The sequence below is a fragment of the Kitasatospora sp. NPDC056273 genome, from assembly GCF_042268845.1.
Classification (GTDB): Bacteria; Actinomycetota; Actinomycetes; order Streptomycetales; family Streptomycetaceae; genus Kitasatospora.
Genome location: NZ_JBHJSJ010000066.1, coordinates 1 through 46009, shown reverse-complemented (window position 1 = coordinate 46009; position 46009 = coordinate 1). Strand labels below are relative to the sequence as shown.

Genomic DNA, 46009 nt, shown 5'->3' with positions numbered 1-46009 from the left:
GCGGCGAGCAGCGCGGCCCGGGCGGCGGCGGCACAGCCGACGGGGTCGGAGGGGCTGGTCTCGGTGGTCATGCGTGTGGGTCCCGTCCCTCGTGCTGGTTGAACCGTCCTGCCCGCGGGTCGACCGTTCGGCCGGTCGGCCGGTACGGAAGCGCCGGTACGCCGCCGGGCGGACCCGCACCCTCCCGGGTGAACGGGCCCGCCGTCCGGCGCGGGGCGACCGGCCGCCGGGCTACAGGGCGTCCGGGCCGCGCTCGCCGGTGCGGACCCGTACGGCGGTGTCGACCGGCACGCTCCACACCTTGCCGTCGCCGATCTTCCCGGTCCGGGCGGCCTTCACCAGGACGTCGATCAGGTCCTCGGCGTCCTCGTCCTCGACCAGGACCTCGATCCTGACCTTCGGCACCAGGTCCACGGTGTACTCGGCCCCCCGGTACACCTCGGTGTGGCCGCGCTGGCGGCCGTAGCCGCTGGCCTCGGTGACGGTGAGGCCGTGCACCCCGAAGGCCTGGAGGGCGGACTTCACCTCGTCCAGTCGGTACGGCTTGATCACGGCGGTGATGAGCTTCATCGGGCGTCGACCTCGGTCCTCTTCTCGGCGGGCTGCACGGCGGGCTGGGCGGCACCGGGTTCCGCGACGCCGGTCCGTTCGCCGGTCCGTTCGGTGGACCGTCCGGCGGACCGCTCGGCGGCGGACGTCGCGGCAGCGGCGGCCAGGCCCGGCAGGGCCCGGGCCAGCCCCGCCCCCACGGCGGTGAAATCGTAGGCGGACTCGGCGTGTTCGGCCTGGTCGATGCCGGCCGTCTCGACCTCGCCGGAGACCCGGAAGCCGACCAGCCGGTCGACCGCCTTGGCCAGCAGCCAGGACAGCACGAAGGAGTACGCCGCGACCACCGCCACGCCCATCGCCTGCTTGCCCAGCTGGCCGATCCCGCCCCCGTAGAACAGGCCCTTGACGCCCTGGCCGACCCCGCCGGTGGCGAACAGGCCGACCAGCAGCGAGCCCACCGCCCCGCCGACCGCGTGCACGCCCACCACGTCGAGCGAGTCGTCGAAGCCCCAGCGGTACTTGAGCGAGACGGCGGCGCAGCAGACCGCGCCCGCGACCAGTCCGATCGCCACCGCGCCGAGCGGGCTGACCGAGCCGCAGGCCGGGGTGATCGCGACCAGGCCGGCCACCGCGCCGGAGGCGGCGCCCAGCGTGGTGAAGGCGCCGTGCCTGAACCGCTCGTAGACCAGCCAGCCGACCAGCGCCGCGCCGGTGGCGACCTGGGTGTTCACCATGGCCATCGCGGCGACGCCGTTGGCGGCCAGCGCCGAGCCCGCGTTGAAGCCGAACCAGCCGAACCAGAGCAGCCCGGAGCCGAGCATCACCAGCGGCAGGCTGTGCGGGCGCATCGGGTCCTTCTTGAAGCCGATCCGCTTGCCCAGCACCAGGCAGAGCGCGAGGCCGGCGACGCCCGCGTTGATGTGCACGGCCGTCCCGCCGGCGAAGTCGATCACGCCGTTGCGGTCGCCCAGCCAGCCGCCGTGGCCGCCGTCGAAGAAGAACACCCAGTGCGCGACCGGGAAGTAGACGACCGTCACCCAGAGCGCGATGAACAGGCCCCAGGCGGCGAATCTGGCCCGGTCCGCGACGGCGCCGCTGATCAGCGCCGGGGTGATGACCGCGAACATCAGCTGGAACAGCGCGAAGGCGGTGACCGGGATGGAGCCGGTCAGCTCGTCGAGGCCGAGGCCGCGCATCCCGAGGTGGTCCAGGTTGCCGATCAGGCCGGCGAAGGAGTCGGACCCGAAGCTGAGCGAGTAGCCGTAGAGGACCCACAGCACGCTGACGATGCCGAGCGAGAGGAAGCTCATCGCCAGCATGTTCAGCGTGCTCTTGGCCCTGACCATGCCCCCGTAGAAGAAGGCGAGCCCTGGGGTCATCAGCATGACCAGGGCCGCACTGATGAGTACGAAGGCGGTGTCGCCCGCGCTGAAGCCGTCCGGCATCGGCGTCTCCTCTGCGTCCAGGCCGATCCGCACCCGGGGACCCGTCCCGTGGTGCCACCCGGGGTGTCGGCGTTGAGGAGGAGCGTGCCGAAGGCTGGTTTCGGCCGGTGCGGCCGGTTGTTTCACCGCGGTGACGCGTGCGACGCGCGGGTTACGGCTGCGTGAACCGCGGCCGCCGCGGCCCGGCCGGGCCATCGGCTGCCGGACATGCCACCGACCGTGACGGCGGCGGCCGCCACGGTCGGTGGAGCTTTTCCTTCGGACGGCCCTGGCGGGCCTCCGGTCAGACCACCGAGACGAACTCCGGGATGTCCTGGACCACCCGCTCCTTGAGCCGGCTCACCGCGTCCACGCCCTTGAACCGGGCCGACGCGGCCTCCGTGGTCTTGCGGACCCGGGAGTTCAGCCGCTCCGAGCGCACCTTGGTGGCGATGTCCACCGCCTGCTCGGCCATCACCACCGCCTGCTCGGCCTCCTTCTGCAGCAGGTGGACGCTGGCCATGCCGATCAGGTTGAAGGCGTACGAGCGCACGTGGTCGGCGTCCTGGCGGAACAGGTCGACCGCGGTCTCCATCACCGGCGCGGACAGCGAGGCGTACAGCTCGGCGTTGTCCGAGTGGTACGCGAGGTCGCGGAAGGAGTGGGCGTTCTCGGCGTTCAGCTCGGCGGGCGAGAAGAACTTCAGCCAGTCCGGGTCCTGGTCCCCGTCCCGGATGTCGGTGAAGGTGTCCTCGGCCAGCCGGATCGCCCGGGCGCAGCGGTTGACCTCGCCGATGGTGGCGTAGGCGCGCGCCTCCATCGCGTACAGCAGGGACTGCTGGCGCGGGGTGGCGGCGTCGCGGCTGCCGTACTGGGCCAGGTGGATGAGTTCCAGGGCGTCCTCGCCCCGGTTGAGGTGGATCATCTGGCGGCTCATGTCGGTGAGGATCAGCGCGCCGAACGGGCGGTCGCCGGCCTCCTTGGCCGCGTGCAGGGCGAGCACGTAGTACTTCTGCGCGCTCGGGTGCATCCCGACGTCGTACGACATCCACCCGGCCAGGTGGGCGAGTTCGGCGGTGAGCCGGAACAGCCGCTTGGTGGTGTCCTCGCTGTACGTCTCCTGGAGCAGGTCGGTGACCTCGTGCAGCTGGCCGACGACGGCCTTGCGGCGCAGCCCGCCGCCGTTCTGGGCGTCCCACTGCCGGAACATGACCGTGGTCTGCTCCAGCAGTTCGAGCTCGGGTTCGGAGAGCCGGCCGGTGAAGGCCTCGCCGCCGTTGGCCGCGGTGAGGATCGGGGTGGGGACGCCGCTCGGGCCGGGGGCGAGCCAGCGCTGCATCGGCTCGATCAGCGCGGCGCCCGCGGTCAGCGCCAGTGAGGTGCCGAGGAAGCCCCGGCGGTTGAGCATGAGGTCGCTGCGGGAGTAGTCGCTGATCAGCTGGACGGTCTGCTGGCCGCTCCACGGCAGGTCGACGCCGCCACCCACGGTGGAGACCGGGATCGCGGCGCGCAGGCCGAGGTCCTCGATGGAGACCACCGAGCCGAACCGCTCGGAGAAGAGTTCCGACATGATCTTGGGGATCGGCTCGCGGGGCTGCTCGCCGTCGAGCCAGCGGCGCACCCGGGAGGTGTCGGTGGACACGTGGTGGGCACCGATCTGCCGGGCCTTGCGGTTGACCTGGCGGGCCAACTCGCCCTTGGACCAGCCACTGCGGGCGAACCACGTGGTCAGCTTCTCATTCGGTTGCTTCTCTGCCATGGGTAACGTCCCCATCCCGCCCGGCCCCTACCGGGGCCCCCGATCGTGACCGCCCGACGGTTGCGGGCTCTTGCCAGACGTGCCGTGCCTGAGGTGCCGCGGCGCCGCCGTACCGCAGCGCCCTCGCACTGGTGTGCCATCGTTGCGGACGATCCGTCAGATTCCCAACTCCCGTTGCCCGACGGCCCGGGACAGACTCCTCGACGACATCCGCACGCTGAACGTAATGCCCCGTGAGGGGCCCGTGGGAGCGCCCCTGGCGAAACGCCACCTTTCGCCACCCCCAGGAGTGAACCGAAGCCCGGGGGCACACGCTTCACTTAGGGAGTCCCGACGGCCCGGCATATGCGGGCCGCCAAGTCCCCCGGCCCATCCCGGAGGACCCGGCGGAACCCGCAACCCACCGCAGCCACAGGCGAGTTCACCGTCCACTCGGGACGGCGACAGCCCCACGAACACGACGATCCGGCATCGGCGCCGCCCCCACAAGGCGGCGCCCGAGGCGCACCGCCGGAACAGGCGCACACCACGCGCTGCGCGCCGCCACCGCACTACGCACCACACGGCTGACAATCGACACACAGTCACCGTCCCGTAACCATCGGCAACAAGAACCTGTTGGGGGAGGCATGGACAACCTGTTCGGCGAACTTCGACTGGGGCACCTGCGGCTGGCACCGCTGGGCGCGCGCCGCCGCACCAAGGTCACCGCGTCCCAGGCCGCCGCGGAGTACACCGGCCGCTGGGGCTGGGCGGTCGTCACCGGCGATCCGGAGACCGGCACCCCGGTCGCCGGCGCCACCGCCCCGCCCCGCTGTCCCTGCGGCTCCCCCCGCTGCGCCGCGCCCGGCCTGCACCCCGTGCGGGGCGGCGGCCGGGCCCGCGCCGCCCGCACCGAGGGCGCGGTGCTGTTCCCCACCGGCCGCGCCTTCGACGTCCTGGACGTCCCCGAGCAGGCCGGCCTCCAGGCCCTGGTCCGGCTGGAGCGGATGGGCACCCAGGTGGGCCCGGTGCTCGCGCCCCCCACCGGCCGGCTCCAGTTCCTGGTCGCCGCCGGCACCGCCCGGCGCCTGCCCGACCTGCTGTACCGGATGGGCTGGGACGACGCCGCGCTCGACCTGGTCTGCCACGGCGAGGGCGGCCACGTCGCCGCCCCGCCCACCGTCCTCGGCGGCCTCGGCCCGGTCCGCTGGCTGCGCCGCCCCACCCGCGACAACGCGGGCTGCCCGCCGGAGGCCCGGCTACTGCTCGGCACCCTCGCCTACGCCTGCCACCGCGGCCGCGAGCGCACCGCCGAGCCGGCCTGGATGGCCTCCTGACCGCCCCGCCCCGGCACGCGGAAGGGCCCGCCCCCTGGAGGGGGCGGGCCCTTCGTGCGCTTCCCTGATCGAACGCTTCGCGGAGGCTGTCAGTCGCCGATCAGCGCGTCCACGAACGCCCCCGGCTCGAACGGGGCCAGGTCGTCCGCGCCCTCGCCCAGGCCGATCAGCTTGACCGGCACGCCCAGCTCGCGCTGGACCGCGACCACGATGCCGCCCTTGGCGGTGCCGTCCAGCTTGGTCAGCACGATGCCGGTGATGTCGACCACCTCGGCGAACACCCGGGCCTGGATCAGGCCGTTCTGGCCGGTGGTGGCGTCCAGCACCAGCAGCACCTCGTCCACCGGGCCGTGCTTCTCGACGACCCGCTTGACCTTGCCCAGCTCGTCCATCAGGCCGGTCTTGGTGTGCAGGCGGCCGGCGGTGTCGATCAGCACGGTGTCCGCGCCCTCGGCGATGCCCTCCTTGACCGCGTCGAAGGCGATCGAGGCCGGGTCCCCGCCCTCCGGGCCGCGCACGGTGCGCGCGCCCACCCGCTCGCCCCAGGTCTGGAGCTGGTCGGCGGCGGCGGCGCGGAAGGTGTCGGCGGCGCCGAGCACCACCGTACGGCCGTCGGCGACCAGGACGCGGGCCAGCTTGCCGGTCGTGGTGGTCTTGCCGACGCCGTTGACGCCGACCACCAGGACCACCGCCGGGCCCTCCTCGTGCTTGGTGGAGCGCACGGCACGGTCGGAGTCCTTGCCGACCAGCTCGACCAGCTCCTCGCGCAGCAGCGCGCGCAGCTCGTCGGGGGTGCGGGTGCCGAGCACCTTCACCCGGGTGCGCAGCCGCTCGACCAGCTCCTGGGTGGGGGCGACGCCGACGTCCGCGGTGAGCAGCGTCTCCTCGATCTCCTCCCAGGTGTCCTCGTCCAGGTGCTCGCGGGAGAGCAGCGAGAGCAGGCCCTTGCCGAGCGAGTTCTGCGAGCGGGAGAGCCGCGAGCGCAGCCGGACCAGCCGGCCGGCGGTGGGCTCGGGCACCTCGATGGCCGGGGCCGCCTCAGCGGCCTCGACGGCCTCGACCTCGGTGGCCTCGGCCTCGGCGGGCGCCTCGGCCTCCGGGAGTTGCACCTCCTCGACGGTGCGGCGGGGCGCCTCGGTCGGCGGCGCGGCCTCCTCGCCGACCTGGGGCTCCTGCGGGGTGGGCTTCGGCGCCGTGATGACCGGCGCCTGCGACTTCGGGGGCAGCTGCTGGCGTCGTCTGCCGGAAACGACGAGGCCGGCGATCGCGCCGATGGCGACCACGGCGATGACTACGGCAAGGATCACGTATTCCATATCCGCTCCAGTATCCGCGACCGGAGCCCGGATGGACCGCAGCCGCCCTACACCGATGCGGTGCGTACGGCCCGCGGCCGGCGCTCCCGGTGCTCCTCGCGCAGCCGCTGGCTGATCACCTGCGAGATGCCGTCGCCCTTCATGGTCACGCCGTAGAGGGCGTCGGCCGACTCCATGGTGAGCTTCTGGTGGGTGATCACGATCAGCTGGGAGCTCTCCCGCAGCTCCTCCATGATCCCGATCAGCCGGCGCAGGTTGGTCTCGTCCAGCGCCGCCTCCACCTCGTCCATCACGTAGAACGGGCTGGGCCGGGCCTTGAAGATCGCGACCAGCAGCGCCACCGCGGTCAGCGAGCGCTCGCCGCCGGACAGCAGCGACAGCCGCTTGACCTTCTTGCCCGGCGGCCGGGCCTCGACCTCGACCCCGGTGGCGAGCATGTTCTCCGGGTCGGTCAGCACCAGCCGGCCCTCCCCGCCCGGGAAGAGCCGGGCGAAGACGCCCTCGAACTGGGCGGCGGTGTCGTGGTACGCCGAGGTGAACAGCTGCTCGACCCGCTGGTCCACCTCCCGGACGATGTCCAGCAGGTCGCGCCGGCTGCGCTTGAGGTCGTCCAGCTGCTCGCCGAGGAACCGGTGGCGCTCCTCCAGCGCGGCGAACTCCTCCAGCGCCAGCGGGTTGACCTTGCCGAGCTGCTGGTACGCCTTCTCGGCCGCCCGCAGCCGCTTCTCCTGCTCGGCCCGGACGTACGGGTACGGCTCGCCCGGTTCCGTCCCCTCCTCGGGCGTGGACGGCGGGACGGGCTGGTCCGGCCCGTACGAGGCGAGCAGCTCGCCGCCGTCGATGCCGAACTCCTCCAGCGCGCGGGCCTCCAGCTGCTCGATCCGCAGCCGCTTCTCGGCCCGCAGCACCTCGTCCCGGTGCCCGGCGTCGACCAGCTTGTCCAGCTCCTCCTTGAGCCCGCGGCCGTGCTCCCGGTGCTCGCGCAGCTCGTGCTCGCGCTCGGCCCGCGCCTGTTCGACGGCCGCCCGCCCGGCGTCCGCGCGGGCCAGCGACACCTCCAGGCAGGCCAGCAGCTGCCGGGCGCCCGCCGCGACGGCGTTCGCCACCGAGGCGTCGTGCTCGGCGCGCCGGCGGCGCTCGGCGGCCCGGGCGCGCGCCTCGCGCTCGGCGCGGGCGGCCCGGTCCAGCTGGTCGGCCCGGCCGGCCAGGGCGCGGACCCGCTCCTCGTGGGTGCGCACCGCGAGCCGGGCCTCCAGCTCGGCCTGCCGGGCGTCGCTCGCGGCCCCGGCCAGCCGCTGCTGTTCGGCGGCGTCCGGCTCGTCCTCCCCGGCCCGGGCCGACTCCTCGGCGGCGGCCAGGCGCCGCGCCAGCTCCTCGGCGCCGTCGAGCAGTTCGGCCACCCCCTGCTCGGCGCGGGCGGCGGCGTCCGACAGCCGACCGGCCTCGCCGGCGGCGGCGCGGGCCTGCCCGCCGAGCCGGCCGAGCGCCCCGGCGACCTGGGCCCGCTCCTTCTCCTCCTGCCGTCTCCGCTCGGCGAGTTGCTCCACCTCGGCGGCCGACTCCCGTCGCTGCTCGGCGAGTCGGGCCAGCCGCCCGGCCGATTCGGCGCAGCGGACGGCGAGTTCGCCGATCGCCCGGGCCGCCTCGTCCACCGCGGCCCGGGTCTCCAGCAGGCTCGGCGCGCCGCCGGAGCCGCCCTGGGCGAAGCCGGCGCCGAGCCGGTCACCGTCGGCGGTGACGGCGCACAGCGCGGGGTGCCCGGCGACCAGCCGCAGCGCCCGGTCCAGGTCCGCGACCACCGCCACCCCGGCCAGCAGCCGCCGGACCGCGCCGAGCAACTCGGCTGGGCCGTCGACCAGTTCGGCCGCCCAGCGGGCCCCGTCCGGCAGCTCCCCCGCCGGCTCGGCCGCCTCGGCGGAGCCGGCGGTACCGGCGATCAGCAGCGCGGCCCGGCCGGCGTCCTCGGCCCGCAGCAGCCGCAGGGCCCCGGCGGCGGTGGACGGCGAGTCGACGGCCACCGCGTCGGCCGCCGCACCGAGCGCGGCGGCGAGCGGCACCTCGTACCCCGGCTCGATCCGCAGCAGCGCGGCCGCCGGGCCGAGCAGCCCGCCCAGCCGCTCCCCCGCGTCCAGCAGCGCGCCGGTGCCGTCCTTGCGGCGCAGCCCGAGGGAGAGCGCCTCGTGCCGCGCGGTCAGCCCGGCCCGCTCGCGCTCGGCGGCGGCGGACGCCTCCCGGGCCGCGGCCAGCTCCCCTTCCACCGCGGCGAGGTGCTCGCGCGCCCGCCGGTACCGGGCCTCGGCCTGCTCGTCCTCCCCGGCCAGGCCGTCCACCTGCCGCTGGAGTTCGTCCAGCTCGCCCCGGGCGGCCTCGGCGCGCAGCAGCGCCTCGTCCCTGGCCTCGGCGAGCCGGCCGATCTCGGCCTGCGCGGCGGCGGCCCTGGACCGGGCGGCGGCGGCCTGGCCCTGCAGCCTGGCCAGGCCCTCCCGGCGGTCGGCGATGGCCCGGGCGGCGTCCCGCAGCCGGCGCTCCTCGGCGGCCAGCTCCCGCTCCAGTCCGTCCCTGCGCTCGACCGCCTCGGCCAGCGCGTACCGCGCCTCCTCCAGCGCCTCGGTCAGCGCGGCCTCCTCCTCGCGGACCCGCGCGGCCTCCCGTTCCGTGTCCTCCGGGTCGCGCCCGCGCCGCTCCTCGCCCCGGCCCCCGGCGACGGCGTGCCGGGCGCGGGCCTCGGCCAGCCCGACGGTGCCGCGGGTGCGCTCGGCGAGCGCGGAGAGCCGGTACCAGGTCTGCCGGGCGGTCTCCAGTCCGGGGCCGAGCTGCTCGACCTGCGCCTCCAGGACGCGTTCGCGCTGCACCGCCCGGGCCAGCTCCTGCTCGACGGTGGTGCGGCGCAGCCGCAGCGCCAGTTCGTCCGCGACCTCGGCCTCGACGGCCCGGCGGAGCGCGCACAGGTCGTCGGCGAGCAGCCGCAGCCGGGCGTCGCGCAGGTCGGCCTGGATGCCGGCGGCCCGGCGGGCGATCCGGGCCTGCCGGCCGAGCGGTCCGAGCTGGCGGCGCAGTTCGGCCACCAGGTCCTGGACCCGGTTGAGGTTGGCCTGCATCGCGTCCAGCTTCCGCAGCGCCTTCTCCTTGCGCTTGCGGTGCTTGAGGACGCCGGCCGCCTCCTCGATGAAGGCGCGCCGGCCCATCGGGTCGGCGTGCAGCACGGAGTCCAGCTGGCCCTGCCCGACGATGACGTGCATCTCGCGGCCGATGCCGGAGTCGGAGAGCAGCTCCTGGATGTCCAGCAGGCGGCAGGTCTCACCGTTGAGGGCGTACTCGCTGCCGCCGTTGCGGAACATGGTCCGGGTGATGGTCACCTCGGAGTAGTCGATCGGCAGGGCGCCGTCGGTGTTGTCGACGGTGAGGCTGACCTCGGCCCGGCCGAGCGGTGCGCGCCCGCTGGTCCCGGCGAAGATGACGTCCTCCATCTTGCCGCCGCGCAGCGACTTGGCGCCCTGCTCGCCCATCACCCAGGACAGCGCGTCGACCACGTTCGACTTGCCGGAGCCGTTCGGGCCGACGACGCAGGTGATGCCGGGCTCGAAGCGCAGGGTGGTGCTGGAGGCGAAGGACTTGAACCCGCGCAGCGTCAGACTCTTCAGGTGCACGCGGCCGGTCCCCTCTATCGCTCAGACGGGAACCGACTGTATCCGGAGCCCGGACACGACGAAGGGACGCCACATCAGGGCGTCCCTTGCAAGCTGCGTCCCTTTCGGGGCGGCTCGGTGCGCAACGGCGTCGATCTGCGAGGACCGGGCGGGACTCAGGTGAGAGCCGGCTCCCGCTGATCCAGATCGATGCTGTTGAGCAGCGAGTGCTCGTCAGCGACAGCGGTGAGAGCGTCGTTCTCAGCCTGCATCCGAAGGAGCTCCGCTTCAAGGTCCTGGACGCGCTGCTGAAGCCGTCGCATCTCGGAGAGCATTCGCGGGTCGGGGCCGCCGACGTACCCGAGAAGCGCCTTTGCCATGATGAATGGTCCTCCACGCTGAGTGACCGAACCGGAACGGTACAGGTCTAGGGGGAAGGGGGACGCACGCGCGGCGCGTCACCGGAAGTGCTGGCTGGGCACTGCGGCACAACCACCGTGAGCTGGGCTCACGGGGGCATGCGCCTACCGGGAGAACGCGGTCGTGTGCGCGGGCTTCCAGCGTCTCACCAAAGACGGAAAGGGTCAACACGATCACCGCACGCTACCGCGCCCCTGTCACCTGCCCGGCGGTGTCATCACGCCTGGGGGGCTTCGGGACGGGTCCACCGCGTGCTCGTGGATCATCGTTCGATGCGGAGTCAACCACGAGTCTGCCCGGATGGCAACCTCGTGACACCGCCGGTTCCGGATCTTTTCCCGGGAGCCCGCGCGGAGCACCGCCGGCGGCCCGGCCCGGCGCGGCTCAGCGGATCTCGAAACCCTCGTAGCCAGGGCCGACGGCCGTCCAGATCTCGGTGACCCCGCTGACGTTCCCCGGGGTCCCCGGGCCGCGCAGCCGGGCCAGCAGCTGCTCGCAGTCGGCCGCGAGTCCCTCGGCCACCACCTGCACCCGGCCGTCGCCGAGGTTGCTGGCGTAGCCGCTCAGTCCGATCTCCAGCGCCCGTGCCCTGGTCCACCAGCGGAACCCGACCTGCTGGACCTTCCCCCGGACCCAGGCGGTCACCCGGACCGGTTCCTCACTGTGGGCGTCGCGACCGTGCATGCCCCGACCCTAGCCGTCCGCGCTCCCGGTCACAGCTCGGCCCCGGTCCGCCTCCGCGGACGACGCCCCCGCGCGAACGGGAGCGGCCCCGCCGGAGAACCGGCGGGGCCGCGGAAGCGTGCGGTCGGTCGAGCGGGTTACCAGTCCCCGCCGCCGAAGTCGCCGCCGCCACCACCGAAGTCGCCACCGCCGCCGAACCCGCCGAAGTCGCCGCCGTTGAAGTCGCCGCCGGTGAAGTCACCGCCCTCGTGCTGGTCCTGGTAGCCGTGGCCACCGTCCATCATCGGCGCGGCCGCGTAGGCCGGGGAGCTCATCATCGAGCCGAGCATGGTGCCGACCAGCAGGCCCGGCAGCAGGCCGCCGCCACCGAAGCCGCCGAAGTAGCCGCCCGCCCAGGGCGCGTACGCCGGGCCGGCGTTCCAGTACGGCTGCGGGCCGTGCTCGGTGTCGACGGTGCGGATCGCCGGGTCGAGGCCGGCCGCGAGCCGGTCCGCGTCGGCCTGGCAGACCGGGACGGTGCGCGCGGCGCCGCCGGCCGGAGTCCAGTCGACGTCCTTGACGGACGGGCCGTGCCGCGGGTCCATGAAGCACGGGGGACGGCGCTCGGGCAGCGGCTTCTTCTCCCGCCGGGCGGCCAGGGTGGCCAGCGAGAAGCGGCCGTCCTCGATCGCCTCGGTGACCTGCTTGACGTCCTCGGGCTTCTTCGCCTCGTCCATCAGCCGCTTGGACTTCTCGTACGAGTCCAGGGCGTGGCTGTAGTCGGTGCGCTGGGCGTCGTCCGCGTCGGCCGCGGCCGGGCTGAAGTCGAGCCGCTCCAGCTCCACGCCGAAGGCGGTGATGTCCTCGTCCACCACCCGGCGCAGCTGCTCCAGCTCGGCCCGGGCCTGCGCCTCCTTGCGCTGCTTGGCGCGGCGGAACAGGAGGAAGACGCCGGCGCCGGCCAGCGCGACCAGCACCACCGGGATGACCACCCAGGCGATCGAGGTGCTGTGGTTGACCCCGGTGCCCTTGGTCTGCGGGGCGGCCTGGTCGACGAAGTCGTTCAGGGTGGCGTCGATGTCGCCGTTGTGGGAGCGGAAGGCCGCGCCGGAGATCCGCTCCGGGACGCCGGCGGCGAGCGCGCCGCGGTCGGCGCGGGCGGTGAACTGGTCACCGCGCCAGACCGCGTAGACGCCGTCGACGCCGACCGTGGTGCGGAGGTCCTTGAAGACCGTCGCCTTGGCGAAGGCCGGCGAGTCGGGGACGACCGCGACGAAGATCGGCTTGTCGGCCTTGTCGATCTTCTTGGTCAGGGCGTCGGCCTGGGCCTGGCTGAAGCGGCTGGTCATGGCCGGGTCGACGTAGACCTGGCCCTTCTTCAGGGCGGCGGTGGCGTCGCTCAGGCCGCCGGCCGCCGAGGCCGCGGGTGCCAGCAGGAGCAGCAGCCCGAGCAGCGCCGCCACCAGGGCTAGCGGCCCGGCGCCCCGGGAACGTCGTGCAAGGGTTCTCATGCCCCCGACGCTACCGTGACCGGCCCCTGAGCACGCCATACCCTTCGCATACTGGTACTGACAAGACTCCCCGCCGACCGCCGGGGCCGCCCCCTCCTCGGGGATGATGTTTCCCCCGGTCACCCCTGAGTCGGGGCCCGCGCGGGAACCGCGGGAGGCCGCCGAACGTACGTCCCGGCAGGCCCGGCCCCGCTCCGGGGCACTCCGGGGGGCGTGCCGACCGTACCGTGCGGGCGGGCATAGTGGTCCCGGACCACCGGTCCCATTGCCCTTTCTTTACCCAGACCGTTCTCGACCCACCTCCCGATCGGAGTTCTCGGTGATCATCGGCCTCGTCACCGCCGTGGCGGCATCCGCCTGCTACGGCACCGGCTCGGTCCTCCAGGCTGTCGGATCCCGCCGCTCCGCCCGGGAGGAGGCGGCCAAGGGCGCCACCAGCTCGACCACCGAGCACGGCGGCCCGAGCCTGTCCTCGACCGCGAAGGCCGCCGTCACCTGGGAGTTCATCCTCGGCACGGTGCTCGACCTGATCGGCTTCGGGCTCGGCGCGCTGGCCGCCCGGCTGCTGCCGCTGTTCCTCTCCCAGACCATCATCAGCGCCAACCTGGTGATCACCGCGGTGCTCAGCATCAAGCTGCTGGGCATCCGGCTCAAGCAGCTGGAGTGGGCCTCGATCGCCGTGCTCTGCTCGGCGCTGGTGCTGCTGGCCGTCTCGGCCGGGCCGGAGGGCGGCCACCACACCGCGATGGCCTTCCACTGGTGGCTGCTGATCGTCACCACCGTGCTGCTGGTCGGCGGCAGCCTGCTGGTGCGGCGGATGGGCGCCAACGGCGCGATCGTCGCCGGCCTGCTCTCCGGCCTCGGCTTCGGCGCCCTGGGCGTCGGGGTGCGCATCCTCAACGGCATCGAGCCGTTCGCGCTCGGCGAGCTGCTCTCCGACCCGGCGCTGTACGCGGTCCTGGTCGGCGGCATCGGCGGCATGTACATCCACACCGTGGCGCTCCAGATCGGCTCGGTGAACGGCGCGACCGCCGCGCTGGTGGTCGGCGAGACGGTGCTGCCCGGCGCGGTCGGCGTGCTCTGGCTCGGCGACTCCTCCAAGGCCGGCCTGGGCTGGCTCGGCGTGATCGGCTTCCTGCTGGCGGTGGTCGCCGCGGTCGGGGTCGCCTACTTCGGCCAGGACACCCACGGCACGCCCGGGGAACCGGCCGCCGACGAACCCGAACTCGCCCGGAAGTAGCCCGCCTCAGCCCTCGCTGCGGGCGCGCGGCACGCGCTGGCAGCGGGGGCAGAAGTAGCTGGAGCGGTTCATCCAGGCCGCCCGCCGGATCGGGGTGCCGCAGCGGCGGCAGGGCTCCTGCTCGCGGCCGTAGGCGTCGAGGTCCCGGGAGAAGTAGCCGCTCTCGCCGTTCACGTTGACGTAGAGGCTGTCGAAGCTGGTGCCGCCGACGGCGAGCGCCGCGCTCATCACGTCCCGGGCGTTGGCCAGCAGCAGCAGGGCCTGCGGGCGGGTGAGCGTCGCGGTCGGGCGGTCGTAGTGCAGCCTGGAGCGCCACAGCGCCTCGTCGGCGTAGATGTTGCCGACGCCGCTGATCAGGGTCTGGTCGAGCAGGGCGCGCTTGACGGTGGTCCGCTTGGCGCGCAGCGCGGCCACGAAGGCGGCGTCGTCGAAGCGCGCGTCGAGCGGGTCGCGGGCGATGTGCGCGATCGAGACCGGGGTGCCCTCCGGGTCCCCGTCCTCGGCCTCCTCGACCGCCAGGCCGCCGAAGGTCCGCTGGTCGACGAAGCGCAGTTCGCGCCCGCCGTCGGCGAAGCGCAGCCGGACCCGCAGGTGGGTCTCGTCGGGTACGGACGGGTCCTGGACGAGGAGTTGGCCGCTCATCCCGAGGTGGCCGATCAGCGAGAACCCCGCCCCGGTGCCGGCCAGCGGCACCCACAGGTACTTGCCGCGCCGCTGCGCGGTGCCGAGGGTGGTGCCGGTCAGCCGGGCGGTGAAGTCCGCCGCGCCGGCCGGCTGGCGGCGCACCGCGCGCGGGTGCAGCACCTGGACGTCGGCGACCGTCCGTCCGGCCACCCAGGTGGCCAGACCACGGCGGACGACCTCGACCTCGGGAAGTTCGGGCACGGCAACACGCCTCCTGCTCGGTACGGATCAGCAGGAGTGAAGGCTACTGCGGGATCACGCGCCGGCGGGCAGCCGGTCGGCGTACTTCTCCTTGATCGCGCGCCAGGCGCTCTCGGCGGCCTTCTGCTCGGCTTCCTTCTTCGAGCGGCCGACGCCGCTGCCGAAGTCCTCGCCGGCCACCCGGGCCGCCGCGGTGAAGGTCTTCTCGTGGTCCGGACCGGACTCCATGACCACGTACTCCGGCACTCCGATGCCCACCGAGGCGGTGAGCTCCTGGAGGCTGGTCTTCCAGTCCAGGCCGGCGCCGAGCTGAGAGGACTCCTCGATCAGCGGGTCGAACAGCCGGTGGACGAACTCGGTGGCCGCGTCCAGTCCCTGGTCCAGGTAGATGGCGCCGATCACGGCCTCGACGGTGTCGGCGAGGATCGACGACTTGTCGCGGCCGCCGGTACCCTCCTCGCCCTTGCCGAGGCGGATGAACGTGCCGAGCTCCAGGCCGCGGCCGACGTCCGCGAGCGCGCGGGAGTTGACCACCGCGGCGCGCAGCTTGGCGAGCGTGCCCTCCGGGACGTCCGGGTGGACGCGGTAGAGGGTGTCGGTCACCACGAGGCCCAGCACCGAGTCGCCGAGGAACTCCAGGCGCTCGTTGGTGGGCAGCCCACCGTTCTCGTACGCGTACGAGCGGTGGGTCAGGGCACGTACCAGAAGGGCGCGCTCGAGCGTGTACCCGAGGCGCCCTTCCAGAACGTCGTATTCGGTCGAAGCCGGCCCGCCGGCCTTGCCGCCGCCCGAAGAGGAACCCTTCGGGGCGATGGTCGCCTTGCGGGTGGAGTTACCGTCCGACATCGATCCGTACACCCCGCCGATCAGACCGAGAGGACCTGGCGACGGTTGTACGTGCCGCAGCTCGGGCACGCGATGTGGCCCAGCTTCGGCTCGTGGCAGCGGTCGCACGCCACGAGGGCCGGAACAACGGCCTTCCAGTTGGACCGACGGTGGCGCGTGTTGCTGCGCGACATCTTCCGCTTCGGAACAGCCACGGCTACTTCTCCTGGTTCTCGGCGAGACCCTCACGGGTGTCGCTGTTCTTAGATCCGTCACCCTCGTCGCCGGGGGCGGCGGAGAGTCCCTGCAGAGCCGCCCACCGGGGGTCGGCGGCATCGTGGTGGTGCGCCGGGTCGTCGCTCAGGCGCGCTCCGCATTCGGAGCACAGGCCCAGGCAGTCTTCCTGGCACACCGGCTGCAGCGGCAGTGCGAGCACCACCGCGTCACGCAGCACCGGCCGGAGGTCGAAGAAGTCGCCCTCCAGACGGTAAGTCTCTTCTTCCGAGTCCTCGTCGAGGTCCTCGGTCCCGGTGGTCCGGGCGCGGTGGCGCTCGTCGGACTCCGGGTAGTAGTACAGCTCCTGGAAGTCCACGTCGATGTCGAACTCGACGGGCTCCAGGCAGCGGACGCACTCGCCCTCGACGCCCGCCTCGGCCGTGCCGGTGACCAGCACGCCCTCGACCACGGACTCCAGGCGGAGGTCCAGCTCGATCGGGCTCTTCTCCGGCACGCCGATCACGTCGATGATCCCGAAGCCCTCGGGGGCCTCCAGGGTCCGGCTCACCTTGCGCATCGAGCCCGGGCGACGACCGAGCTCGTGCGTGTCGAACACGAGGGGGTCGCGGTGGTCGAGGCGGTTCACGGTGTCCTGACTTCCATGGGGGGTTCTTCGATTGCGTCTCCGTCCGGTCGGCGTTGCGCGGGCAAGCCGACAGCCGGACATGGAGAGGCCGGAGTGGTCAGACTACCGGAGTCTCCCGTCAGGCCCAACTTCGGTCCCGTCAGGAGACTCCCGCACCGTCGCGGCGGGGCCGGTTCAGCGGCCGCCGAGCTCCCGCAGCCTGGTCATGTCGATCATGCTGGTGTCGAAGAAGCTGGTCTCGTCCAGACCCTGGCCCTGGGCCTGCCCCTGCCCGTGGCCCTGCGCCTGCCCGTGACCCTGGGCCTGCCCGTGCCCCTGCTGCTGGTGCGGCACGGCCGGCGGGAGGGCGGGCTGCTGGGGGTAGGCGTAGTCGTCGTACGGCTGCGCGGCGTAGCCCGGCTGCTGCTGGGGATAGCCGTAGCCCTCCTGCCGCTGGTCCGGGTAGCCCTGCTGCTGGTAGCCGCCCTGCTGCTGGCCCCACTGGGTGTTGTACGGGTCCCCCTGGCCGGCCGGGTCGTAGCCGCCGCCGTACACCTCGGCGTACTGCCCGCCGGGCTGCTGGGCGGCCGCGTACTGGTCGGTGCCGGGGGCCTGCCAGCCGGCCGCGGCCGGGGTCTGCTCCGGCCAGGTCTGCTGCTGCGGGACGTCCTCGCGGTACCAGGCGATGTCCCCGCCGTCGGGGTCGTGGGCGAAGCCCGCGGCCACGGCCTCGGCGCGCTCCTTGGCCTCCTGGGCCTGGTCGGCGGCGGCCAGGTAGGCGCCCAGCTCGTCGATGGGCCGCTTGCCGAGCAGCTTGTCCCGGCCCTTGCCGACCGCCTCCAGGGTGGCGCCGAGCACGTTCTCCAGGGTGGCGAGCTTCACATCGACGTACTCGTCGACCTCGGGGCTCGGGCTGATCCGCTGCGGGCGGAACTCCTCGCCGTCGCTCTCGCCCTCGGGCTCGGCCTCGAAGACGCTGGAGTCGCCGCGCAGCTTGGTGCGGCCGCGGCCGACGGCGCCGAGCGTCTTGGTGAGCACGACCTCGAAGTTGGCGAGCTTGCTGTCCACGTAGTCGTCGGCCTCGGCCAGCTTGGCGTCGACCTCGGCACGCGCCTCGGCGAGGATCCGGTCGGCCTGCGCCTGGGCCTGGCGGACCACCTCGGTGTCCGAGATCAGCGAGCCGCGCTCGGCGTGCGCGCCCTGGATGATCAGGTCCGCCTCGGCCTGGGCGCCGGCCACCACCTGCTCGTGGTCGGCCATCACCGACTGGGCCTGGGCGAGTTCGGCGGGCAGGGCCGACCTGAGGTCGTTGAGCAGGCCGATCAGCTCGGCCCGGTTCACCACGCAGGAGGCCGACATCGGCATCGAGCGGGCGTTCTCGACCGCCGCCACGATCTCGTCGACCTTGTTCTGCACGTCCACGGGGCTTCGTCTTTCCGTGTGCCGCCGACGGTCCGGCGGAGGCAGGCCCGACGCGGTGAACCTCACCGCGGGGCAGGGATACAGACTGTACGGCCACTGCCCAGCGGGGTCACAACGCCTGAGCCGAACCGGTCTCCGGGCAAACGGACATGACGTGACGAACCGGCAGGAACCGACAGGCAGTGGACTACTGCGCCGCCTTGCGCTCCGCGATCCGCTCGACCAGCCGGCCGTGCACCGTCTCCGGCAGCAGGTGCGAGACGTCGCCCCCGTACGAGGCGACCTCCTTGACCAGCGTCGAGGAGAGGAAGCTGTACGTCGGCGAGGTCGGCACGAACAGCGTCTCCACCCCGGTCAGCCCGTGGTTCATCTGGGCCATCTGGAGCTCGTAGTCGAAGTCGCTGACCGCGCGCAGGCCCTTGATGATCGCGGGGATGCCGCGCTCCCGGCAGTAGTCCACCAGCAGGCCGTGGTGCGACTCGACCACCACGTTCCCGAAGCCGGCGGTGACCTCCTCGATCAGGCCGATCCGCTCCTCGACGGTGAACATGCCCTGCTTGTTCCGGTTGATCAGGACCGCGACATGCACCACGTCGTACAGCTTCGAGGCCCGCTCGATGATGTCGAGGTGGCCGTTGGTGATCGGGTCGAACGAACCGGGACAGACGGCTCGGCGCATGGCGTGTGTGCTCCCTCGTGGGGTGACGGCTGCTGCGGGCCGCGGCCCGCTACTCCTGCTCGCCGGCCGCGGCGGCGGCGCGACCGTACCAGAGCGTGCCCTCGCCGTAACGGCGGGAGCGCAGCTCCTCGAAACCCTCGGGCCAGGCGAACCCGCCGCCGCGGGTGCTGCGCTCCACGGTGACGAGCGTGTCCTCCGCGAGCCAGCCCCCGGCCAGGAGTGTGATCAGCATCTCGCGGACCTCCTCGTCGGTGACCGCGTACGGCGGGTCGAGGAAGACCAGGTCGTACGGGCTCTGCGGGGGCGGGCCGACGATCACCTTCTCCGCCTTGGCGGCCCGCACCTCGGCCCCCGGCAGGCCGATCGTCCGGACGTTCTCCCGGATCACCCGGGCCGCCTGGGCGTCCGCCTCGACCAGCAGGACGTGCTCGGCGCCGCGGGACAGCGCCTCCAGCCCGACCGCGCCCGATCCGCCGAACAGGTCCAGCATCCGGACCCCGTGCAGGGTGCCGCGCAGCGCCTCCAGGGTGGAGAACATCGCCTCACGGGCCTTGTCGGAGGTCGGGCGGGTGCCCCGGCCGGGCGGTACGGCCAGCCGGCGGCCGCCGGCCGCCCCGGCGATCACGCGGGTCATGGTGGTGGGAGGTCCTTTCGTCGCTGCCCGACCACGCTATCCCGATCACCGCACCGCGCTCACGCCGGACGGGCCCTGTGCCCGCGCCGGACGGGCGCGCGCCCACCCCGGACGGCCGCGGCCCGGCGGGGAATCCCCCACCGGGCCGCGGCCGCGCACTCGGGTGGTCAGCTCGCCTCGGAGCCCGCCGACTGGGCCGGGACGCTCGCGCCGAGCAGGGCCGGCGAGGCGTAGCGGGACCAGGACAGGCAGCCGTCGGGCGGGCAGAACTCGGGGCGGCGCGGGTCGTGCCCGAGCTCGCGCAGCTTGGTCCGGACGGAGTCGGGGGTGCGGCCGAAGCGGGCGGCGATCCGGGCGACGGTCTCGCCGTCGTGGAAGCGCCGGACCAGCTCCTCCTCGTGCTGCGGCACCCAGGGGGCGCCGTGGCCGGGGTACAGCTCGCGCAGCACGTCGCGGTCGGGGATGGGCTCGGAGACGTCGGCGACGATCGCCAGCGCCCGCAGCGCGCGGTTGAGCGCGATCCGCAGCGAGGCGACGTCCTCGACCGGCAGGCGGAGCTTGCCCGAGGCGAGCGGTGCGGCGGCCGCCCCCTCGCGCCAGCCGGTCAGGGTGAGGGTGACCTCGCGGTCGTCGTCGCTGGCGAGTTCGATCCGGAAGACCTTGTCGCCCAGCGGGAGCTCGTTGAGATGACGGAATGCCATGGCTTGACCCCCAAGTGTCGTGCCAGGAACGCACCTTGGGGGTGCGCCCTGAACACCTTCATTCTCTCCCGGGGGTCTGACAATTCCGGGGCCGCGCGGCCCGTCCGGAGGCGGCTCAGCCCTTCTCCATGTAGGCCGCGCGGTCCTCGTCGAGCAGGCTCTCCAGCGCGGTGCGCAGCTCCGGGTGGGCGGCCAGGTCCGGGTCCTCGGCGACCAGCCGGGTGGCCTCGGTGCGGGCGGTGAGGATGACCTCCTCGTCCTCCAGCACCGAGAGCACCTTGAGCGAGGACTTCACCCCGGACTGGGCCTGGCCCAGCACGTCGCCCTCGCGGCGCTGTTCGAGGTCGATCCGGGACAGCTCGAAGCCGTCCAGGGTGCCCGCCACCGCGTCCAGCCGGGCCCGCGCGGCGCTGCCCGCGGGCATCTCGCTGACCAGCAGGCACAGGCCCGGCGCGCTGCCGCGGCCGACCCGGCCGCGCAGCTGGTGCAGCTGGGAGACGCCGAAGCGGTCGGCGTCCATGATGACCATCGCGGTGGAGTTGGGGACGTTGACGCCGACCTCGATCACCGTGGTGGCGACCAGCACGTCCACCTCGCCGGCCGTGAAGCGGCGCATCACCTCGTCCTTGGCCTCCGGCGCGAGCCGGCCGTGCAGGATCTCCACCCGCAGACCGCTCAGCGGGCCCTTCGCCAGCTTCTCGGCCGTCTCCACCACCGAGAGCGGCGGCCGCCGTTCGTCGCTCTCCGCGCCCGCGTCGGCGACCTCCTCGAAGCCGTCCTCGGCGGCCTTGCGCTTCTTCCTCTTCGGGTCGGCCGCCGGCTCCTCGTCCCCGATCCGGGGGCAGACCACGTACGCCTGGTGGCCCTTGGCGACCTCCTCGCGGACCCGCTCCCAGGCCCGGGTGAGGAAGTTGGGCTTCTCCAGCGCCGGGACGACGTGGGTGGAGATCGGCGAGCGGCCGGCCGGCAGCTGGTCCAGGACGGAGGTCTCCAGGTCCCCGAAGACCGTCATCGCGACGGTGCGAGGGATCGGGGTGGCGGTCATCACCAGCAGGTGCGGCGGCTGCTCGCCCTTGGCCCGCAGCGCGTCCCGCTGCTCGACGCCGAAGCGGTGCTGCTCGTCCACCACGACCAGGCCGAGGTCCTGGAACTGCACCTTGTCCTCGATCAGCGCGTGGGTGCCGATGGCGATCCCGGCGTCCCCGCAGGCCATGTCGAGCAGCGCCTGGCGGCGGGCCGGGACGCCCATCGAGCCGGTCAGCAGCACCACCCGGGTGCCGAGGTCGGAGCCGCCGAGCATGCCGCCCTCGGCGAGGTCCCCCATCATCTCGACGACCGAGCGGTGGTGCTGCTGGGCGAGCACCTCGGTGGGCGCCAGCAGCACCGCCTGGCCGCCCGCGTCCACCACGGCGAGCATGGCGCGCAGCGCGACCAGGGTCTTGCCGGAGCCGACCTCGCCCTGGAGGAGGCGGTGCATCGGGTGGTCGGTGGCGAGGTCGGCGGCGATCTCGGCGGAGACCTTCCGCTGCCCCTCGGTGAGGGTGAACGGCAGCCGGGCGTCGAAGGCGTCCAGCAGGCCGCCCTCGCGGGCCGCGCGCGGCTTGGCGGGCAGGGCGGAGTCGGCGGCCCGGCGCTGCGCGAGGGCGACCTGGAGCACGAAGGCCTCGTCCCAGCGCAGCCGGCTCTGGGCGCGCTCGCGGTCGGCGTGGCCGCGCGGACGGTGGATCAGCTCCAGCGCCTCGGGCAGCGGGATCAGGTCGTGCCGCTCGCGCAGTTCGGCGGGCAGCGGCTCGCCGACGTCGCCGAGGTGCTTGGTGAGTGCCGTCTCGACGCAGATCGACAGCTTCCAGCTGGGCATCTGCGCGCTGGCGCCGTACACCGGGATGAGCCGGCCGGCGAACTGCCGCGCGGCGTCGGAGCCGGCGTCCTCGTCGAGCAGCTGATAGTCCGGCGAGACCAGCTGGCGGGTCCGGTTGAAGACCCCGACCTTGCCCGCGAACAGGCCCTGGGCGCCGGCCCTGAGCTCCTTCTGCCGCCAGCCCTGGTTGAAGAAGACCAGCGAGAGCCGGCTGCGGCCGTCGGTGACGACCACCTCCAGCCGGTCGCCCTTGCGGCCGCGGAACGGGATCAGGGTGACCTTCTCGATCCGGGCCAGCACCGTGACGTGCTCGTCGACCTCCAGCTCGTCCAGGCTGGTGAGCTGGCCGCGCTCGACGTAGCGGCGCGGGTAGTGGTGCAGCAGGTCCCCGACCGTGCGCAGCTTGAGGCTGTCGGCGAGCACCTTCGCGGTGCGGTCGCCGACGAGCTTGGTCAGTGGTTCATCGAGAGCGCCCATCAGCGCCTTGTTTACACCACCGGGCCGACAAACCGGGCCAAGGGCGGCCCCCGCCCCTACTCCACCCCGATGAGCAGCGGTGCCGGTTCCTGCCCGCCGTGGAAGACCACCGCGTCCACCTCGGGCCGGCGGTGCCGGACGTGGGCGACCAGCCGGTGGGCGAGCGCCTCGTCGGTGCCGCCGCCGAGGACCAGGGTGACGAGTTCGCCGCCGGCCCCGAGCATCCGGTCCAGCACGCTCTCGCCGACCTCGGCCAGCCCGGCGCCGATCACCGCGACGTCGCCGTCGATCAGCCCGAGCACGTCCCCGGCCTGGCAGACCCCCGCCATCGTCCAGGACTCCCCCTCGGCGACGGCCAGCTCCGCGTAGCGGGTGGCGCCGGCGGCGGAGGTCATGGCGACCACGTCCTCGTCGAAGCGGCGGCCGCCCTCGTGCACCGCGAGCGCGGCCAGCCCCTGCACCGGCGAGCGGGTGGGCAGGACGGCGATCCGCACCCCCTCCTCGCGCAGCTGGTCGGCGGCGGCCCCGGCGGCGGCGCGCAGCTCGGGGTCGTTGAGCAGCAGGACGACCTCGCGGGCGGCCGAGCGGCGCACCGCGTCGGCGAGCTCGGCGCTGGCCGGCGGGCGGTCCGGGTCGGCGTGCAGGACGACGGCTCCGGCCTGCTCGCAGAGCTCGGCCAGGCCCCCGCCGGAGACCACCGAGAGCACCGCGCGGGCCCGTTCCTCGCGTTCGCCGCGCTCGGCGGCGGTGCCGGAGCGGGCGGCGGCCTCGGCGAAGTGGGTGATCCGGATCTGGTGCGGGCGCCCGGCGCCGACCCCGGCCTCCACGGCGGCGCCCGCGTCGTCCACGTGGACGTGCACGTTCCACAGGCCGTCGCCGCCGCCGATCACCAGCGAGTCGCCGAGCCCGCCGAGCCGCTCGCGCAGCGCGGGCAGCGCCTCGTCGGGGGCGTCCAGCAGGTAGATGACCTCGAAGGCGGGGTGGCCGGGGCCGGGCGGCCGCAGGTGCGTCTCGCAGCTCTCCACGGCCCGGACGTCCCCGCGCAGCGCGACCGGCCCCATCGGCTGCTGCCCGGCGACGGCGTCGGCGAGCGCGCCGAGGACGGCCACCAGGCCGCGCCCGCCGGCGTCCACCACCCCGTTCTCGGCCAGGACGGCGAGCTGCTCGGGGGTGTGCCGCAGCGCGTCCCGGGCGGCCCGGTAGGCGGTGTCGGCGACCTGGGCGAGCCCGCCCCCGGCCCGGTGGGCCTCCCGGGCGGCGACCCGGGCGACGGTCAGCAGGGTGCCCTCGACGGGCTCCGCGACGGCCTGGTAGGCGGAGTCGGCGGCCCGCTGCAGGGCGGCCCGCAGCTGTTCGGCGCCGCCGCCCTCGGCGAGCGTCTCGGCGGTGCCGCGCAACCACTGGGCGAGGATCACCCCGGAGTTGCCCCGGGCGCCGACCAGCGCGCCGCGGGCCATCGCCCGGACCGTCTCGGCCAGCCCGGGCGCCGGGTCGGCGGCGGGGTCGGCGAAGCGGCTCTCCACCTCGGCGGCGGCGGACTCGACGGTCAGGTAGAGGTTGGTGCCGGTGTCGCCGTCCGGGACGGGGTAGACGTTGAGCGCGTCGATCTCCTCGCGGGCCTGGCCGAGCGCGCGCAGGGCGAGCTGGCACCAGGTGCGCACGGCCGGGGCGTCGAGCGTGTGCAGCACCAGGTCTCCTCCGGACGGGACGCCGCGGCGGCCCGGGGCGGTGACGCGGGCCGGGCGGCGGCAAGGGGTGATACCGGCAGGTTATCGGGGGGCGGGGAGGGCCGTCCGGTCCGGCGGGCAGGAGCGATCACTCGGCCGGTCATGGTAGTTTCGTGGGACGGAAGCAAGCGTTGTATGCTCTTCCGGTTGCCTGGAACCGTCCAGGCTCACCCCCTTGTCCGGTCTGGTTCACGCGAGTGTTCTGGTGGCTGAGTGGGGTTTTCGAAAGTATCTGATCTGAAGTCTTGGAGTGACTCCTGTGGCTGCCAACTGCGACGTCTGCGGCAAGGGGCCGGGCTTCGGCAACAGCATCTCCCACTCTCACCGCCGTACCCCCCGTCGTTGGAACCCCAACATTCAGACGGTGCGCGCTGTGATTGGGCGGACGCCGAAGCGGCTCAACGTCTGCACCTCGTGCATCAAGGCCGGTAAGGTCTCGCGCTGACGCGCAGACCGGCATGCCGGTCCTCCAGTGAGCCGGTTCATCCTCGGATGGGCCGGCTTCACTGTTTCCGTGGCCGGTTGCGCCGATTTCCGGACGTGACCGTGGTGGGCGGGCTCCTCTGAGGAGTCCGCCCACCGCTTTTTTCCGGACGTTCCGGACGTTCCGGGCCTTCGCTAGCGCCAGCGCCAGGCGTGGTCGACCGGGCCGATGCCGGCGCCCAGGGCGAAGCCCCCGGCGATCGCGCCGGTGATGTACTCCTTGGCCGAGGCCACCGCCAGCGGCAGCGGCTCGCCCTTGGCCAGGCCGGCCGCGATCGCGCTGGCCAGCGTGCAGCCGGTGCCGTGGGTGTGGCGGTTGTCGTAGCGCGGTGCCCGGAACCAGTGCACCTCGTCCGGTCCGCCGTACAGCAGGTCGGCGGCCTCGCCCGGCAGGTGGCCGCCCTTGACCAGCGCCCAGCGCGGCCCGAGGTCGACCAGCGCCTTGGCGGCGTCCAGCATCTGCGACTCGTCCTCGACGGCCAGCCCGGTGAGCTGGGTCACCTCGTGCAGGTTGGGGGTGGCCAGGGTGGCGACCGGCAGCAGCTTCTCGCGGACGGTGGCGACGGCCTCGGCGACCAGCAGCGCGTCCCCGTGCTTGGAGACCCCGACCGGGTCGACCACCACCGGGGCGTCCACCCCGGCCAGCAGCTCGGCGACGGTCTCGACGAGTTCGACCGAGGCGAGCATCCCGGTCTTCACGGCCTGCACCCCGATGTCGTCCACCACGCTGCGGAACTGCGCCCGGACGGCTTCGGCGGGCAGTTCCCAGTAGCCCTGGACGCCGAGCGAGTTCTGCGCGGTGACGGCGGTGATCACGCTCATGCCGTGGACGCCGAGGGCGAGCATCGCCTTGAGGTCGGCCTGGATGCCGGCGCCGCCGCCGGAGTCGGAGCCGGCGACGGTGAGCACGCGGGGGGGAGCAGTCGAAGCCATGGCCCCAACCTACCCGCGCCGTTTCACAGCACCGCTTCGGACTCCGCCCAGCGGTCCTCCGGCACCGTCTTCAGCCGGGTCACCGCGTCGCCGATCGGCAGCAGTTCGATGCCGGTCCGGCGCAGCGCGGTGAAGTGCCCGAACGCCCCCTGGTGGACGGCCTCCACCGCGTGCCAGCCGAACCGGGTGGCGAGCACCCGGTCCCGGGCGGTCGGGGTGCCGCCGCGCTGGACGTGGCCGAGGATGACGGGGCGGGCCTCCTTGCCGAGCAGGTCCTCCAGCTCGTGGGCGAGCCGGTTGCCGATCCCGCCGAAGGTCCGGTGGCCGTACTGGTCGACCTCGCCGTGGTCGAAGCGCATGGTGCCGGGCACCGGGGAGGCGCCCTCGGCGACGGCGATGATGGCGAACTTCTTGCCGCGCGCGAAGCGGTCCTCGATTATCCGGGCCACCGCCTCGATGTCGAAGGGCTTCTCCGGGATCAGGATGCCGTGCGCGCCGCCCGCCATGCCCGCGGTGAGGGTGATCCAGCCGGTGTGCCGTCCCATCAACTCGACCACCATGACGCGCTGGTGGGACTCGGCGGTGGTCTTCAGCCGGTCGATCGCCTCGGTCGCGACGTGCACGGCGGTGTCGAAGCCGAAGGTCACGTCGGTGGCGTCGATGTCGTTGTCGATGGTCTTCGGCACCCCGACCACGGGCAGTCCGGCGTCGCTGAACAGCTTGGCGGCGGTCAGCGTCCCCTCGCCGCCGATCGCGATCAGCGCGTCGATGCCGATCTCCCGGGCGAGCGTCCTGGCGTTCTCCACCGCCCAGGCGATCCGGTCCCGCCGCACCCGGGCCGAGCCCAGGATGGTGCCGCCGAGGGTGAGCAGGCCGGTGACGTCGTCGTGCGTGACGGTCCTGGTGCGGCCCTCGATCAGTCCGAGGAAGCCGTCCAGGATGCCGACGATCTCGTCCCCGTGGACGTCGGTGCCCCGGTGCACCACCGAGCGGATCACCGCGTTGAGGCCGGGGCAGTCGCCGCCGCTGGTCAGTACACCGATGCGCATCTGTGGTGTGCTCCCGCTCGCAGTGGTTCGGGCCGCCCGCGCCGGACGGGCGGGCCGGGGTGTCGCAAGCCTACGCACAACGCACCCGCGAAGCCCGTCCCCCGCGCACCGGAGCGTCACGCGCCGCCCGCCGTACGGGGATCGGCGCGCGGCCGCGCGCTACTCGGCGAAGTGGTCCCAGCCGCCGACCCGGTCCCAGGGCGCGCCGTCGACCGTCACCCGGCCGCTGCGGCTGCCCGTCGGGCGGCCGGTCACCTCGCCCACCACCCGCCAGCGGGCCGGGAGTTGGATCCCGCGCGGGAAGGTGGCCACGATCGCGTGGTCCTCGCCGCCGGAGAGCACCCAGACCAGCGGGTCCACCCCGACCGCCTGGCCGATGTCGGCCATCTGCGCCGGGACGTCGAAGTCGGCGGCCTTGAGGTCGATGTCCACCTCGCTGGCCCGGGCGACGTGGCCGAGGTCGGCGACCAGCCCGTCGCTCACGTCGACCATCGAGGTCGCGCCCAGGTCGGCCGCCGCCGGGCCCGCGTGGTACGGCGGTTCGGGCCGGCGGTGCGCCTCGACGAAGGCGCGCGGGGAGCGGAAGCCGCGCTGGAGCACGGTCAGGCCGGCGGCCGACCAGCCGAGCCAGCCGGTCACCGCGACCACGTCGCCGACCTGCGCGCCGGAGCGCGTCACCGGCGCCCGCCCCTGGAGGTCCCCGAGCGCCGTGATGGCCAGCGTTACGGTGTCGCCGCGCACCACGTCGCCGCCGACCACCGTCGCCCCGGCCACCTGGCACTCGTCGCGCAGCCCGTCCATCAACTCGGTGGCCCAGGTGGTCGGCAGGTCCGCGGGGGCGACCAGGCCGAGCAGGATGGCGGTCGGCACCGCCCCCATCGCGGCCACGTCGGCGAGGTTCTGGGCGGCGGCCTTGCGGCCCACGTCGTAGGCAGTGGACCAGTCCCGGCGGAAGTGCCGGTTCTCGATCAGGACGTCCGTGGTCGCCACCACCCGGCCGTCCGGAGCCCGTACCACCGCGGCGTCGTCACCCGGGCCGAGGTCGACGGCATCGGTGAGCGGTACCCGGGCGGTCAGCTCCCTGATGAGGCCGAACTCGCCGAGCTCGCCCACGGTCCCCTGCATCTGCCGTCCTCTCGCGTTTCCATCCGATTCGGTCCCCGTCGCGCTCCCCCGCGCGCAGCGTACGCCCTTCGGGAGCATCGAGGTCTCCCCTCCCCGGCCCGCAGCGCGGTAGCGTGGTGATCAGACTGCCGGTGAGCCCACCCACCCACACACCTGACCGGGCGATCACGGCGGCTATCCCCCCTAACCGGCCGCCGGGAGGTCCCCGTGGTACAGGCATACATCCTGATCCAGACCGAGGTTGGCAAGGCCACCGCCGTGGCCCGGACCATCGCCGGGGTCCCCGGCGTCCTGAGCGCCGAGGACGTCACCGGCCCCTACGACGTGATCGTCAAGGCCGAGGCCGAGACGGTGGACGAGCTGGGCCGCATGGTGGTGGCCCAGGTCCAGAAGGTCGACGGCATCACCCGCACGCTCACCTGTCCCGTGGTGCACCTGTAGGCCGGTGCACCCGTGAGCCGGTGTGCCCGTGAGCCGGCGCACCGGCCCGTACCGGCCGTCCGGGCCCCGGCTACCATCGGCGGGTGGCCAGAGAACTACGCGTCCCCGAGGCGCTGACCGCCCTGCCGGCCCCGGTCCGCTGGCTGGCCCTGCCCGTCGCCCTGACCTGCGCCGTCGTCGCGCTGGTCGGCAGCTGGGGCCCGGCCGATCCGGCGGTCGAGGTCCCGCAGCCGACCGGCCGGGCGGCCGGGTACTGCCGGGCGCTCGCCGCCGCGCTGCCCGCCGACCTGCTCGGCCACGCCCGCCGGGACCCGTCGCCCGCCTCGCCGTACGTGGCCGGCTGGGGCGACTCGCCCCGGACGGTGCTGCGCTGCGGCATCGACCGGCCGGAGGAGCTGGACGGCGACCACGCCTCGGACTGGTCCCCGAGCGTCGACGACGTCACCTGGTGGTCGCAGAAGCTCGCCGACGGCGGCTACCGCTTCGTGACGACCATGCGCGCCGCCTACGTCGAGGTGACCGTCCCGGCCGGGGCCGCGAAGAACCCCTTCGACCCGGCGGCCGCCCTGAGCGGCGCGGTCAAGGCCAACGTCCCGGGCTGAGCCGAACGGGTCCCCGACGCACCGAGGGCGGGCCGGGAAGCTCCCGGCCCGCCCTCCGCACGTTCGCTAGCGAAGCCCGGTCGAGCGCCGCAGCGCCGTCGCGAGCAGCCGGTCGATCAGCTCCGGGTACGAGACCCCGCTGGCCTCCCACATCTTCGGGAAGGCCGAGATCGGGGTGAAGCCGGGCATGGTGTTGATCTCGTTGATCATCCAGGTGCCGTCCTCCAGCAGGAAGAAGTCCACCCGGGCCAGGCCCTCGCAGCCGAGCGCCTCGAAGGCCTCGACCGCCTGGCGCTGGATCTCGGCGAGCTCCGCGGCGGTGAGGTCCGCCGGGATCTTCACGTCCGAGGAGTCGATGTACTTGGCCTCGAAGTCGTAGAAGTCGAAGCCCTCGCCGACCAGGATCTCGCCGGCCACGCTGGCCCGCGGGCCGTCCTCGAACTCCAGCACGCCGCACTCGATCTCGCGGCCGGTCACGCCCGCCTCGATGATCAGCTTGGGGTCGTGCCGGCGGGCCTCCTCGATCGCCGCGTCGAGGTCGGCCAGGTCCTTCACCTTGGTGATGCCGATGCTGGAGCCGGCCCGGCAGGGCTTCACGAACAGCGGCAGGCCCAGCTCGGCGGCCCGCTCGCGCACCGCCGCGCGGCCCGCCTCGGTCTCCCAGTCGCGCGGCCGCACGATGGTGTAGCGGCCGACGTCCAGACCGTGCGAGGCGAGGATCCGCTTGGCGAACTCCTTGTCCATGCCGGCCGCGCTGGCCAGCACGCCGTTGCCGACGTACGGGACGCCGGAGAGCTCCAGCAGGCCCTGGAGCGTGCCGTCCTCGCCCCACGGGCCGTGCAGCAGCGGGAAGACCACGTCGACCTCGCCGAGGGCCTTGGGGGCGCTGCCCGGCTCGGTCAGGACCACCTCGCGGTCGCCCGGGGCGACCGGCAGCGCGACCTGGCCGTCGACGCCCTCGGCGACGTGCGCCACGTCCGGCAGCTTCCCGTCGGTGATGGCCATCCGGGCCGGCTCGTCGCTGGTCAGCGCCCAGCGGCCCTCGTGCGTGATGCCGATCGGCAGCACGTCGTACTTGTCGCGGTCGATCGCCCTGAGCACACTGCCCGCGGTGGAGACCGAGATCGCGTGCTCGGAGCTGCGCCCGCCGAAGACCAGCGCGACGCGCGGCTTCCGGTCGGACCGGTTCGGGGAGGACTGTTCGATGCTCATATCGGGTTTGAGACTACCGTGCGAGGCCCTTCCGGGAAGTCAGCGGCGCCGCACCCTCGGCGCCGCCGCTCCGGTCAGCGCCGCTCGGGTCAGCGCCGCTCCGGCTTGGCCGAACGCGACATCAGCGCCCGCAGCGCCTCCTGGGTCGGCCGCCCGTTGTGCACCACGTCCACCACGGCCTCGACGATCGGCATGTCGACCCCGTTGCGCCGGGCCAGGTCCAGCACCGACTCGCAGGACTTGACGCCCTCGGCGGTCTGCCGGGTGGCCGCGCGGGCCTCCTCCAGCGTCATGCCCCGGCCCAGGTTCATGCCGAAGGTGTTGTTGCGGGACAGCGGCGAGGAACAGGTGGCCACCAGGTCGCCCATCCCGGCGAGCCCCGCGAAGGTGTGCGGGTCCGCGCCCAGCACCTCGCCGAGCCGGGTGGTCTCGGCCAGCCCGCGGGTGATCAGCGTCGCCTTGGTGTTGTCGCCCAGCCCCATGCCGGCCGCCATGCCGACCGCCAGGCCGATCACGTTCTTGACCGCGCCGCCGAGTTCGCAGCCCACCACGTCGGTGTTGGTGTACGGCCGGAAGTACGGCGTGTGGCAGGCCGCCTGGAGCCGCTTGGCGACCGCCTCGTCGGAGCAGGCGACCACGCTGGCCGCGGGCTGCCGGTTGGCGATCTCCTTGGCCAGGTTGGGCCCGCTGACCACCGCGACGCGCTCCTGACCGACCCCGGTGACCTCGTCGATCACCTCGCTCATCCGCTTGGCGGTGCCGAGTTCGATGCCCTTCATCAGGCTCACCAGCACGGTCTGCGGCTCGATCAGCGGCGTCCAGGCGGCCAGGTTGTCGCGCAGCGTCTGCGAGGGCACCACGAGCACCGCGAAGTCGGCGCCGGCCAGCGCCTCGGCGGCGTCGGTGGTGGCCCGGACGGTGTCGGGCAGCCGGACGCCCGGCAGGTAGTCCGGGTTCTCGTGGGTGGAGTTGACGGCGTCCACCAGCTCCTGGCGGCGGGCCCAGAGCACGACCTCACAGCCCGCGTCGGCGAGCACCATCGCGAACGCGGTGCCCCAGGAGCCGGTTCCCATCACGGCGCAACGGGTCACTTGCCGGCCTCCTCGGTGCCCTTGCCCGGCTCGCCCTTGGCGCGCCGGCGCTCGGCCAGCGCTGCCGCGGCGCGCTCCCGGGCGGCCTTGCGCATGTCGTAGCGCTCGGCCGGCGGCTCCTCGCCCCGGACTTCGGCCAGCACGGCGGTGATCGCCGTCATGATGTCCTCGGTCGCGTCGGCGAGCACCTGGGCGGTGAGCTCCTGCCCCTGGTACCGGCTCAGGTCCACCGGCGGCCCGGCCGCGACGGTGACCCGGTGCCGCGGGAACAGGTTGAACCGGCCCTTCCCGAAACCGGGCCGGCCGTACGGCGGGATGATCTCGTGGGCGCCCCAGTGCGCGACCGGGATGACCGGCGCACCGGTCATCAGCGCGACCCGGGCGACCCCGCTCTTGCCGGTCATCGGCCACAGGTCGGGGTCCCGGGTGAGCGTTCCCTCCGGGTAGAACTGCACGCACTGGCCGCCGTTGACCGCGTCGATCGCGGCCCGGAACGCCTGCGCGGCGTCGGTGGACTCGCGGAACACCGGGATCTGGCCGGTCTTGCGCAGCATGAACCCGATGAAGGGGACGGAGAACAGCGAGGACTTGCCAAGAATGCGCGGCGGACGCCCGCTGTTGTACTGCCAGTGCGCGTAGATCACCGGGTCGATGATCGAGTTGTGGTTCACCGCGGCGATGAAGCCGCCGTTCCTCGGAACGTGCTCCCAGCCCCGCCAGTCGGGCTTCACCAGGGCGGTCGTCACCGGCTTCACCAGCACGGCCGCGAAGCGGTACCAGATGCCGTAGTCGGCGTTGCCGAACTTGGCGTACGAGCGGCGGGCCACCCCAGCTCCTTCTCATCCGATGCGGCACGGATTACCGCGGTCATGGTGTCCCGGTGCCGCGCACCGCTTCCGCCGGTGCCCGGGCCACGGGCGCGGAACAGTGTCGCCCGCCCGCTCACCGGCTGTCGAGCAACCGCGCCAACCCGCCCGGCGGGCGTGATCAAACGCACGTCCGCACAGCTCGAACGGCCTGGCGAGGGCTCCGGGACCGGCGCCAGAATGACGCCGGTGACCCAGGACACCGTACGCCCCAGTGAGCCCGTCGCGCCCCCCGCACCCACGGCCGGCTGGTCGCTGGTGCTCCCGCTCAAGCCGCTCGCCCTGGCGAAGAGCAGACTGGCCCCGTACGCCGGGCCGCACCGGGCCGACCTGGCGCTGTCCTTCGCCCTGGACACCGTCGCCGCCGCCCTGGCCACCCCGGACGTCGACCGGGTCCTGGTGGTCACCCGCGACGCCGAGGCCGGCGCCCGGCTGGCCGCGCTCGGCGCCCTGGTGGTCGCCGACGAGCCCGGCGGCGGCCTCAACCGGGCCCTGGCGCACGGCGCCACGGCCGCCCTGGCCCTGGCCCCGCGGGCCCCGCTGGCGGCGCTCTCGGCGGACCTCCCCGCGCTGCGCCCGGCCGAACTGGCCCGGGTGCTGGGCGCGGTGCCGCCGGACGGCCGGGCCTTCCTGCCGGACTCCCCCGGCCTCGGCACCACCCTGCTCGCCTGCGCGCCCGGCCGTCCGCTCTCCCCCGCCTTCGGGGACGGCTCACGGGCCCGGCACGCGGCTGGCGGAGCGCTCGAACTGCGCCTGCCGGACGTGGAGTCGGTGCGCCGGGACGTGGACACCGGGACGGACCTCGGCGAGGCCGCGGCGCTCGGCCTCGGCCCGCACACCAGCGCGCTGTTCGCCCGCCTGAGCCTGCGCTGAGCCCGTCCCGGCCCCTCCGGAGCCCGCCCGGCCCGGCGCCGACCTGCTCCCCGGCCCGGGCGGGGCCGCTCGCTATGCTGCACGCATGCAGGCCACCGCGTTCACCTTCGACCCCGCCACCCGGGCCGGCTCCGTGCTGCTCGACGACGGGACCCCGGTGCCGTTCGACGCGGCCGCCTTCGACGCCGGCGGCCTGCGGCTGCTGCGCCCCGGACAGCGGGTGCGGATCCGCACCGAGGGCACCGGCGAGGCCCGCCGGGTGGTCTTCGTGACGCTCCAGACCTTCCCCGACCCCGCCGAGGGCTGACGGCCCCGTCGGGCTCCGCCGAGGCCCGCGGAACCTTCGGGCCCGACCGGCCCCGCCGGGGACCGGCCCGCACCCCGCCACCCCGCTCGGAACCGCCCCCTGCCGACGCACGCCGCGGATTCCTGACTAAGCGCCCGGAAATCGAAAGAGCCGCGGCGACCGGTCTCCGCGAATTCACGGGAGGGGGGGTGCCGCGGCTCTGGGCCGAAGGCCGTCCGAAGACGGTCGCGCGGGACTTACTTGGCAGAGGTCTTGCGCGCGGTGGTCTTGCGGGTGGCGGTCTTCTTCGCCGGCGCCGTCTTCTTGGCGGTGGCGGCCGCCTTCTTGGCGGTGGCCGTGGTCTTCTTGGCGGCGGCCGTGGTGGTCGCCTTCTTCGCGGCGGCCGTCTTCTTGGTGGCGGCGGCCTTGGTCGCGGTCGCCGTCGCCTTCTTGGCGGCGGTGGTCTTCGCGGCCGTCGTCTTCGCGGCGGTGGTCTTCGCGGCGGACTTCTTGGCGGTCGCCGTGGTCTTCTTGGCGGCGGCCGTGGTGGTCGCCTTCTTGGCGGCGGCCGTGGTCGCCGTCTTCTTGGCGGCGGCCTTCTTGGCGGCCGGGGCGGCGGCAGCGGCGGCGGCGCGCTTGGTGGCGGCACGCTTGGCGGCCGGGGTGGCGGCCACGCCGCTCTTGCCCGGGGTGAGGGAGCCCTTGGGGGCCTTCTTCACCGAGGGGCCTTCCTTCGGCAGCTTCTTGCTGCCGCTGACCAGGTCCTTGAAGCCCTGGCCCGGACGGAAGCGCGGGACCGAGGTCTTCTTGACCTTGACGCGCTCGCCGGTCTGCGGGTTGCGGGCGAAGCGCGCGGAGCGCTCCACCTTCTCGAAGGTGCCGAACCCGGTCACCGAGACCCGGTCACCGGCCACAACGGCACGGACCATGGTGTCGAGCACTGCGTCGACGGCCTCTGCGGCAGCCTTGCGACCGCCCAGCTGCTCGGCCACCGCTTCGACAAGCTGAGCCTTGTTCACGTCTTCCCCTTCGGAAACGGGCGCCGGATGATTCCATCCGTTCTTTTCGCACGTTAGGTATGTATCTGCGGACTTTCAATTACCAAACGCGCGAATCACCCTAGTGTCGCAATGGATTTGCGCGTCGGCGACCTCAGTCGAGCGGCGGGGGCCCCTCGTCGAGGTCATGTACAAAGCGACTCAACCGCCTTGCCGCCTCCGGAAGATCGCGCTTGGCGGTCTCGGTGACGATGAGGAGTTGACGGGTGAGAGCGGTCTTTGCATCGGCAGACACGTTCAGCGCATGCACGCGGGCGTGAGCTTGCTTCAACCGCTCGGCCACAAGCGCGTAGAGCGCTACGACTTCCTGGTCGTCCGGCCCCTCAGCTGGTGCGGAGGTGACGTCCGGCCGGTCGTCAATTCGGCGTTCGGATGGCCGGCCCATGGAGTCCTCAGTCGCGGGTTCGCCGCCCGCGTACGGAGGTTCATGGTGCCGGTGCATGTACTGATTGTGCCATCTACCCGCAGTTGTACTTGCGCGGGCCCCTCTTCCGCAAAGCCAAATGGGCAATCCGGGGCGGGCCCCGGCGCTAACTCGTGCTCCGGAACGACGGATGGCCCGGCCCCCCCGAGGGGGGCACGGGCCACGCGGTGGATCGTCAGAATGCTTGTTCTGAGGGGAACTCAGGCGACCGGCAGAGTACGGGGCTTGAAGGCCGGACGGGTCTCCTCGAAGGCCGCGATGTCGGCCTCGTTCCGCAGCGTGATGCTGATGTCGTCCAGCCCGTTGAGCAGCCGCCACCGGACGTTGTCGTCCAGTTCGAAGGCCGCCGTGACGCCTTCGGCCCGTACTTCGCGCGCCTCCAGGTCGACGGTGATCTCGGCCGAAGGGTCACTCTCCGTGAGCGCCCAGAGCCGTTCCACGGTCTCCTGCGGCAGGACGACCGTCAGCAGGCCGTTCTTCAGGGAGTTGCCCCGGAAGATGTCGGCGAAGCGCGAGGAGATGACCGCGTGGAAGCCGTAGTTCTGGAGCGCCCAGACGGCGTGCTCCCGGGAGGAGCCGGTGCCGAACTCGGGACCGGCCACCAGGACCGTGGCGCCCTGCCGCTCGGGCCGGTTGAGGATGAACGACTCGTCCTTGCGCCAGGCTTCGAACAGGCCGCCCTCGAAACCGGATCGGGTGACCTTCTTGAGCCAGTGGGCGGGGATGATCTGGTCGGTGTCCACGTTGCTGCGGCGCAGCGGGACGGCCCGGCCGGTGTGGGTGGTGAACTTCTCCATGGCTCAGGCCTCCACGGGAGCGACGTCGGCGGTCAGGTCGGAGGGGGCCGCGAGGCGGCCCAGCACGGCGGTCGCGGCGGCGACCTGCGGGGAGACCAGGTGGGTGCGGCCGCCCTTGCCCTGCCGGCCCTCGAAGTTGCGGTTCGAGGTGGAGGCGCAGCGCTCCCCCGGGGCGAGCTGGTCGGGGTTCATGCCCAGGCACATCGAGCAGCCCGCGTGGCGCCACTCGGCGCCGGCCGCGGTGAACACCTTGTCCAGCCCCTCCTCGACGGCCTGGAGCGCGACCCGGACGGACCCGGGGACGACCAGCATCCGTACGCCGTCGGCGATCCGGCGGCCCTCGACGACGGCCGCGGCGGCCCGCAGGTCCTCGATCCGGCCGTTGGTGCAGGAGCCGACGAAGACGGCGTCGACCTTGACCTCGCGCAGCGGGGTGCCGGCCTCCAGGCCCATGTACGTCAGGGCGTTCTCGGCGGCCAGGCGCTCCTGCGGGTCGGCGAAGGAGGCCGGGTCCGGCACGTTCGAGCCCAGCGGGGCGCCCTGGCCCGGGTTGGTGCCCCAGGTGACGAAGGGGGTCAGCTCGCTCGCGTCGATGAAGATCTCGTGGTCGAAGACCGCGTCCTCGTCGGTGCCCAGGGTCCGCCAGTACGCGACGGCGGCGTCCCAGTCCTCGCCCTGCGGGGCGTGCGGGCGGCCCTGGAGGTACGCGAAGGTCGTGTCGTCCGGGGCGATCATGCCGGCCCGGGCGCCGGCCTCGATCGACATGTTGCAGACGGTCATCCGGGCCTCCATGGAGAGGCTCCGGATCGCCGAACCGCGGTACTCCAGGACGTAGCCCTGGCCGCCGCCGGTGCCGATCTTCGCGATGACGGCCAGGATCAGGTCCTTGGCGGTGACGCCCTCGGGCAGGTCGCCCTCGACGGTGACCGCCATGGTCCGGAACGGCGCCAGCGGCAGGGTCTGGGTGGCCAGCACGTGCTCGACCTGGCTGGTGCCGATGCCGAACGCCAGCGCGCCGAAGGCGCCGTGGGTCGAGGTGTGGGAGTCGCCGCAGACCACGGTCATGCCGGGCTGGGTCAGGCCGAGCTGCGGGCCGACGACGTGCACGACGCCCTGTTCGACGTCGCCGAGCGAGTGGATCCGGACGCCGAACTCGGCGGCGTTCCTGCGCAGGGTCTCCAGCTGCACCTTGGAGACCGGGTCGGCGATCGGCTTGTCGATGTCGAGGGTGGGGGTGTTGTGGTCCTCGGTGGCGATCGTCAGGTCGGTGCGGCGGACCGTACGGCCGGCCAGCCGCAGCCCGTCGAAGGCCTGCGGGCTGGTGACCTCGTGGAGCAGGTGGAGGTCGATGAAGAGGAGGTCGGGTTCGCCCTCCGCGCGCCGCACGACGTGGTCGTCCCAGACCTTCTCTGCGAGTGTCCGTCCCATCGGATTCCCTCCAGCCGGCCGCGTTGCCGGCCTTCTCGTGTCGTCGAGGTCAAAGCGTGTGCGCCGCCCTGAGACTCCCGGGCCGCTCCCGTCCAGAGTGGCGCTTTTCGCCGGAGATTGAACTTGCGTCTCGCGGAGTGAGATCGCGGTCTTAGCGCATGGACAGTGCGCGACCCCCCGTCCGCCCCCCGTCCGCCCCCGGCCGGCCGGGCCCTGCGAAGGCTCGGCGGAGGCTCCGCGAGGGCGGCCCGGAGGAGCCTGCGGAGACCCCCGGGAAGAGTCGCGCGGAAGCCTCACGGAACGCCGAAAGGGCCCCACCCGGTCACGGGTGGGGCCCTTTCGGAAAGCCTTCGACGCACAACGAAAAAGACCCCGGACAACCGGGGCCTTTCCAATTTCTGGCTGGGGTACCAGGACTCGAACCTAGACTAAATGAACCAGAATCACTCGTGCTGCCAATTACACCATACCCCAACACAAAGCAAGGGCCGATGGGCGAGCCCACCGGCTTCCTGCTCTGAAGTACCCCCGACCGGATTCGAACCGGCGCTACTGCCGTGAGAGGGCAGCGTGCTAGGCCGCTACACAACGGGGGCTTCCTGGCGATCCCTTGCGGGATCCGTACCCCCGACCGGATTCGAACCGGCGCTACTGCCGTGAGAGGGCAGCGTGCTAGGCCGCTACACAACGGGGGCTTTCCAGGTGATCCCTTGCGGGATCCGTACCCCCGACCGGATTCGAACCGGCGCTACTGCCGTGAGAGGGCAGCGTGCTAGGCCGCTACACAACGGGGGCTTGATCTTCTTTTGTGTGCTGTACTCACGTACTGCGCTGGGGTACCAGGACTCGAACCTAGACTAAATGAACCAGAATCACTCGTGCTGCCAATTACACCATACCCCACCAGAGTTGAACCCCTGCGGGCCCTTCTCAGGCGTTGCGCCTCTCGGTCGGTCCCTTCCGAGGGGCTTTCGTTCCCTCGTCCGTTCCCTCCCGGGCGGCGCAGAAAGAACATTACCCGACGTCGGCCCCGGCTCCAAAATCGATAACCCCGGGCGGCCTGCGGGAGGCCTGCGGATGACCTCCGGGTACGCCGCGGGCCCGGCACGAGGCCGGGCCCGCGGCCTGCTCGGCGGCCCGTGGAGGGCCGGTCCGGCAGGGATCCGTCAGCGAGCGCCCAGGAGGGTGCCTCAGGCGGCCGGGAGGGCGTCCAGGGCGGCACGCAGCCGTCGCAGCGTCTCCGGGCGGCCCAGCAGCTCCATGGACTCGAACAGCGGCGGGGAGACCCGTCGGCCGGTGACGGCCACCCGCAGCGGCGTGAAGGCGAACTTGGGCTTGATGCCCAGCCCCTCCACCAGCGCCTCGCGCAGCGCGGCCTGGATCGGCTCCGGGGTGAAGTCCGCGAGCTCCTCCAGCGCCTTGATGCTGGCCTCCAGCACCGGGCGGGAGTCCGCGGTCAGCACCTTGGCGGCGTCGTCCGCGTCGAGGGCGAACTTCTCCGGCGCCACGAACAGGAAGCCGGCCATGTTCACGATCTCGCTCAGCACGACCATCCGCTCCTGGGTGAGCGGCGCCACCTTGGCGAGCAGGTCCAGCTGCTCGGCGGTGGGCTCGGCCGGCAGCAGCTCGGCGCCCTGGAGGAACGGCACCAGGCGGCGGACGAAGTCCTCCGGGGCCAGCCGGCGGACGTGCTCGGCGTTGATCGCCTCGCACTTCTTCAGGTCGAAGCGGGCCGGGTTGGCGTTCACCTTGGCGACGTCGAAGGCGGCGACCATCTCGTCCATGTCGAACAGGTCGCGGTCCTCGGCCAGCGACCAGCCCAGCAGGGACAGGTAGTTGAGCAGGCCCTCGCGGATGAAGCCGCGCTCGCGGTACAGGTTGAGCGAGGACTGCGGGTCGCGCTTGGAGAGCTTCTTGTTGCCCTCGCCCATCACGTACGGCAGGTGGCCGAAGCGCGGGGTGGTGCCGTCGCCGACACCGATCTCGGCGAGCGCGGCGTACAGCGCGATCTGCCGCGGGGTGGAGGACAGCAGGTCCTCGCCGCGCAGCACGTGGGTGATGCCCATCAGGGCGTCGTCCACCGGGTTGACCAGGGTGTACAGCGGGGCGCCGTTGGCCCGGACGATGCCGTAGTCCGGGACGTTCTCCGGCTCGAAGGTGAGCGTGCCGCGCACCAGGTCGTCGAAGGAGAGGGTCTTGTCGGGCATCCGGAAGCGCAGGATCGGCTCGCGCTTCTCCAGCTTGTAGACGGCGACCTGCTCCTCCGTCAGCTCGCGGCAGTGGCCGTCGTAGCCGGAGGGCTTGCCGGCCGCGCGGGCGGCCTCGCGGCGGGCGTCCAGCTCCTCGGTGGAGCAGTAGCAGTGGTAGGCGTGGCCGGCCTCGTGCAGGCGGCGGGCGACATCGGCGTAGATGTCCATCCGCTGCGACTGCCGGTACGGCGCGTCCGGACCGCCGACCTCGGGGCCCTCGTCCCAGTCCAGGCCGAGCCAGCGCATCGCGTCGAGCAGCTGGTTGTACGACTCCTCGGAGTCGCGGGCGGAGTCGGTGTCCTCGATCCGGAAGACCAGCGTGCCGCCGTTGTGGCGGGCGTAGGCCCAGTTGAACAGGGCCGTGCGGACCATGCCCACGTGGGGGTTGCCGGTCGGGGAGGGACAGAAGCGAACCCGGACGGCCGGGTCAGTGTTAGCCACGCTTGATCACCTTGTTGGTGAGAGTGCCGATGCCTTCGATGGAGACGGCGACCTCGTCGCCGACGTTGAGGGGGCCCACCCCTGCGGGCGTGCCGGTGAGGATGACGTCGCCGGGCAGCAGCGTCATGGCCTCGGAGATGTGGACGACCAGCTCGGCGACCGAGCGGATCATCAGGGAGGTGCGGCCGGTCTGGCGGAGCTCGCCGTTGACCGTGCAGGTGATCGCGAGGTCGCTCGGGTCGAGGTCGGTCTCGATCCACGGGCCCAGCGGGCAGGCCGTGTCGAAGCCCTTGGCCCGGGCCCACTGGCCCTCGCGCTGCTGGACGTCCCGGGCGGTGACGTCGTTGGCGCAGGTGTAGCCGAGGATCACCTCGGGCACCCGGTCCAGCGGCACCTCGCGGCACATCCGGCCGATCACCACGGCGAGTTCGGCCTCGTGGTGGACGTCCGAGGAGAACGGCGGGTAGGCGATGCTCTCGGTCGGGCCGATCACCGAGGTGGACGGCTTGAAGAAGGTGAGCGGGACGTCCGGGACGTCGTTGCCCAGCTCCGCCGCGTGCGCCGCGTAGTTGCGGCCGACCGCCACGATCTTGTTCGGGAGCATCGGGCTGAGCAGCCGGACGTCCTGGAAGCGGTAGCTCTCGCCGGTGGGCTGGGGCTGGCCGAACGGGTGGCCGGCCAGCGCGTGGACGACCAGCGACTCGGGCCGGGAAGGGTCGCCCTCCACTACGCCGAAGGAGACGCTGCCGGCGGCAGGGCTCCCTTCCCGGACGGAAAACCTGGCAATGCGCACGGCTGGGCTACCCCTCGCTTCGTCGGCCGCCCGGGGCGCGCCCGGGCGCTGGAGGGCTCCCGCCCGCAGTGGGCGCGGCCCCGTCAATCGGCCTCCAGGCTATCGCGTGGGGCCCCGGCTGACCGCTTTGCCCCTGTTCAGGACGGTCGGGACGGAAGCGCGCACCGCGCGACGCCGAGGGCGCCGCCGCCACCGGTGTGACGACGGCGCCCTCGGCGCGGTGCGGTGCGGTGCCGTGCGGGGTCAGTCCTGCGGGACGACGACCGGGGCGACCATCAGCTGGGTACGGCGCGGGTTGGCCGTGGCGGCCGGCAGCTCGGTGCCGTAGGTCAGGACGTCCTCGGGCTTGCGGGCACCCGGGATCGTGCTGAAGTCCTCGACCGAGGCCAGCGTCGTCCGGCGCGGGTTCGCCGTGGGGCGGCAGGACAGCGTGGACTTGGTGGCGTTCTTCGCCTGGGACATCGAGAGCACCTCGTGGTCATGGCCTGGCCGACCGCGGCGGATCGGCACCGGCCTGATGGATTCCGATTGATTCGGAGGGGTTCTGGGCAGGCTGATCGGGGCCGTGCTCCGGAGACAGCCAGGTTACGAGATCTCATTCCATAGAGACCGTGACCAAAGCTACACATTAGACTGTGATTTTGCTCACAAATTGACGAGCAAAATACAGATATCCGACATATCGTCGCTCCGGGACTTTCCGACATTCCACCCGATAAGGGGCATTCCGGAAGGTCTGTGACTCTTCCCGATCCCGGGTCTGCTTGGCATGTATCCGGCGAGTGTCCGAAAAAGGCGGTATTCCGGTCCTGTTACCGCACAGTCAGTGAGATCGCACAAGCGGTCGGTAGCGCCGGACCCCCGGTACCTGCGGCCCTTGTTGGGATTCCCCGGCTGTGCTGGAATGCGACGGACCGTGGGTAGGGAGTGGTCCACCCCGGTGCCCGCTCTCCCGGACCGGCCGGGGGGCGGATGGAAACTCGACACCGTCCAGGCCGTGGCGACGCGGCGGGACGCCCGGTCCAGAGGTTGCGACGCCAGTGCAGGGACGTTTCAAAAGGGGTAGCGGCGCCGCGGGGAACCCGGAGTCGCGCGAGCCTGTGGCAGCCCCCCAACAGGCGGCGGCCCCCGGCGGCCCGGCCGAGCCGGTGACACCCGAGGCCCTCGGGCGACCGGAGGAGGACGGGCAGGAGCGGAAGTCCGCCCGGGACAAACTCCGGACCTCGCTGACCAGGCGCCGCGCCACCGGTCTGAACCGGCTCGCGATGCGCAACTGGCGCATCCGCACCCGACTGATCGCGCTGCTCGCCCTCCCCGTGATGGTCTCGCTGGTCCTCGGTGGCCTGCGCATCCAGACCTCGATGGAGAACTCGCAGCAACTCGCCCAGATGGCCAACCTGTCCGACCTGGCCAAGAAGGCGACCAACCTCGCGGACGCGCTGCAGACCGAGCGCGACATCAGCGCCGGCCCGATCACCCACGACCCGACCGCCCCGCTGGACGACGACATCGTCGCGGCCCGCAAGTCCACCGACGACCTGAGCCGCACCTTCACCGCGTCCTCCGACAAGTTCGAGAACCTCGAACTGTCCGGCGGCAAGGCGCTGTTGCTCCAGATCCGCAAGGACCTGAACTCGATCGCGGACACCCGCAGCCTGCCGTACCAGAACAACCAGAACATCCAGTCGACGATCACCGCCTACGACGTGATCATCCGAGACCTGCTGTCCATCACCCAGGACATCGCGCTCGCGTCGAACAACAAGGACCTGGTCGTCTCCACCCGCGCGCTCCAGCAGTTCTCGCTGGCGAAGAACGCGACCTCGCAGCAGCGGGCCCTGATCAGCGCCGCGCTCGCCAACCCGAAGACCCCGGACCTCAGCCCCAGCGACGAGTCCTTCGGTATCCGTCTGCGCAGCTCGTACGACAACGCGATCGCGAGCTTCAACAACATCTACACCGCGCACGACCTGGACAACCTGCGCAGCCAGCTGAGCTACAACTCGGTGGTCGCCGACGCCGACCGCTACGCCTCCACGATCCTCACCCAGAGCGGCATCCGCCAGACCGAGGCGGTCAGCTACAAGGACTGGTACGAGAAGGCCAGCTCCAAGATCACCGCCGAGCGCCGGATCGAGTCCAAGCTCATCGAGAACCTGGACGGAAAGGCCCAGGACCTCCAGTCCCAGGCCGACGCCGACGCCCTGATCATCGGTGTCGCGGTCGCCCTGGTGCTGCTCGTCGCCCTCGGTGGCGCCGGTCTGATCGCCCGCTCGATGGTGCGCTCGCTGACCCGCCTCCAGGCCGCGGCCGAGGACGTCGCCGAGCGCCGTCTGCCCGAGCTGGTCAAGACCCTCTCCGAGGCCGACCCGCACGACGTCGACACCACGGTCGAGCCGGTCGCCGTCGACTCCACCGACGAGATCGGCCACGTGGCCCACGCGTTCGACATGGTGCACAGCGAGGCCGTCCGCCTCGCCGCCGAGCAGGCCCTCCTGCGCGGCAACATCAACGCGATGTTCACCAACCTCTCGCGCCGCAGCCAGGGCCTCATCCAGCGCCAGCTGTCGCTCATCTCCGAGCTGGAGAGCCGCGAGGCGGACCCGGACCAGCTGGCCAACCTCTTCAAGCTGGACCACCTCGCGACCCGCATGCGCCGCAACGGCGAAAACCTCCTCGTCCTCGCCGGTGAGGACCCGGGCCGCCGCTGGACCAGGCCCGTCCCGCTGGTCGACGTGCTCCGCGCCGCCGCCTCCGAGGTGGAGCAGTACGAGCGCATCGAGCTCGCCGCCGTGCCGTCGGCCGAGGTCGCCGGCCGCGTCGTCAACGACCTCGTCCACCTGCTCGCCGAGCTGCTGGAGAACGCCACCTCGTTCTCCAGCCCGCAGACCCGCGTCCGGGTCACCGGCCACGCGCTGCCGGACGGCCGCGTCCTGGTCGAGATCCACGACACCGGCATCGGCCTGAGCCCCGACGACCTCGCCGAGATCAACGAGCGCCTCGCCAACCCGCCGACGGTGGACGTCTCGGTCTCCCGCCGCATGGGCCTCTTCGTGGTCGGCCGCCTGTCCCTGCGACACGGCATCCGCATCCAGCTCCGCCCCAGCGACTCCGGCGGCACCACCGCGCTGGTCATGCTCCCGGTGGACGTCACCAATTCGGGCGACCGCCGCGGCGCCGGCCGGCCCGGCTCCGGCCAGGGCAAGCAGCAGCGCGGGGTCACCCCGACGCCGCGCCAGCAGCGCCAGGTGCCGCCCGGCCGCCAGAACGGTCCGGCCGCGCTCGGCCAGGGCGGTCCGGCCGCCGGTGCCCCGCAGGGCGGCCGTCCGCAGCTCGGCCAGGGCGGTCCGGGCGCTCCGACCGGTCCCGGTCCGCAGGGCGGCCCGGGCGCGCAGGGCGGTCCGGGTGCGCCGGGCGGTCCCGGTGCGCCGGGCGGTCCGGGTGCGTCCGGCGGCGGTCTGCCGACCCGCAAGGTCGGCCAGTCGCTGCGGGAGAACCCCGCCCCGCAGGGCGGCGGTCAGCAGGGCCAGGGCCAGCGGCCCGCCCAGCCGCAGCAGAAGCAGCAGGCCCCGCAGAAGCAGCAGAACCAGCAGGCTCCGCAGCAGGCCCAGCAGGGCGGTCTGCCGCAGCGCGCCCCGGGTCGCCAGGGCCCGCCGCAGAGCGGCCCGAACGGCCTGCCCCGCCGCGGCCGTCAGCAGCAGCCCGGCCAGCAGGGCCAGCCCGGTCAGCCGCAGCAGGGCCAGCCGCAGGCCGGTCAGTCCCAGCCCGGCCTGCCCGGCCGGCCCGGCCAGGAACGTCCGCGTCCCGCCGGCGGGTTCGACGGCGGTCCGGGTGCCCGGACCGGCGAGCAGCCGCAGCACGGCCGCCCCGGCGGTCCCGGTGGCCCCGGCGCGCCGCAGCAGGGCGCCCGTCCGGGCAACCGTCCGCAGGACGGCCTGCCGCAGCGCCGTCCGGCCCCGCAGGGCCCCGGCGCCCCCGGCCGGCCCGCCGCCCAGGGCCCGCGCGGTCCGCAGCGCCCCGGCCCGGACGCGCCGCAGCGCGACCGCCAGCCGCAGCTGCCGCCGCAGGCCCCGCAGCAGCCCCAGCCGCTGCCGTCGGCCGAGCCGGCGCCGGTGGAGAGCACCCAGCAGTTCGCCCGTCCGCGCTTCGAGGCCAGCCAGATCGACCCGCGCGACCCGCTGGGCCTCGGCCTGGTCGAGCCGGTGCTGCCGAACGTGCCGAACCCGCCGCGTCCGGAGCCGGTGCGCCAGGAGCAGGCCCCGCAGCCGCAACCGCTTCCGCTGCCGCACCAGGAGCCGATGGCGCTGCCGACCGGCCCGTCCGAGGCCGCGGGCCGACCGGGCGGCGAGGAGCAGCCCTGGTTCCCGCAGTCCGACGGCTCGCAGCAGGCGCGGCCGCGGCCGTACCAGCCGCGCCGCCCCGGCACCGCCGCACCGGAGTTCCAGCCGTCGGCCGACGAGCAGCGGGCTCCCCAGCCGGCTCCGCAGCAGCAGGCCCCGCAGCAGTCGCAGGGCCAGCCGCAGCAGAACCAGCAGCAGCCGCAGGGCCAGCCGCAGCCGGGCACCGGCGACGCGCCGTGGCGTCCGTCCGCGAACGACGAGCGCTGGCGCCGCGCCGAGCAGATCCGCGAGCCCTCGACCAGCGGTGTCACCATGTCGGGCCTGCCCCGGCGGACCCCGCAGGCCAACCTGGTCTCCGGCACCGCCGAGGCCTCGCCGCTGACCGGCCCGCAGGTCTCCCGGGCCCCCGAGGAGGTCCGCGGCCGACTGACCAACCTGCGCCGCGGCATCCAGCAGGGCCGCCGCGCCGGGGCCGAGCAGGCCGCCAACCAGGCGGGCCACCAGCATGGTGCCCAGCAGCCCGGATTCGATAGTTTCGGTGGCCGGAGCGACGGCAACGGCGCAGATCACCAGGAGCGTTGAGTTGAACCAGATGAGCCAGGCCGCACAGAACCTGAACTGGCTGATCACCAATTTCGTGGACAACACCCCCGGGGTGTCCCACACCGTGGTGGTCTCCGCGGACGGCCTCCTGCTGTGCATGTCCGAGGGCTTCCCCCGGGACCGCGCCGACCAGCTCGCCGCCGTCGCCTCCGGCCTCACCTCCCTCACCTCCGGCGCCAGCCGGATCTTCGAGGGCGGCGAGGTCAACCAGACCGTCGTCGAGATGGAACGGGGCTTCCTGTTCCTGATGGCCGTCAGCGACGGCTCCGCACTCGCCGTCCTGGCCGCGCCGGACTCCGACATCGGCCTCGTCGGCTACGAGATGGCCCTGCTCGTCGACCGCGCCGGCGCCGTCCTCACCCCCGCACTCCGCGCGGAACTCCAGGGCAGTCTCCTGCACTGACCGGGACCCGCGCGGCTCACCCACCGTCCCGACCGCGCCGGGTCCGACCCGACCGGACCCGGCGCCACACCCTCAGCTACCCTCAGGCAGCTGATCCCGCCTCAGCTGGCACCGCCCCAGCTGGAACCGGCTGCCCAAGGCTGCAGCACTAGGAGGACCCATGACCCCGCCTTCGACACCCGCCGGCCCGTACGGCAACGGGTACGGCAGCGGCTACGGCGGGCAGCAGTCCGACGGCTACGAGCAGCAGCCGCTGGTCCGCCCGTACGCGATGACCGGCGGACGGACCCGCCCCCGGTACCAGCTCGCCATCGAGGCCCTGATCTCCACGACCGGCTCGGCCGACCGGGCCGGCGGGCTGCTGCCCGAGCACGCCCGGATCGTCAGCCTCTGCCGCGAGGTCAAGTCCATCGCGGAGATCTCCGCACTGGCCGGCGTCCCGCTCGGTGTCGCCCGCATCCTCGTCGCCGACCTTGCCGAGGCCGGTCTCGTCGCCATCCACCAGCCCGCCGCCGCGGGCGAGTCGGGCGGAACGCCCGATGTCACGCTGCTCGAAAGGGTCCTCAGTGGACTTCGCAAGCTCTAACGCGGCCGCCCCCACCCGCGCCACCACCTCCGCGAAGATCGTCGTCGCGG

41 protein-coding genes and 5 tRNA genes are annotated in these 46009 nt (G+C 73.2%); 10 read left to right on the top strand and 36 right to left on the bottom strand.

Features of this window, described 5'->3' with window-relative positions; translation table 11 throughout:
• Positions 1-231: 231 nt before the first annotated feature.
• The 3 genes from ACFCY1_RS36220 to ACFCY1_RS36210 all read right to left on the bottom strand — a co-directional run bounded on the left by ACFCY1_RS36220 (position 232) and on the right by ACFCY1_RS36210 (position 3732).
• Positions 232-570, bottom strand: a complete 339-nt coding sequence (locus ACFCY1_RS36220; RefSeq protein WP_049659191.1) for a P-II family nitrogen regulator — start codon at positions 568-570, stop codon at positions 232-234.
• The gene (locus tag ACFCY1_RS36215; RefSeq protein WP_375877287.1) at positions 567-1994 is read right to left on the bottom strand and encodes an ammonium transporter; all 1428 of its coding nucleotides are present in this window, start codon (positions 1992-1994) and stop codon (positions 567-569) included. Before ACFCY1_RS36215 ends, ACFCY1_RS36220 begins: the two co-directional genes overlap by 4 nt.
• 283 nt (positions 1995-2277) lie before the next feature.
• Positions 2278-3732 carry a hypothetical protein gene (locus ACFCY1_RS36210; RefSeq protein WP_181970686.1) on the bottom strand — a complete coding sequence of 485 codons (1455 nt, stop codon included), beginning with the start codon at positions 3730-3732 and terminating at the stop codon, positions 2278-2280.
• 629 nt (positions 3733-4361) lie between these two features.
• Between ACFCY1_RS36210 and ACFCY1_RS36205 the strand changes: the two genes are divergently transcribed.
• Entirely contained in the window at positions 4362-5051 is a 690-nt protein-coding gene (locus tag ACFCY1_RS36205) for a bifunctional DNA primase/polymerase (protein ID WP_074001515.1), read from the top strand.
• 89 nt (positions 5052-5140) lie between these two features.
• On the opposite strand, the gene ftsY is transcribed toward ACFCY1_RS36205, so the two are convergent.
• From ftsY to ACFCY1_RS36180, 5 genes are all read right to left on the bottom strand, one after another.
• On the bottom strand, positions 5141-6367 hold the full coding sequence (gene ftsY, locus ACFCY1_RS36200; RefSeq protein WP_375877286.1) for a signal recognition particle-docking protein FtsY: 1227 nt from the start codon (positions 6365-6367) through the stop codon (positions 5141-5143).
• Positions 6368-6414: 47 nt separating this feature from the next.
• Positions 6415-10014: a chromosome segregation protein SMC gene (gene smc / locus ACFCY1_RS36195; protein WP_375877285.1), complete on the bottom strand. Its 3600-nt coding sequence runs from the start codon at positions 10012-10014 to the stop codon at positions 6415-6417.
• Positions 10015-10169: 155 nt separating this feature from the next.
• Entirely contained in the window at positions 10170-10373 is a 204-nt protein-coding gene (locus ACFCY1_RS36190) for a hypothetical protein (RefSeq protein ID WP_045702518.1), read from the bottom strand.
• Positions 10374-10797: 424 nt separating this feature from the next.
• Entirely contained in the window at positions 10798-11097 is a 300-nt protein-coding gene (locus tag ACFCY1_RS36185; protein ID WP_049653395.1) for an acylphosphatase, read from the bottom strand.
• A 137-nt stretch (positions 11098-11234) separates the two neighbouring features.
• The gene (locus ACFCY1_RS36180) at positions 11235-12587 is read right to left on the bottom strand and encodes a hypothetical protein (protein ID WP_074001512.1); all 1353 of its coding nucleotides are present in this window, start codon (positions 12585-12587) and stop codon (positions 11235-11237) included.
• Between the two features lie 319 nt (positions 12588-12906).
• Between ACFCY1_RS36180 and ACFCY1_RS36175 the strand changes: the two genes are divergently transcribed.
• Positions 12907-13827, top strand: coding sequence for a hypothetical protein (locus ACFCY1_RS36175; RefSeq protein WP_049653392.1), 921 nt, complete (start codon positions 12907-12909; stop codon positions 13825-13827).
• A gap of 6 nt (positions 13828-13833) precedes the next feature.
• Here ACFCY1_RS36175 and mutM read toward each other — a convergent pair whose 3' ends face one another.
• The 10 genes from mutM to ACFCY1_RS36125 form a co-directional block, all read right to left on the bottom strand.
• Positions 13834-14712 carry a bifunctional DNA-formamidopyrimidine glycosylase/DNA-(apurinic or apyrimidinic site) lyase gene (mutM, locus tag ACFCY1_RS36170; protein ID WP_049653390.1) on the bottom strand — a complete coding sequence of 293 codons (879 nt, stop codon included), beginning with the start codon at positions 14710-14712 and terminating at the stop codon, positions 13834-13836.
• Positions 14713-14766: 54 nt separating this feature from the next.
• Positions 14767-15558, bottom strand: coding sequence for a ribonuclease III (gene rnc, locus ACFCY1_RS36165; protein ID WP_049653387.1), 792 nt, complete (start codon positions 15556-15558; stop codon positions 14767-14769).
• A 20-nt stretch (positions 15559-15578) separates the two neighbouring features.
• Positions 15579-15752, bottom strand: a complete 174-nt coding sequence (gene rpmF / locus ACFCY1_RS36160) for a 50S ribosomal protein L32 (protein WP_030056747.1) — start codon at positions 15750-15752, stop codon at positions 15579-15581.
• Positions 15753-15754: 2 nt separating this feature from the next.
• Positions 15755-16399: a DUF177 domain-containing protein gene (locus ACFCY1_RS36155; protein WP_049653386.1), complete on the bottom strand. Its 645-nt coding sequence runs from the start codon at positions 16397-16399 to the stop codon at positions 15755-15757.
• Positions 16400-16573: 174 nt separating this feature from the next.
• A complete protein-coding gene (locus ACFCY1_RS36150; RefSeq protein ID WP_375877284.1) occupies positions 16574-17800 on the bottom strand; it encodes a cell division initiation protein in 1227 nt (408 codons plus the stop codon).
• A gap of 187 nt (positions 17801-17987) precedes the next feature.
• Positions 17988-18479, bottom strand: a complete 492-nt coding sequence (coaD, locus tag ACFCY1_RS36145; protein WP_049653382.1) for a pantetheine-phosphate adenylyltransferase — start codon at positions 18477-18479, stop codon at positions 17988-17990.
• A gap of 49 nt (positions 18480-18528) precedes the next feature.
• The gene (rsmD, locus tag ACFCY1_RS36140) at positions 18529-19113 is read right to left on the bottom strand and encodes a 16S rRNA (guanine(966)-N(2))-methyltransferase RsmD (RefSeq protein ID WP_375877283.1); all 585 of its coding nucleotides are present in this window, start codon (positions 19111-19113) and stop codon (positions 18529-18531) included.
• A 167-nt stretch (positions 19114-19280) separates the two neighbouring features.
• Complete coding sequence (locus ACFCY1_RS36135) at positions 19281-19814, bottom strand: hypothetical protein (protein WP_049653379.1); 534 nt, start codon at positions 19812-19814, stop codon at positions 19281-19283.
• Between the two features lie 115 nt (positions 19815-19929).
• The gene (recG, locus tag ACFCY1_RS36130; RefSeq protein WP_074001511.1) at positions 19930-22149 is read right to left on the bottom strand and encodes an ATP-dependent DNA helicase RecG; all 2220 of its coding nucleotides are present in this window, start codon (positions 22147-22149) and stop codon (positions 19930-19932) included.
• Between the two features lie 56 nt (positions 22150-22205).
• The gene (locus ACFCY1_RS36125; RefSeq protein ID WP_117489652.1) at positions 22206-23837 is read right to left on the bottom strand and encodes a DAK2 domain-containing protein; all 1632 of its coding nucleotides are present in this window, start codon (positions 23835-23837) and stop codon (positions 22206-22208) included.
• 298 nt (positions 23838-24135) lie between these two features.
• Between ACFCY1_RS36125 and rpmB the strand changes: the two genes are divergently transcribed.
• On the top strand, positions 24136-24321 hold the full coding sequence (gene rpmB, locus ACFCY1_RS36120; RefSeq protein ID WP_014138233.1) for a 50S ribosomal protein L28: 186 nt from the start codon (positions 24136-24138) through the stop codon (positions 24319-24321).
• A 173-nt stretch (positions 24322-24494) separates the two neighbouring features.
• On the opposite strand, the gene thiD is transcribed toward rpmB, so the two are convergent.
• The 3 genes from thiD to ACFCY1_RS36105 all read right to left on the bottom strand — a co-directional run bounded on the left by thiD (position 24495) and on the right by ACFCY1_RS36105 (position 27466).
• Complete coding sequence (gene thiD / locus ACFCY1_RS36115) at positions 24495-25292, bottom strand: bifunctional hydroxymethylpyrimidine kinase/phosphomethylpyrimidine kinase (RefSeq protein WP_049656332.1); 798 nt, start codon at positions 25290-25292, stop codon at positions 24495-24497.
• 23 nt (positions 25293-25315) lie between these two features.
• On the bottom strand, positions 25316-26341 hold the full coding sequence (locus tag ACFCY1_RS36110) for an ATP-dependent 6-phosphofructokinase (protein ID WP_049656329.1): 1026 nt from the start codon (positions 26339-26341) through the stop codon (positions 25316-25318).
• A 159-nt stretch (positions 26342-26500) separates the two neighbouring features.
• Positions 26501-27466, bottom strand: coding sequence for a thiamine-phosphate kinase (locus ACFCY1_RS36105; RefSeq protein WP_049656327.1), 966 nt, complete (start codon positions 27464-27466; stop codon positions 26501-26503).
• Positions 27467-27673: 207 nt separating this feature from the next.
• Here ACFCY1_RS36105 and ACFCY1_RS36100 point away from each other — a divergent pair, with 207 nt between their 5' ends.
• Both ACFCY1_RS36100 and ACFCY1_RS36095 read left to right on the top strand, forming a co-directional pair.
• Positions 27674-27907, top strand: coding sequence for an Lrp/AsnC family transcriptional regulator (locus ACFCY1_RS36100; RefSeq protein ID WP_049656326.1), 234 nt, complete (start codon positions 27674-27676; stop codon positions 27905-27907).
• An 83-nt stretch (positions 27908-27990) separates the two neighbouring features.
• A complete protein-coding gene (locus ACFCY1_RS36095) occupies positions 27991-28509 on the top strand; it encodes a DUF3515 family protein (protein WP_375877282.1) in 519 nt (172 codons plus the stop codon).
• A 66-nt stretch (positions 28510-28575) separates the two neighbouring features.
• Here ACFCY1_RS36095 and ACFCY1_RS36090 read toward each other — a convergent pair whose 3' ends face one another.
• From ACFCY1_RS36090 to ACFCY1_RS36080, 3 genes are all read right to left on the bottom strand, one after another.
• A complete protein-coding gene (locus tag ACFCY1_RS36090; RefSeq protein WP_375877281.1) occupies positions 28576-29721 on the bottom strand; it encodes a D-alanine--D-alanine ligase family protein in 1146 nt (381 codons plus the stop codon).
• A gap of 89 nt (positions 29722-29810) precedes the next feature.
• A complete protein-coding gene (locus ACFCY1_RS36085; protein WP_375877280.1) occupies positions 29811-30812 on the bottom strand; it encodes an NAD(P)H-dependent glycerol-3-phosphate dehydrogenase in 1002 nt (333 codons plus the stop codon).
• Positions 30809-31639: a 1-acyl-sn-glycerol-3-phosphate acyltransferase gene (locus ACFCY1_RS36080; RefSeq protein ID WP_049656319.1), complete on the bottom strand. Its 831-nt coding sequence runs from the start codon at positions 31637-31639 to the stop codon at positions 30809-30811. The genes ACFCY1_RS36085 and ACFCY1_RS36080 overlap by 4 nt, the downstream gene beginning before the upstream one ends.
• A gap of 219 nt (positions 31640-31858) precedes the next feature.
• Here ACFCY1_RS36080 and cofC point away from each other — a divergent pair, with 219 nt between their 5' ends.
• Together cofC and ACFCY1_RS36070 are read left to right on the top strand one after the other, a co-directional pair.
• Positions 31859-32551 (top strand): 2-phospho-L-lactate guanylyltransferase, encoded by a 693-nt coding sequence (gene cofC / locus ACFCY1_RS36075; RefSeq protein ID WP_375877279.1) that lies wholly within the window; start codon positions 31859-31861, stop codon positions 32549-32551.
• 85 nt (positions 32552-32636) lie between these two features.
• Entirely contained in the window at positions 32637-32858 is a 222-nt protein-coding gene (locus ACFCY1_RS36070) for a hypothetical protein (protein WP_030257846.1), read from the top strand.
• 236 nt (positions 32859-33094) lie between these two features.
• On the opposite strand, the gene ACFCY1_RS36065 is transcribed toward ACFCY1_RS36070, so the two are convergent.
• From ACFCY1_RS36065 to ACFCY1_RS36010, 12 genes are all read right to left on the bottom strand, one after another.
• On the bottom strand, positions 33095-33856 hold the full coding sequence (locus ACFCY1_RS36065) for an HU family DNA-binding protein (RefSeq protein ID WP_049659168.1): 762 nt from the start codon (positions 33854-33856) through the stop codon (positions 33095-33097).
• Between the two features lie 133 nt (positions 33857-33989).
• A complete protein-coding gene (locus ACFCY1_RS36060) occupies positions 33990-34337 on the bottom strand; it encodes a hypothetical protein (protein WP_369808362.1) in 348 nt (115 codons plus the stop codon).
• Positions 34338-34519: 182 nt separating this feature from the next.
• Positions 34520-35116, bottom strand: coding sequence for a 3-isopropylmalate dehydratase small subunit (gene leuD, locus ACFCY1_RS36055; RefSeq protein WP_049659169.1), 597 nt, complete (start codon positions 35114-35116; stop codon positions 34520-34522).
• A 3-nt stretch (positions 35117-35119) separates the two neighbouring features.
• Positions 35120-36544: a 3-isopropylmalate dehydratase large subunit gene (gene leuC, locus ACFCY1_RS36050; RefSeq protein WP_375877278.1), complete on the bottom strand. Its 1425-nt coding sequence runs from the start codon at positions 36542-36544 to the stop codon at positions 35120-35122.
• Between the two features lie 399 nt (positions 36545-36943).
• A tRNA-Gln gene (locus ACFCY1_RS36045) sits at positions 36944-37018 on the bottom strand.
• 49 nt (positions 37019-37067) lie between these two features.
• Positions 37068-37140: transfer RNA gene (locus ACFCY1_RS36040), tRNA-Glu, on the bottom strand.
• A 26-nt stretch (positions 37141-37166) separates the two neighbouring features.
• Positions 37167-37239, bottom strand: a tRNA-Glu gene (locus tag ACFCY1_RS36035).
• A gap of 27 nt (positions 37240-37266) precedes the next feature.
• Positions 37267-37339, bottom strand: a tRNA-Glu gene (locus tag ACFCY1_RS36030).
• A 36-nt stretch (positions 37340-37375) separates the two neighbouring features.
• Positions 37376-37447 (bottom strand) — tRNA-Gln (locus ACFCY1_RS36025).
• A gap of 287 nt (positions 37448-37734) precedes the next feature.
• A complete protein-coding gene (gltX, locus tag ACFCY1_RS36020; RefSeq protein ID WP_049658606.1) occupies positions 37735-39234 on the bottom strand; it encodes a glutamate--tRNA ligase in 1500 nt (499 codons plus the stop codon).
• Positions 39227-40027 (bottom strand): fumarylacetoacetate hydrolase family protein, encoded by an 801-nt coding sequence (locus ACFCY1_RS36015; protein WP_375877277.1) that lies wholly within the window; start codon positions 40025-40027, stop codon positions 39227-39229. The genes gltX and ACFCY1_RS36015 overlap by 8 nt, the downstream gene beginning before the upstream one ends.
• Positions 40028-40270: 243 nt before the next feature.
• Positions 40271-40489, bottom strand: coding sequence for a hypothetical protein (locus tag ACFCY1_RS36010; protein WP_049658602.1), 219 nt, complete (start codon positions 40487-40489; stop codon positions 40271-40273).
• 638 nt (positions 40490-41127) lie between these two features.
• Between ACFCY1_RS36010 and ACFCY1_RS36005 the strand changes: the two genes are divergently transcribed.
• The 3 genes from ACFCY1_RS36005 (at position 41128) to ACFCY1_RS35995 (ending at position 45959) form a co-directional block, all read left to right on the top strand.
• The gene (locus ACFCY1_RS36005) at positions 41128-44949 is read left to right on the top strand and encodes a nitrate- and nitrite sensing domain-containing protein (protein WP_375877276.1); all 3822 of its coding nucleotides are present in this window, start codon (positions 41128-41130) and stop codon (positions 44947-44949) included.
• Between the two features lie 10 nt (positions 44950-44959).
• Positions 44960-45373 (top strand): roadblock/LC7 domain-containing protein, encoded by a 414-nt coding sequence (locus ACFCY1_RS36000; RefSeq protein ID WP_030248297.1) that lies wholly within the window; start codon positions 44960-44962, stop codon positions 45371-45373.
• A 160-nt stretch (positions 45374-45533) separates the two neighbouring features.
• Complete coding sequence (locus ACFCY1_RS35995) at positions 45534-45959, top strand: DUF742 domain-containing protein (protein WP_049658630.1); 426 nt, start codon at positions 45534-45536, stop codon at positions 45957-45959.
• Positions 45960-46009 lie beyond the last annotated feature (50 nt).

Excerpts from the sequence above, each read along its gene's own strand:
- ACFCY1_RS36220 (WP_049659191.1), bottom strand. The coding sequence starts at position 570 with ATGAAGCTCATCACCGCCGTGATCAAGCCGTACCGACTGGACGAGGTG.
- ACFCY1_RS36215 (WP_375877287.1), bottom strand. The coding sequence starts at position 1,994 with ATGCCGGACGGCTTCAGCGCGGGCGACACCGCCTTCGTACTCATCAGT.
- ACFCY1_RS36210 (WP_181970686.1), bottom strand. The coding sequence starts at position 3,732 with ATGGCAGAGAAGCAACCGAATGAGAAGCTGACCACGTGGTTCGCCCGC.
- ACFCY1_RS36205 (WP_074001515.1), top strand. The coding sequence starts at position 4,362 with ATGGACAACCTGTTCGGCGAACTTCGACTGGGGCACCTGCGGCTGGCA.
- ftsY (WP_375877286.1), bottom strand. The coding sequence starts at position 6,367 with ATGGAATACGTGATCCTTGCCGTAGTCATCGCCGTGGTCGCCATCGGC.
- ACFCY1_RS36190 (WP_045702518.1), bottom strand. The coding sequence starts at position 10,373 with ATGGCAAAGGCGCTTCTCGGGTACGTCGGCGGCCCCGACCCGCGAATG.
- ACFCY1_RS36185 (WP_049653395.1), bottom strand. The coding sequence starts at position 11,097 with ATGCACGGTCGCGACGCCCACAGTGAGGAACCGGTCCGGGTGACCGCC.
- ACFCY1_RS36180 (WP_074001512.1), bottom strand. The coding sequence starts at position 12,587 with ATGAGAACCCTTGCACGACGTTCCCGGGGCGCCGGGCCGCTAGCCCTG.
- rnc (WP_049653387.1), bottom strand. The coding sequence starts at position 15,558 with ATGTCGGACGGTAACTCCACCCGCAAGGCGACCATCGCCCCGAAGGGT.
- coaD (WP_049653382.1), bottom strand. The coding sequence starts at position 18,479 with ATGCGCCGAGCCGTCTGTCCCGGTTCGTTCGACCCGATCACCAACGGC.
- rsmD (WP_375877283.1), bottom strand. The coding sequence starts at position 19,113 with ATGACCCGCGTGATCGCCGGGGCGGCCGGCGGCCGCCGGCTGGCCGTA.
- ACFCY1_RS36135 (WP_049653379.1), bottom strand. The coding sequence starts at position 19,814 with ATGGCATTCCGTCATCTCAACGAGCTCCCGCTGGGCGACAAGGTCTTC.
- recG (WP_074001511.1), bottom strand. The coding sequence starts at position 22,149 with ATGGGCGCTCTCGATGAACCACTGACCAAGCTCGTCGGCGACCGCACC.
- thiD (WP_049656332.1), bottom strand. The coding sequence starts at position 25,292 with ATGGCTTCGACTGCTCCCCCCCGCGTGCTCACCGTCGCCGGCTCCGAC.
- ACFCY1_RS36110 (WP_049656329.1), bottom strand. The coding sequence starts at position 26,341 with ATGCGCATCGGTGTACTGACCAGCGGCGGCGACTGCCCCGGCCTCAAC.
- ACFCY1_RS36105 (WP_049656327.1), bottom strand. The coding sequence starts at position 27,466 with ATGCAGGGGACCGTGGGCGAGCTCGGCGAGTTCGGCCTCATCAGGGAG.
- ACFCY1_RS36090 (WP_375877281.1), bottom strand. The coding sequence starts at position 29,721 with ATGAGCATCGAACAGTCCTCCCCGAACCGGTCCGACCGGAAGCCGCGC.
- cofC (WP_375877279.1), top strand. The coding sequence starts at position 31,859 with ATGACGCCGGTGACCCAGGACACCGTACGCCCCAGTGAGCCCGTCGCG.
- ACFCY1_RS36070 (WP_030257846.1), top strand. The coding sequence starts at position 32,637 with ATGCAGGCCACCGCGTTCACCTTCGACCCCGCCACCCGGGCCGGCTCC.
- ACFCY1_RS36060 (WP_369808362.1), bottom strand. The coding sequence starts at position 34,337 with ATGCACCGGCACCATGAACCTCCGTACGCGGGCGGCGAACCCGCGACT.
- leuD (WP_049659169.1), bottom strand. The coding sequence starts at position 35,116 with ATGGAGAAGTTCACCACCCACACCGGCCGGGCCGTCCCGCTGCGCCGC.
- leuC (WP_375877278.1), bottom strand. The coding sequence starts at position 36,544 with ATGGGACGGACACTCGCAGAGAAGGTCTGGGACGACCACGTCGTGCGG.
- ACFCY1_RS36010 (WP_049658602.1), bottom strand. The coding sequence starts at position 40,489 with ATGTCCCAGGCGAAGAACGCCACCAAGTCCACGCTGTCCTGCCGCCCC.
- ACFCY1_RS36000 (WP_030248297.1), top strand. The coding sequence starts at position 44,960 with ATGAGCCAGGCCGCACAGAACCTGAACTGGCTGATCACCAATTTCGTG.
- ACFCY1_RS35995 (WP_049658630.1), top strand. The coding sequence starts at position 45,534 with ATGACCCCGCCTTCGACACCCGCCGGCCCGTACGGCAACGGGTACGGC.